General features: G+C 49.4%; 43 protein-coding genes, 2 tRNA genes and 1 pseudogene (1 of these 46 running past the window's edge). 24 read left to right on the forward strand and 22 right to left on the reverse strand.

Annotation, left to right across the window (positions count from 1 at the left end; translation table 11 throughout):
- From HMPREF0658_RS09105 to HMPREF0658_RS09140, 8 genes and pseudogenes are all read left to right on the forward strand, one after another.
- Positions 1 to 628 (forward strand): annotated as a pseudogene (locus tag HMPREF0658_RS09105) (chain-length determining protein); the annotation flags it as partial.
- Positions 625 to 1,773 carry an EpsG family protein gene (locus HMPREF0658_RS09110; protein ID WP_006950360.1) on the forward strand — a complete coding sequence of 383 codons (1,149 nt, stop codon included), beginning with the start codon at positions 625 to 627 and terminating at the stop codon, positions 1,771 to 1,773. The pseudogene HMPREF0658_RS09105 and the gene HMPREF0658_RS09110, both read left to right, overlap by 4 nt.
- Positions 1,763 to 2,497 carry an acyltransferase gene (locus HMPREF0658_RS11955; RefSeq protein ID WP_006950361.1) on the forward strand — a complete coding sequence of 245 codons (735 nt, stop codon included), beginning with the start codon at positions 1,763 to 1,765 and terminating at the stop codon, positions 2,495 to 2,497. The genes HMPREF0658_RS09110 and HMPREF0658_RS11955 overlap by 11 nt, the downstream gene beginning before the upstream one ends.
- A 13-nt stretch (positions 2,498 to 2,510) precedes the next feature.
- Positions 2,511 to 3,416, forward strand: a complete 906-nt coding sequence (locus tag HMPREF0658_RS09120; RefSeq protein ID WP_006950362.1) for a glycosyltransferase family 2 protein — start codon at positions 2,511 to 2,513, stop codon at positions 3,414 to 3,416.
- Entirely contained in the window at positions 3,413 to 4,441 is a 1,029-nt protein-coding gene (locus HMPREF0658_RS11695; protein WP_006950363.1) for a hypothetical protein, read from the forward strand. The genes HMPREF0658_RS09120 and HMPREF0658_RS11695 overlap by 4 nt, the downstream gene beginning before the upstream one ends.
- Positions 4,434 to 5,252, forward strand: a complete 819-nt coding sequence (locus HMPREF0658_RS09130) for a glycosyltransferase family A protein (RefSeq protein WP_006950364.1) — start codon at positions 4,434 to 4,436, stop codon at positions 5,250 to 5,252. The genes HMPREF0658_RS11695 and HMPREF0658_RS09130 overlap by 8 nt, the downstream gene beginning before the upstream one ends.
- 81 nt (positions 5,253 to 5,333) lie before the next feature.
- Positions 5,334 to 6,089 (forward strand): glycosyltransferase family 2 protein, encoded by a 756-nt coding sequence (locus HMPREF0658_RS09135; RefSeq protein ID WP_006950365.1) that lies wholly within the window; start codon positions 5,334 to 5,336, stop codon positions 6,087 to 6,089.
- 60 nt (positions 6,090 to 6,149) lie between these two features.
- Complete coding sequence (locus HMPREF0658_RS09140) at positions 6,150 to 6,779, forward strand: sugar transferase (RefSeq protein ID WP_006950366.1); 630 nt, start codon at positions 6,150 to 6,152, stop codon at positions 6,777 to 6,779.
- A gap of 507 nt (positions 6,780 to 7,286) precedes the next feature.
- Here the strand turns inward: HMPREF0658_RS09140 and HMPREF0658_RS09145 are convergent.
- The 6 genes from HMPREF0658_RS09145 to rpsO all read right to left on the reverse strand — a co-directional run bounded on the left by HMPREF0658_RS09145 (position 7,287) and on the right by rpsO (position 20,511).
- Positions 7,287 to 8,792: a glutamine synthetase family protein gene (locus HMPREF0658_RS09145; protein WP_006950367.1), complete on the reverse strand. Its 1,506-nt coding sequence runs from the start codon at positions 8,790 to 8,792 to the stop codon at positions 7,287 to 7,289.
- Positions 8,793 to 9,071: 279 nt separating this feature from the next.
- The gene (locus HMPREF0658_RS09150) at positions 9,072 to 9,503 is read right to left on the reverse strand and encodes a Fur family transcriptional regulator (protein ID WP_006950370.1); all 432 of its coding nucleotides are present in this window, start codon (positions 9,501 to 9,503) and stop codon (positions 9,072 to 9,074) included.
- An 84-nt stretch (positions 9,504 to 9,587) separates the two neighbouring features.
- Positions 9,588 to 11,468, reverse strand: a complete 1,881-nt coding sequence (locus HMPREF0658_RS09155) for a heavy metal translocating P-type ATPase (RefSeq protein WP_040557871.1) — start codon at positions 11,466 to 11,468, stop codon at positions 9,588 to 9,590.
- 1,082 nt (positions 11,469 to 12,550) lie between these two features.
- Positions 12,551 to 14,866 carry a translocation and assembly module lipoprotein TamL gene (tamL, locus tag HMPREF0658_RS09160; RefSeq protein ID WP_006950375.1) on the reverse strand — a complete coding sequence of 772 codons (2,316 nt, stop codon included), beginning with the start codon at positions 14,864 to 14,866 and terminating at the stop codon, positions 12,551 to 12,553.
- A complete protein-coding gene (locus tag HMPREF0658_RS09165) occupies positions 14,856 to 19,475 on the reverse strand; it encodes a translocation/assembly module TamB domain-containing protein (protein WP_006950376.1) in 4,620 nt (1,539 codons plus the stop codon). The genes tamL and HMPREF0658_RS09165 overlap by 11 nt, the downstream gene beginning before the upstream one ends.
- 766 nt (positions 19,476 to 20,241) lie before the next feature.
- Positions 20,242 to 20,511: a 30S ribosomal protein S15 gene (gene rpsO / locus HMPREF0658_RS09170; protein WP_024991012.1), complete on the reverse strand. Its 270-nt coding sequence runs from the start codon at positions 20,509 to 20,511 to the stop codon at positions 20,242 to 20,244.
- Positions 20,512 to 20,759: 248 nt separating this feature from the next.
- Here rpsO and typA point away from each other — a divergent pair, with 248 nt between their 5' ends.
- A complete protein-coding gene (gene typA, locus HMPREF0658_RS09175) occupies positions 20,760 to 22,562 on the forward strand; it encodes a translational GTPase TypA (RefSeq protein WP_006950379.1) in 1,803 nt (600 codons plus the stop codon).
- Positions 22,563 to 22,890: 328 nt separating this feature from the next.
- On the opposite strand, the gene cysK is transcribed toward typA, so the two are convergent.
- Positions 22,891 to 23,838: a cysteine synthase A gene (gene cysK, locus HMPREF0658_RS09180; RefSeq protein ID WP_024991013.1), complete on the reverse strand. Its 948-nt coding sequence runs from the start codon at positions 23,836 to 23,838 to the stop codon at positions 22,891 to 22,893.
- Positions 23,839 to 24,163: 325 nt separating this feature from the next.
- Between cysK and HMPREF0658_RS09185 the strand changes: the two genes are divergently transcribed.
- Positions 24,164 to 24,472 (forward strand): T9SS type A sorting domain-containing protein, encoded by a 309-nt coding sequence (locus HMPREF0658_RS09185; protein ID WP_024991014.1) that lies wholly within the window; start codon positions 24,164 to 24,166, stop codon positions 24,470 to 24,472.
- 161 nt (positions 24,473 to 24,633) lie between these two features.
- Here HMPREF0658_RS09185 and HMPREF0658_RS09190 read toward each other — a convergent pair whose 3' ends face one another.
- The 7 genes from HMPREF0658_RS09190 to HMPREF0658_RS09220 all read right to left on the reverse strand — a co-directional run bounded on the left by HMPREF0658_RS09190 (position 24,634) and on the right by HMPREF0658_RS09220 (position 33,611).
- Positions 24,634 to 25,377: a hypothetical protein gene (locus HMPREF0658_RS09190; protein ID WP_006950382.1), complete on the reverse strand. Its 744-nt coding sequence runs from the start codon at positions 25,375 to 25,377 to the stop codon at positions 24,634 to 24,636.
- On the reverse strand, positions 25,370 to 26,335 hold the full coding sequence (gene queG, locus HMPREF0658_RS09195; protein WP_006950383.1) for a tRNA epoxyqueuosine(34) reductase QueG: 966 nt from the start codon (positions 26,333 to 26,335) through the stop codon (positions 25,370 to 25,372). Before queG ends, HMPREF0658_RS09190 begins: the two co-directional genes overlap by 8 nt.
- A complete protein-coding gene (locus tag HMPREF0658_RS09200; protein WP_006950384.1) occupies positions 26,313 to 26,924 on the reverse strand; it encodes a polysaccharide deacetylase family protein in 612 nt (203 codons plus the stop codon). Before HMPREF0658_RS09200 ends, queG begins: the two co-directional genes overlap by 23 nt.
- A 71-nt stretch (positions 26,925 to 26,995) precedes the next feature.
- Entirely contained in the window at positions 26,996 to 30,319 is a 3,324-nt protein-coding gene (locus HMPREF0658_RS09205; protein WP_006950385.1) for a DUF2723 domain-containing protein, read from the reverse strand.
- 645 nt (positions 30,320 to 30,964) lie between these two features.
- A complete protein-coding gene (locus HMPREF0658_RS09210; RefSeq protein ID WP_006950387.1) occupies positions 30,965 to 31,417 on the reverse strand; it encodes an HU family DNA-binding protein in 453 nt (150 codons plus the stop codon).
- Positions 31,418 to 31,718: 301 nt separating this feature from the next.
- Positions 31,719 to 33,371 (reverse strand): hypothetical protein, encoded by a 1,653-nt coding sequence (locus tag HMPREF0658_RS09215; protein ID WP_006950388.1) that lies wholly within the window; start codon positions 33,369 to 33,371, stop codon positions 31,719 to 31,721.
- Positions 33,372 to 33,383: 12 nt separating this feature from the next.
- Positions 33,384 to 33,611 (reverse strand): hypothetical protein, encoded by a 228-nt coding sequence (locus HMPREF0658_RS09220; RefSeq protein ID WP_006950389.1) that lies wholly within the window; start codon positions 33,609 to 33,611, stop codon positions 33,384 to 33,386.
- Positions 33,612 to 34,166: 555 nt separating this feature from the next.
- On the opposite strand from HMPREF0658_RS09220, the gene HMPREF0658_RS09225 reads away from it, so the two are divergent.
- From HMPREF0658_RS09225 to HMPREF0658_RS09235, 3 genes are all read left to right on the forward strand, one after another.
- A complete protein-coding gene (locus HMPREF0658_RS09225; RefSeq protein ID WP_006950392.1) occupies positions 34,167 to 36,074 on the forward strand; it encodes a leucine-rich repeat domain-containing protein in 1,908 nt (635 codons plus the stop codon).
- Between the two features lie 98 nt (positions 36,075 to 36,172).
- Entirely contained in the window at positions 36,173 to 37,009 is an 837-nt protein-coding gene (locus tag HMPREF0658_RS09230) for an SDR family NAD(P)-dependent oxidoreductase (RefSeq protein WP_006950393.1), read from the forward strand.
- Positions 37,006 to 38,514, forward strand: a complete 1,509-nt coding sequence (locus HMPREF0658_RS09235) for a class I adenylate-forming enzyme family protein (protein ID WP_006950394.1) — start codon at positions 37,006 to 37,008, stop codon at positions 38,512 to 38,514. Before HMPREF0658_RS09230 ends, HMPREF0658_RS09235 begins: the two co-directional genes overlap by 4 nt.
- 3 nt (positions 38,515 to 38,517) lie before the next feature.
- Here HMPREF0658_RS09235 and HMPREF0658_RS09240 read toward each other — a convergent pair whose 3' ends face one another.
- On the reverse strand, positions 38,518 to 38,793 hold the full coding sequence (locus tag HMPREF0658_RS09240) for a hypothetical protein (protein ID WP_139047752.1): 276 nt from the start codon (positions 38,791 to 38,793) through the stop codon (positions 38,518 to 38,520).
- A 341-nt stretch (positions 38,794 to 39,134) separates the two neighbouring features.
- Here HMPREF0658_RS09240 and HMPREF0658_RS09245 point away from each other — a divergent pair, with 341 nt between their 5' ends.
- The 6 genes from HMPREF0658_RS09245 to lpdA all read left to right on the forward strand — a co-directional run bounded on the left by HMPREF0658_RS09245 (position 39,135) and on the right by lpdA (position 45,927).
- Complete coding sequence (locus tag HMPREF0658_RS09245; protein WP_006950398.1) at positions 39,135 to 40,106, forward strand: lipoate--protein ligase; 972 nt, start codon at positions 39,135 to 39,137, stop codon at positions 40,104 to 40,106.
- A 72-nt stretch (positions 40,107 to 40,178) separates the two neighbouring features.
- Complete coding sequence (gene gcvT / locus HMPREF0658_RS09250; RefSeq protein WP_006950400.1) at positions 40,179 to 41,270, forward strand: glycine cleavage system aminomethyltransferase GcvT; 1,092 nt, start codon at positions 40,179 to 40,181, stop codon at positions 41,268 to 41,270.
- Positions 41,271 to 41,328: 58 nt separating this feature from the next.
- The gene (gcvH, locus tag HMPREF0658_RS09255) at positions 41,329 to 41,715 is read left to right on the forward strand and encodes a glycine cleavage system protein GcvH (protein ID WP_006950401.1); all 387 of its coding nucleotides are present in this window, start codon (positions 41,329 to 41,331) and stop codon (positions 41,713 to 41,715) included.
- Positions 41,716 to 41,785: 70 nt separating this feature from the next.
- Positions 41,786 to 43,108, forward strand: a complete 1,323-nt coding sequence (gene gcvPA / locus HMPREF0658_RS09260; protein WP_006950402.1) for an aminomethyl-transferring glycine dehydrogenase subunit GcvPA — start codon at positions 41,786 to 41,788, stop codon at positions 43,106 to 43,108.
- A 3-nt stretch (positions 43,109 to 43,111) separates the two neighbouring features.
- Positions 43,112 to 44,578, forward strand: a complete 1,467-nt coding sequence (gcvPB, locus tag HMPREF0658_RS09265; RefSeq protein WP_006950403.1) for an aminomethyl-transferring glycine dehydrogenase subunit GcvPB — start codon at positions 43,112 to 43,114, stop codon at positions 44,576 to 44,578.
- A 14-nt stretch (positions 44,579 to 44,592) separates the two neighbouring features.
- Entirely contained in the window at positions 44,593 to 45,927 is a 1,335-nt protein-coding gene (gene lpdA / locus HMPREF0658_RS09270; protein WP_040557873.1) for a dihydrolipoyl dehydrogenase, read from the forward strand.
- Positions 45,928 to 46,226: 299 nt separating this feature from the next.
- Here lpdA and HMPREF0658_RS09275 read toward each other — a convergent pair.
- From HMPREF0658_RS09275 to recR, 6 genes are all read right to left on the reverse strand, one after another.
- Positions 46,227 to 46,300, reverse strand: a tRNA-Asp gene (locus tag HMPREF0658_RS09275).
- A gap of 30 nt (positions 46,301 to 46,330) precedes the next feature.
- Positions 46,331 to 46,404, reverse strand: a tRNA-Asp gene (locus tag HMPREF0658_RS09280).
- Between the two features lie 76 nt (positions 46,405 to 46,480).
- On the reverse strand, positions 46,481 to 46,999 hold the full coding sequence (locus tag HMPREF0658_RS09285; protein ID WP_006950406.1) for a GNAT family N-acetyltransferase: 519 nt from the start codon (positions 46,997 to 46,999) through the stop codon (positions 46,481 to 46,483).
- Entirely contained in the window at positions 46,996 to 48,195 is a 1,200-nt protein-coding gene (locus HMPREF0658_RS09290) for a glycosyltransferase family 2 protein (RefSeq protein WP_006950407.1), read from the reverse strand. Before HMPREF0658_RS09290 ends, HMPREF0658_RS09285 begins: the two co-directional genes overlap by 4 nt.
- Positions 48,192 to 48,614 carry a hypothetical protein gene (locus tag HMPREF0658_RS09295; protein ID WP_006950408.1) on the reverse strand — a complete coding sequence of 141 codons (423 nt, stop codon included), beginning with the start codon at positions 48,612 to 48,614 and terminating at the stop codon, positions 48,192 to 48,194. The genes HMPREF0658_RS09290 and HMPREF0658_RS09295 overlap by 4 nt, the downstream gene beginning before the upstream one ends.
- A 20-nt stretch (positions 48,615 to 48,634) precedes the next feature.
- Positions 48,635 to 49,246 carry a recombination mediator RecR gene (recR, locus tag HMPREF0658_RS09300; RefSeq protein ID WP_024991017.1) on the reverse strand — a complete coding sequence of 204 codons (612 nt, stop codon included), beginning with the start codon at positions 49,244 to 49,246 and terminating at the stop codon, positions 48,635 to 48,637.
- Between the two features lie 393 nt (positions 49,247 to 49,639).
- On the opposite strand from recR, the gene HMPREF0658_RS09305 reads away from it, so the two are divergent.
- The 4 genes from HMPREF0658_RS09305 (at position 49,640) to HMPREF0658_RS09320 (ending at position 53,901) form a co-directional block, all read left to right on the forward strand.
- Positions 49,640 to 51,850 carry a S9 family peptidase gene (locus HMPREF0658_RS09305; protein ID WP_024991018.1) on the forward strand — a complete coding sequence of 737 codons (2,211 nt, stop codon included), beginning with the start codon at positions 49,640 to 49,642 and terminating at the stop codon, positions 51,848 to 51,850.
- Between the two features lie 3 nt (positions 51,851 to 51,853).
- Complete coding sequence (mnmL, locus tag HMPREF0658_RS09310) at positions 51,854 to 52,810, forward strand: tRNA modification radical SAM protein MnmL/YtqA (RefSeq protein ID WP_006950411.1); 957 nt, start codon at positions 51,854 to 51,856, stop codon at positions 52,808 to 52,810.
- 106 nt (positions 52,811 to 52,916) lie between these two features.
- Entirely contained in the window at positions 52,917 to 53,366 is a 450-nt protein-coding gene (locus HMPREF0658_RS09315; RefSeq protein ID WP_024991019.1) for a MarR family winged helix-turn-helix transcriptional regulator, read from the forward strand.
- 49 nt (positions 53,367 to 53,415) lie between these two features.
- Positions 53,416 to 53,901 (forward strand): GNAT family protein, encoded by a 486-nt coding sequence (locus HMPREF0658_RS09320; RefSeq protein ID WP_006950413.1) that lies wholly within the window; start codon positions 53,416 to 53,418, stop codon positions 53,899 to 53,901.
- Positions 53,902 to 53,938: 37 nt separating this feature from the next.
- On the opposite strand, the gene HMPREF0658_RS09325 is transcribed toward HMPREF0658_RS09320, so the two are convergent.
- Positions 53,939 to 55,372, reverse strand: coding sequence for an ATP-dependent DNA helicase (locus HMPREF0658_RS09325; protein WP_024991020.1), 1,434 nt, complete (start codon positions 55,370 to 55,372; stop codon positions 53,939 to 53,941).
- Positions 55,373 to 56,069: 697 nt separating this feature from the next.
- Here HMPREF0658_RS09325 and argS point away from each other — a divergent pair.
- Positions 56,070 to 57,671, forward strand: partial view of an arginine--tRNA ligase gene (gene argS, locus HMPREF0658_RS09330; RefSeq protein ID WP_006950415.1) — the 5' portion only. Its footprint extends 213 nt past the window's final position; 1,602 of the gene's 1,815 nt are visible here — the first part of the coding sequence; its start codon is at positions 56,070 to 56,072; the stop codon falls past the right edge of the window.

Below are 57,671 nucleotides of genomic sequence, written 5' to 3' on the forward strand. Positions count from 1 at the left end.
CGTGAGCAAGGCCGACCCCAACGCGCTCAAAACGACGGTGAATCCTTTTCGGCTGACCAAACGGCAGACAGAGATATGCAACGAAGTACGCAAGAACATAGCCTGCCTCATCGACAAGAAAACGAATGTGATTACCATCAACGTGACTGACACCGACCCTCAGGTGGCTGCTATTCTGGCCGATACCATTCAACGACGGTTACAACAATATATTTCAATATACCGCACACAGAAAGCCCGCAACGACTTGAGCTATGCAAAGAAAATCTTTGCCGAATCCAAAGAACAATACATCAGAGCACAGCGGGTGTATGCAGGCTATGCCGATGCCAATACCGACGTAATTCTGCAATCGTTTCGTTCGAAGCAAGAGGAGCTGGAGAACGAGATGCAACTGCGATTCAATGTCTACCAGCAAGCCGCCCAACAATTGCAATCGGCCAAGGATAAGGTGCAGGAACACACGCCGGCCTTCACCGTCATACAGCAAGCGACGATGCCGTTGAAGGCTTCGAGCATGCCGCGTTCAGCCCTTGTGTTTCTCTTCATGGTGATAGGCGTATTTGTGGATGCCGTTTGGATATTCTTCGGCAGAGACTTGTTCCATCAATTCTGCAGACGGAGATGAGTTTCGCACTGCCATACATTCTGCTGGTAGGTATCTACGGCGGGCTGGGTTTCTGGTTTGAGAAGACAGCAAACCCTATCGTTCGCCGTCGGCTTATCGCCTTTAGTATCGGCATTTTCATGTTCTTCTTCGGGTTTCGCGGCTTTTGCTTCTACGATTGGAACTCCTATTATCCCGTTTTCCAACACTATACACTGCGCGATCTCTTCTCGCTGCCGGTGGAAGATTGGCCGTTTGAACCCGGGTTTACGGTGCTTATGTTGGTATCGAAATCGGTATTCAACAACTACCACTTCTTCGTGTTTGTCTGTACCCTCATCGATACGGTGCTGCTCATGCGGTTTCTGAGGCGACGCGTCAGTAATATTCCGCTCGCATTGATGGTCTGTATCAGCATGAACGGGTTGATACTCTTCACTGATTTGATGCGCAATTCCATCACTATTCTCGTCTTTGCCAATGCCATAGAACTGATAGAACGCCGGCGGCTCATCCCCTACATCCTCTTATGCATCGTGAGTGCCGCCTTCCACATCTCAGCCTTGTTTTACATTCCGCTGTATTTCTTCATCCATCGGCGGCTCAACAAATGGATTTATTTAGGCATCTTCGCCGCGGGCAATATTATTTTCCTGTTTCATATTCCGGTGTTTTTAACGTTGGTAGGTTTCGTTGCATCGTTCATCAGTCCGGCTCTGCAATACAAAATCAGCCAATACACGGAAATGATATCCGGCGCATCTTTCGGATTGAGTATCGGTTATCTGGAACGTCTGTTTACCGGTGTCATCGTGTTTTGTTATCTCAATAAGTTGCGCAACATGAGGGAGCACAACGATATTTTCATCAACAGTCTGTTGTTTTATCTGTCGCTGTTCTTCTTCTTCAGCGAGTTTAAAACCATTGGAATGCGCTTCTCCAACCTCTTTTCTTATGCTTATTGGATTATCTGGCTCGACCTCATCAGGTGTTTTGCCATAGAGAATAACCGCCGGCTCTACCTCGCGTTTATCACCCTCTACTGTCTGTTTAAAATGTATGGCTCGACCAATACCGTTATCGCCCGCTATGACAACGTGCTCTTCGGCGCAGAGCCTTACCATATCCGAGAATACATCTACAACAAAAACTATAATGACATTTAGTGAAATTACATTACTGTTGCTTGCGCTTTGGGTGCTTTGGGACAAACTACTCTTTTGTCTGTTAGCCATCCCTATACGCATATATCAGCTACGTAAACGTCGGCAGACACACGAAGCAGAGTCTGCTTCTACCAATGTTCCCCCATTCGTCGCGGTATCATCCGTTTCTACCTTTAAATACAAGGTATGGAGAGCTACTGTCGATTTCATCCGAATGGCCGACATTCGATTAGGACACCTGCCCTGCATGTGGCTTCGTGCGGCTATTTACAGACATATTTTCCTTGTACGTTTGGCACCAAAAGCCCTTATCCACTATGGAAGTGAAATGAGAGAACACACGAGGCTGGTTATCGGAGCCCGTTCCATTATTGGTGACCATGCTTTACTTGATGCCCGCAACGGCATTGAGATAGGCGAAGATGTGAATATCAGTAGCCATGTACAGATATATACCGAGCAACACGACCATGAGGATGCCGAATTTCGGTGCCGTTCCAACAACGGTTTCAGAGTTATCATAGAGCGCAGGGTATGGATAGGGCCAGGTGCAATCATCCTTCCTAAGGTACATATTGGTGAGGGCGCAGTGGTTGCAGCCGGGGCTGTGGTGACCAAAGACGTTCCTCCCTTTACGATTGTTGCCGGTATTCCTGCCGTTCCCATCAAAGTTCGCAACCAACAACTGACCTACCGGTTGGACGATCATCCGTGGTTTTATTGAGTCCCCTGCATTGATGAACAAGACTTGCATTATCGACGTTTCCGTTATCTTCGTCAATTACAATGCCACCGACATGCTGATAGAAGCGATTCGGTCGGTGATGCAGCATACGCGTGAAGCCCGCTACGAGATTATCGTGGTAGATAACGCGTCGCCCGACGGTGGCGCACAAAGGCTGTCGGATGTCTTCGGCGAACGCATCAACCTCATTAAAAGCAACCGTAATTTAGGCTTCGGCGGTGCCAACAATTTAGGAATGAAGCATGCGCGCGGGCAGTATTTCTTTTTACTCAACCCCGATACGCTGGTACTCAATCCTGCCATCGACCTTTTCTTCCGGTATGCCGAGGCGCATAAGGATGAACCGATAGGCGCATTAGGCTGTATCTTGTTTGATGCCCACTACCGTCCCGCCAACTCCTATCACTACTTTCTCACCCCCCGTTTCCTACTGCTCGAAGCCTTTGGCAAGCATCATCAAGTGCGGTTGCAGGCGATCGATGAGCCGATAAAAGTAGACTTTATCACCGGTGCCGACCTTTTCATACCGCGACGGGCGATAGAGCGTGTCGGCATGTTCGACCCTTGCTTCTTCATGTATTGCGAGGAAGTGGACTTGGAAAAGCGGATGGCCGATGTCGGTCTCGACAGACTGATTATCCCCGGCCCGCAGATTGTGCACTACGATGGCGGTTCCTATCAACCCCAACAGGGGCGTTCGGCACATCGGCGGCTGGCACAAGACCAAAGCAAACTCATCTACATTCACAAGCACTTCGGCCGTTGGTGCTTCCTCGGCTTCAAGGTGCTCTTCCTGCTTTGCCGTATTCCGGCCTATCTCAACCCCCACTATCGCACAGCCGACAACCTCGCTTACCTGAAGATGCTTCTCACTGCGCCACAAACGCCACGCCCATGAAGATACTTTTCATTGACTACATCTTTCAGAAAGGACACGTGCATTTCAACCGTATCCATATCGACAGCCTCAAAGCGCAAGGCTATGAGGTGAGGCTCGCACTGTATGAGGCTATGGCCGCCCAGCTACCCTATACGGCAGATGAATACGATGTGGTGATTCCGCAACGGTATGAGCAACGCGACGGACACCCGTTGCGGAACCGAATCAATTTCTTGCGAGCGCTCCGCTACATCCAATCGCATGTGCGACTGGATGACTACGATAAGCTCATCGTATCGAGCTGGGACGAGGTGACACTCGGACTGTTGCCGTTGCGGCGCGACATGTATCTGATATGCCATGCCAACGCAGCCAACCTCGCTAACCGTGTGAAGGACGGAGTGATTCGACGCATGAACCGTTTGGGCTGCCACTTCATCGTTTTCAACGACTACATGGCCGCCCCATTCGCGGCACACGGCATTCGGCGCGTCCACATCGTGAGCCACGGTTGTGTAGCTCCTTTTACCGACGGTCAGGGAGCCATCCCAGATATATGCAAGGGTTATCGACGCGTGATTTTCCATCCATCGACGAAAGCCGACACAGCGTTTGTAGACGAACTCTTTGCCCACGAAAGGTTGCAACGCTATTTGGCCGACACCGGCACCTTGCTCTTGCTGCGCCACCGGCAACCTCGCTGGGCTGACACAGAGCAGATACGCTTCATCGAAGCGCAGCTAAGCATGGAAGATTATGAACAGCTATTTCTCCATTCCTATCTCATCTTGCTGGCCTATTCCGACGGGTTTGCCTATCAGGTGAGCGGTGTCAGTTACGAAGCGGTGGCCAATCAAAAGCCGATGGCCATCCTGCAACATCCCTCGTTGGACTACTGCAAAGCCTTTTATGACTACGACCCGCGGTTCGCCAATGCAGAAGAACTGCTCGAACTGCTGCAACAGCTCGACCGAACCACCGGCCGATGTATCGTCACGGCAGCAGACCTCACGCCCAACTACAGCTTTTTACGCCATGCCTAACCCTATACAGATTTCCGTCATTATCCCTACGTATCGCCCGGGTGCCTATCTGTGGACGTGTCTCGATTCCTTATGCAGGCAGACGATGCCGGCCGAACGTTTCGAGATGATCATTATATTGAACGGCTGCAATGAACCCTACACCACAGAGATTGCACAATATATCTCCGCCCATCCGCATCATCGCTTCGTCGTTCGGCAGACCGACACGGCAGGTGTATCCCATGCCCGCAACATAGGGCTCGACCTCTGCGCAGGGAAATATGTGGCGATGGTAGACGACGACGACTGGCTCAGTCCCGATTATTTAGCATTGCTCTGGCAGAAAGCAGCGGAAAACAGCATCGTTGTGACCGACGTACAACTGATAGATGATGTGACGGGACAAGAACGGGCGTACTATCTGCACGACGCATTCCAAACGACATTTGCGAAGCGACCCACCTTTTTCACCGCTCGCAGTTTCTTCTCCACAGCATGGGGTAAACTGATTCCCATGCGCGTGATAGCCGGCGACCGCTTCGACACGCGATTCCGCTTGGGCGAAGACGCGCTATTCATGTTTACCATCGCACGACGGGTACAGACGATTTGTGCCACATCGCCCGCAGCCGTTTATTATGTGAGAGAACGCAGCGGCTCGGCCTCCCGTTCACCTTTAGACTATTTCAGTCGGGCGGGCATACTGCTGCGCTTGGCTTGTGCCTACACGACGATTTGGGCGAGGCATCCGCGACAGTATCACTTCCTGTTCTTCGTGTCGCGAATCGTTGCAACGCTTGCCAAATTGTTTCTGATTCGCTACCGTTAAGATGCGCCGATATTTTGAGAAAACACGAAGAAAAAGATGTATTAAAATATACGAAAAACGGATTTTCATCGTTGTAAAGTTATGAATACGCAGAATCTCGTCTCTATCATCATGCCCATGTACAATGCCGCCGCATTTGTCGCTCAGGCCATTGAGTCGGTATTGGCGCAGCGTTATAGCGAATGGGAACTGCTCATCATCGACGATGGATCTACCGATGCATCCGCATCTATCGCCGAAACCTACGTCGGGAAAGATGTGCGCATCCGTCTGTTTCGCAATCCGCACCCCGTCAAGATGCCTTCTGCTCCGCGCAACATGGGACTTTCCATGGCAAAAGGCCGATACATCGCATTTCTCGACAGCGACGACCTGTGGCTTCCCGAGAAACTCGCACAACAGATTCCCTTGCTGCACGACCCGCAAGTGGCCATCGTCTATTCCAACTATGAGAAGATGACAGAAAGCGGCGAGAAGACGGGACGGGTGATAAAAGCCCCGCGACAGACCACCTACAAAGAGCTGCTGAAAGGCAACGTGATTGGTAACCTCACGGGCATCTACGACAGAGAAAAAGTAGGAATCGTGCCCATCCTCAACATTCATCACGAGGATTATGCCATGTGGCTGTCTATCCTGAAACAGGGCTTTATCGCCCGAAACACCGGCACGGTGACAGCACGATACCGATTGCGCGACACCTCCGTCAGCACCAACAAGCTCAAGGCCATCGCATGGCAATGGAGCATCTATCGAAAAACAGAACACATCTCAATAGTAAAATCAGCCGGCTATTTCGTGTGCTACGCTTTCAAAGCACTGATGAAAACACTGTAGTAGCCAACATGCTGCACCTCGCAGCAGACAAGACCGGCTTGCGACAAGAAACAAACAACTATGAAAAGAATCGATCCACTATACATCCCTGATGGTATGAATGAATTTGAACGTAACACCAAACGTATTGTAGATTTCATGATTGCTGCAATTGCCATGCTTGTGTTCTCGCCACTGTTCCTGATTTGCTATATCGCGGTGAAGAGAGAAGACGGCGGCCCGGCCATCTTCCGCCAAGAAAGAATCGGGCGCTTCGGCAGACCGTTCTACATCTACAAATTTCGCAGCATGAGAGTCGATGCCGAAAAACACGGGCCTGCACTCTACGGCCATGAGAAAGACACACGTCTCACGCGGGTGGGGAAGTTTCTGCGCGAGCACCATCTCGACGAATTGCCCCAACTGTGGAACGTCTTCCGAGGCGATATGGCCTTCATCGGCCCGCGCCCCGAACGCCGCTTCTATATCAATCAAATCATTGAAAAAGACCCGCGCTACATCTATCTGTACCAGATTCGCCCGGGCGTCACGTCGTATGCCACGCTCTACAATGGCTATACCGATACGCTCGAGAAAATGCTGCGACGCTTAGAACTCGACCTCTATTACTTGGAAAACCGCTCTTGGCTGCTTGATGCCAAGATTCTCATCAATACTTTCCTGAACATTGCCATCGGCAAGAAATTCTGATTCAGCATCGGAGAATTCCCTCTCATCGCGGAATGATTGCTGTCCGCTAAACTTCTTTCCATTCGTTGTAAGATGATTTTTATAACGGCGGATTCTCCGCTGTTACATCTGCACTTGATTTTATAACGGCGGATTTTCCGCTGTTACATCTGCACTTGATTTTATAACGGCGGATTTTCCGCCATTATATCTGCACTTGATTTTATAACGGCGCATTCTCCGCCGTTACATCTGCACTTGATTTTATAACGGCATATTTTCTGCTGTTATATCTACACTTCATTTTATAACGGCGGATTTTCCGCCGTTACATCTGCACTTCATTTTATAACGGCGCATTCTCCGCCGTTACATCTGCACTTCATTTTATAACAAAAAATTTTATTCTGTTATATTTTTGCATGGAAATACAACAGAATAATTTATTCTCACATAAAAAGAGATTCCGCATCCGGCGAAGTGCCGAACGCGGAATCATGTTTTTCCTGCTAAAGGATGGGGGATTTTCTATCCGCAGTGGAAGTACTCGTTGACGAGCTTCTGAATCTCCTCGGGCTTGTTTTCCACATCTTTGCGCAGGGTGGTGTCGTTGTAATCGCGCAGCTGCTTGATGATACCGTCTATCATACCTTGGCTGAACACGCCGTGCTCCTCGTAAACCTTACGCTGCTTTTCGAGACAAGCGGCCGATGCCACGCAGCTGTCGGGCAGTTGAGAGAGCTTGTTGAGTACACCCTCGTTCTTCTGGTCGTGAATGTTTACGTCTACGTAAGTATTCTTCGCTACCTCCAAAGCATTGGACATCTCGAAACCGTGGCGGCAGGCCACGCAGAGACCGGCAAGGAGCTGATAGATGTCGGCCGAGCAGTCTGAAGAACGAATCTCCACGGTCTGCTTGAACGAACCGTCGGTGTGGTTGGCTTCTTCCAGCGGATTCACCTTGGCACACATGTCTACCGGTGCTGTCCAGCCCAGCGGCACGCGCACGAGCACGGAACGGTTGCGGTCGCCCCAGCATACGTTCGTAGGAGCTTCCTGATGGGGAACGAGGCGGAAGTAAGACGTGGGATTCTTGTTACCGAAAGCGGTGATACTCGGAGCCAAGTCCATCATACCGGCAATCATCTTGCGTGCATCGTCGCTCAAAGCACCGTTGTGCATCATCATGTTCTTGCCGTCTTTCATCATACGCATGTGGATGTGAAGACCCGAACCGGCCCTTCCGGTGGTAATCTTCGGGGCAAACGTAACGTTGAGGCCGTTTTCATAAGCTAAATTGCGGATAACCCACTTGGCAACTGTCAGCTGGTCGGCTGCTTCGCATACGTTTACGGGCAGGAACTCTATTTCGTTTTGCTCATAAAGCAAGCCGTTGAGCTTAAACGTACCTACCTCGGAGTGACCGTATTTAATCTGTCCGCCGGCCTTGGCAATATACGACATGCAGAGTGCGCGGAAATCGTTTGCCTTGGCATAGGGTGCTGACTCGTGGTAGCCGCGCTGGTCGGTGGCCACAAACTCTTCGATATCGGGTTGAATCACGTAGTATTCCAATTCGCCCATCGCCTGATACTCCATGCCGGTCACCTTGGTGAAAGCCTCGGCAGCCTTGGCCAACGTGTGCTCGGGAGCACTGTCGAGCGGATTGCCGTCCTTGTCGAAGTAAGAGCACAACAGGGCGAGTGTGGGTATTTCCGAGAATGGGTCGACGAAAGCGGTGCTGAAACGAGGAAGCACATACAAGTCGCTGCTGCCGGCCTGAATAAAGCTGAAAAGGCTCGAACCATCCACACGTTCACCATAGGTCAGAATGGTGTTCAGATAATCCAAGTTGTTAATAACGAAGTTCAAAGTCTTCAACCGGCCATCACCACCCGGATAAAGGAAATTGACCATCTCGATGTCATTCTCCTTGATAAAAGAAATGATGTCTTCTTTTGTAAACTCAGAAGTAGGCTTATTCAAAAAAGCCACTACTTCGTTAGCACTCATAGCTAATTCTTTGTAGTTCATGATTTGGTAAATTGTTTAAGTCTGTAATTTAGGTTTATTCTGTCGCAAAGGTATAAAAATAAAGTAATACGGCAAAAAAGTTAAGCGCAATTTTCCTTTTATTTTTGTTTTTAATGCCTGAATGTATCAGATTGTCAGAATAAATGATGGAGCGGCATTCGTCGGCATTTCTGAAAGACATCAAGCAGAGGCACCAATTCATATGATATATCGACGGGAGAATTACGATGTCAATGCGTTAGAACGATAGTGCCAACGCAACAGGTAAAACATAGGCTTCTAAAAAGACCGTCCTTCACCACACGTGGGACACAATCCTTTCAACACGTAATTCACACTGCTCAACGTGAAGCCATCGGGCAACGGCACCACGGGTACGGCTATATGTTTCAAACAAAAGGTGCGATGGCACTTCGTACAGTAGAAATGGGTATGTTCAAACTCCACACTGCAATCGCAATCATCGGCACAAACAGCATATTTCAGCGACCCCGACCCGTCGTCGATGGCATGTATGAGCCGGTGGAGCAGGAATAGCGACAAGGTGCGCGATATGGTCGACTTATCTATCGTGGGTAACAAGACCTCGAGCTGCGGCAATGAAACGGCCTCGTCGCCCCGCATCATCTCGCGCAGGATGAGCAATCGCGTCGCCGTGGGTCTGATATCACGCAAGGCCAACTTATCCAAATAGTACTGTTCGTCTGTCATGCTTCTATAGTGCAAATGGTATTTTTGAAACAATAAGAACAAATTCTGTGCCCGGAAACTCCCGCAGTGCAACTCAGAATGTCTCTAATTCCGCGGTATTTGCATTACCCTCATGGCATTGAGCACACAGAGCAAGGCCACTCCCGTATCGGCAAAGACCGCGCCCCAAAGGTTGGCCATACCAAATAAACCCAGCAACATGACGAGCACCTTTACACCTATGGCAAACACGATATTCTGATAAACGATGCGACGGGTGCGACGGCTGATAGCGATAGCCTCTGATACTTTTGAGGGCTGGTCTGTCTGTATGATAACATCGGCCGTTTCTATAGCCATGTCTGCCCCTAATCCTCCCATTGCTACACCTACATGGCTGAGTGCCAGAACAGGTGCGTCATTGATGCCGTCGCCCACAAAAGCCACGCGCAATCCCTGTTTCTTCAGTGATTCTATATGAGCTACTTTGTCGGCGGGTAGCAGATTGCCGTAACTGTTTCCGATACCTAAGTCTGCCGCTACTTCCTCCACGAGCGCTTGTTTGTCACCCGATAAGATATGGATATGCGAAAGTCCAAGGCCACGGAGCTGTTTGATGGCTCGCGGAGCGTCGTCTTTTGGCTGATCGCTCAGGATGATATGGCCGCGATAAATGCCGTCGCAGGCGCATGCTATCAGCGTCTCGGCAATATCTGTCAAGGCTTTCGGGTAGTCCACTGCCTCTCTCTCCAACAGGCGGAGTGTACCCACGAGCCATCGGGAACCGTTGGCTTCGGCCGTCAGTCCGTAACCGGGCACGTCTTTCACCGTCACTTCCACGTCGCCGTTACCCACTGCTGCTATCACACGGGCGATAGGATGGTTGCTCTGTTGCTCAATGGCCGCTACCACATCCAGCTCTGCCGGAGTCAGCCCCTCGATTTGCCGGATGGAGAAAGTACCGGTGGTCAACGTACCGGTCTTGTCAAACACCACTGCGTCTACCTCCGTCATGGCATCCAGACTGTTGCTGCCCTTGAACAAGATGCCGCGCTTCGAACCTGTACCTATACCGGCAAAGTAGCTCAAAGGCACGCTGACAACCAACGCACAGGGGCAAGAGATAACAAGGAATACCAATGCACGATGAAACCATGTAGCAAAAGCATAGTCTGCCATGCCGCCGACCATCGATACAACCCACGGCAACACCACGGTGAGTGTGGCCAGAGCAATGACGATGGGCGTATAGATGCGGGCAAACTTACGGATGAAAAGCTCCGTAGGTGCCTTGCGTTCCTGTGCTTCCTCTACCATCTTCAGGATGCGCGACACGGCACTTTCGCCTGCCGGACGCACAACGCGGAGCCTCACAAGACTGTCTGTCGCTATCATGCCGGCCAACACTTCGCGGCCTGTTTCTATGAGGCGGGGTACGCTCTCACCGGTCAATGCCGCCGTGTTGAACGATGCATCGGCCGTCAGCAACACTCCGTCGAGGGGCACACGCTCACCGGCCTTCACTTCTATCGTATTGCCTACCGCTACCTCTTCGGGGCACTTCTTCACGCGTTGCCCGTCTTCCATCACAACAGCCCCCTCCGGCTTAAACGCCACAAGGCTACGGATATGCTCTCGGGCACGGTCTGCCGCCCTGTCTTGCAACATCTCTCCCACGCAGTACAGTAACATCACGCCCACTGCCTCGGGATATTCGCCGATACAGAACGCACCGATAGAGGCTATCGTCATCAGCATGAACTCGCTGAAGACATCGCCTTTCAAAGCCCATTCCACGGCCTCTTTTATCACGGGAATACCTACCGGCAGATAAGCCACCACATACCACACGAAAGCAAATACGGGATGAGCAAACCCCGACACCCCGACCCACGAGGCCACAAGCCCCGTCGTCAGCAGTCCGGCCGACAACCATAATTGCCATGCTTTCAAACCTTCTTCCTCTTCTTTTTCTTCTGTTGCCATATCTTTTTTTTCTTCTTTATTGCAAAGATAGTAAAAAAACGGCTGCAACTCGGTTGCAAACATCATCTGACACTTGTTTTCTCTGCCGATATATTTCCCCGCATCCACTTTCCCTGCGGCAAAAGCAGCCGGCAGGCCATCCGAACCATCATCCCCTTTCGTTCAACTCCTTTCGCTCATGGAAGCAGATGGGAAAAATCGCTGTCAGCCATCGTCATCCATCGCAGACCATAGAAAAACACACCATCACTCATCATCTTCTACAGACACCGATAAATAACCTCCCTTTTTAATATCGAAAACTACGGCCGATGATAGTTAAACCAATTATTTAGTATCGAAAACCACGGCCGACGATGGTTAACCAATCATTTAGTATCGAAAACCACGGCCGATGATAGTTAAATTAATTATTCAGTATCGAAAACCATGGCCGATGGTGGTTAAATGCCTAAAATAGTATCATCGGCCACGGCCGACGCAAATAAAACTTAATAAGAACCATCGTCGGCCATGGCCGACGATGGTAAATTGATCATTATGTATCGGAATCTACGGCCTCTGACGGTTAAATCAATTATTTAGTATCGGAAACCATGACCGACGATAGTTAATTAGACAATTCAGTATCAGAAACTACGGGCGCCGATGGTTAAATGTTTAAAATACCATCGGCGTCCATGGGCGCTGCAAATGAAAGTTAATGTAAAGTATCGGAGTCCATAGGCGCGGGTACTAAAAATCAGTAGGAAGTAATCGCACCGATGGGCGAATAGGGAATCATCACTCGCGAACGATGATTTCTCATGGCGAATGGAGGTAAAAGGCGGGAGAAACGGGTGGCGGGCACCCGTGAGGATGGGTGAACGTGAAAACGAGTATCATGCGTGTGGCACGATACTCGTCGGGGGGGTGCTGTAGCGTTGGAATTAGCTCTGCAAGGGTGTTTGGAGTTTCATGTCCTGTATGAATGATTCATGTTCGGATAAAACGATCATTCCGAACCCGCGTAATGAAAGGATTTATTCCCGATTGGAGCTGATGGCAAGGCCTATCGTTTTCGGCTACAATCGGGCATACGGTCAGAACGGATAGCCGATGGCGAGGTGCAAACTATGACTGTCTTTGAAGCTCGGCATGTTGTAGAAGCCTGATTTATACGGCACATGCAACCCCACGCCCCAGTCTATGCGCAACACGAAGAAGTCGAGGTCGTAGCGTAGTCCTAAGCCTGTGCCTAATGCCATATCCGCAAGCAGGCGTTTTGCTTTGAAAGTAGATTGAGTGCGATACCCGTCGTTGCGCAGTGCCCATACGTTGCCGGTATCGAGAAAAATGGCACCATAGAGGTTGCCGAAGAGGCGCGGACGGTATTCTATGTTGGCTTGAAACTTGATATCGCCGGTATGGTCGAGATAGGCCATGCGGCTATTGTCTGTATGGTATCTGCCGGGACCGATGCTGCGCACACTGAAAGCACGTATGCTGTTGGCACCCCCCACGTAGAACTGTTCGCTATACGGAACGGCTGAGGAGTTGCCGTAACTCCACGCGATGCCGGCATCGGCGTATGCCACCACCTGTGAGCGTGCTCCCACGCGCCATGTTTTGCGCAGCGCGGTTTCAATTTTAACGAATTGTGCATAGGGGTTTTTGAACAGTCGTTTGTTTTTCGTTGCCCATTTTCTGCCGCTGATGATGTAGCCCAACGACAGGAGGTTGGCCGATTCGCTCACCATGGCTTCCCATCTGATGGGGTTGGCATAGTTGGCCGGACTTGTATAGGTGTAGGCATAGCGCATCTTTGGAATCAACTGGTCGGCCATGGAGACCTTGAGGTAAGGGTTATTTTGCTCCAATCGGATGTATTCCGCGCTGCGCGAGGTCATGAACTCGTATTGTAGGATGAGGGGGCTGACCTCGTGGAGAGATACGGGATTGGGTTGGAAGTTGTAGGTGAGTTGTCCTGCCACGATGTGACGTTTGAAGTAAACGGCACGGTTAATCACCTCCGTAGATGCTTTCAGCACGGTGGAAGGCGTGGTGTAAAACGTGCGTTTGTGGAAGAAAGGCAGCAGCAGGCGCGGCAATTCCAGCGACGCATCTCCACCATAAGAGTAGGAATGAAGTCCCGACTTTGCGCCATCGTTGCGGCGGCCTATCTGCCAATCGTAGGAACCTTTGAGGTTGATGTCTAACTTCTCGCCTCCCCGGAACGCATTGCGCTTCGTGAAGCCTACCACTAATTCAGGTCCCAAGTAGCCGCTGGTTTTGCCTTTCATGTTGGTTTCCACGTAGAAATCGTAGGGTTTGTCGAGCAGACAGTTGAGCGCGAGGTCGAGCGTATCGCAGGTTTGGGAACTGTCGCGCGGGGTGAATTGGAAGTCTACCATGGCAAATACAGAGTTGCTACCCAGTTTGTTGGCCGACTGCAGATAGTTGTCGTAGCTGTATAGCTGTCCGGAATGGAACTTGAGGTTGTTGATAAAGATACGGGCGCGTAGCTTAGGCCGGCGGCCGTTGTAGTGGATGGTGAGGTCTCGGCGGCGGGTAGAATCTCTCAGCACTTCGCCAAAAGACTTCCGCAGGCTCAGGTCTATTTTGCCGATATACCACTTGCGCTTGGCTATCTCTGGGATGCCACCGGCCAATTGAAAGTGCAGCTGCACTCGTCCGGGCACCATCAGGGTGTCGGCCAAATAGGAAGAATAACCGGGTTGATAGTAATAAAAGCCGTTGTTACGGAACAATGTACTGATGCGGTTACGCTCTGCGTCGAGCGAAGCCACCTCGAACGCATCGCCCCGCTTTATGATTGCCTCTTTGCTCGTACTGTCCAAGAGATGGCGCGCAACGGGAGGAAAGTTCAGATACTCTATGGAATCGAGTGTAAAGAGGTGTCCCAAATCCACGGTATAGCCTATCTTGCTCTTGCGTGGATTCTGCTGCGGAACCTCTTCGTAAAGCACATAACCGCGGAAATAGCCATGATTCCGCAATACCGATTGTGCCACCGAAGCACGAAGCGCAGGGTTTACCCAACTCATCAGAACGGGAGGCTTACCAAACGAACGGGTCATCCATTTGGCAAACATCCCGCGGCTCTTCCCAAACGCATTCCATATCCATAGACTAACGGGAAAGGGAGTGCGATAGTAGCTACTGCCAAAGAGCGCACCATTGGGTGCAGTAGCGAGGGCTGCTTCTACCTCTTCTTGCGTTTGCTCTGCGTGACGGTTTTTCTCATAGTTCCTGTATTCTATCTTCTTGAGTCCTACGAAAAGGCGGTCATCCTCGGGTATATTGCGGGTAGAGGAGCATGCCGAAAGGTAGAGCATGGCGATACAACACAAGGTTGGGTACACCTTATAATATATATAGAAACGGTTATTTTTCATTCGTTTTCGTATTTATCGTATCGGGTTCTACGGGGGGAATTTCTTGCTTATCGCTTTTGAAGCGCAAGATGTCGCGGAAGTGTTGCAGCTTACGTCGCCAGATGAAGCCGCCACCATACTCACCCACATTGCCTTCGAGCCAATCGTAGCTGTTGCGGTTGTAGAACAGTTTGACGTAGCGGTTGGAAGTGGCACCGAGACGATACTCGAAGGCTACGTTGTCGAAGAAGGTGTTGTTCTGGTTGTACACGTCGTTGCCGGTAGAAACCTTGCCACCCACGACGATACGCAAGCGGTTGTTCCAAAACCTCTTGGCGAACTTGAAAGAGTAGTCGGTGTGTATGCTGCCCGATGCGTCTGTGGAGTTGTCCATGCCGAAACTTACATCGAGCGTGCGAAGAGCGTTGCCCGATATGGTGTTGATTTGGCTGTTGAGGAACGCGCTTAGTGCACTGTTCATGGTGAAGTTGTTGGTATTGCCATCGGTAAGATACATGCCGGTGGTAAGCATGGTGACAGCTAATTTGCTCCGTTCCTCTTTCGTCATGGACTGAAGTTCGGTATGCAGTGCCACATCTTCGGGAGCGTCGATAATAAACTCCAAGCCCATATTGGCAAGGGTCTTGGTAATGATGACACCACAAGTAAATGTGACCATCCTTGTGTTCACTCCGTCGGTCGATACACCTGCCTTTACCTCTTCGGTAGCAGTGATATTGAGCCGTGGATTCATCGGGTCTCCGGAAAACTCGATATAGCTTCCATCCTGTATCGTAAACGTTTTCAGCGGGATAACGGGTAGAGAGTATTTCATTTCGCCGTTATTCAGCGTATACTTTCCTGTAAGACGGATGTGGTCTGCAACATTGTATTGCATACGCAAATCGCCGCCTCCCATGAGGTCTACATAGTTAGACTTATCGGTATTGAGCGCACAGAGCACGCGTGCTCCTGCATCAATACTCATGGAGACATCCATATTGAAGCCCGTTAATGGCGGACGGTCTACGACGAGAGCCGTAGAATCGGCGAAGCTCGTAAACTTAACCAATTCGTCTAACTGGTTATCTGTGGTCAGAGGGGAGTCTCTCAGAATGTAGGTAAGGTCGGTTGTACCTAGCACATCAAGCTTACCCTTTAAGGATAGGTTATCCAGAGGACCGCGCATCCGTCCGAAGAAATTGACGAATGCTTTGCCGAAGGCTTCGGAACGGGTGCTCTCCTTAGCATCTATCAGTAGGTAGTTGGCAGCCCTCATACGCAGGTCGAGGGTCATACGCTCTGTATTAGAGAAGTCTAACTCTCCGTAGGTAGTGAGGGGACTGTCGTTGTGAGCATACATATTGAAGTTCTCAAAGAGCAGGTGACTGTTGACGATGCGCACGGGGTCGTCGTCGAATCGCAGCTCTATGCCATAGGCTTCGCTCACCATAAAGGCCGAATCGAGTAGCACTTCACCGTTTACCTGTGGACGACTCATCGTGCCTTTCACGTCTATTTCGCCCTCGGCATATCCTTTGAATCCTATGAGATGGTCGGGGATGAATCCATTGACCATCGACAGCGGCATGTGGTTCAGACCGAGCTTAGCATTGAGCAATCCGCCACTCTTCGTATCATAAATGCCGCTCAAAGTACCCACCTCGCGACCGTCGCTATAGAGGAAGCCATCGATGGCATGCGAACCGTCGGTGCGTGGAGTATAGACAAACTCGGTACTCACATTGCCCATCAGGCTCTTTTCATACGATAGGTTCTTGACTGAAATGGCCGACGAGATAGAGACATCTGTCTTTGTTTGTATGACGTGAAAGTCACCGTTCATCACACCGGACATATCCGGAGTATAAGGGATGACGGACATCACCTTCTCTAAATCGAAACTGTTCAGTGAGACGGTTATATCTTGCAGGACATCGTGGTTGTCATCATTGGTATAGACCTGCACACCCGTACCATCGTCGGCACGCAACTTCACATTGGCCGATACGCGACGGTCGTCGGAAAGGTACACGTAGTTGCTGTCGTTCACATGGAAAGTCTTATAGCCCAATATGGCTGTGGAGTCGCTTATCTGTAGCCTCATGCCGTTAGGTTCCACAGAAGCAGCGAGGTCGATACCGATACCCAGCTGACCTTTGCCGTCGTAGAGACGCGATGTGAGCGACGCTCCTTTTTCATGGAGTGCACCATTGAATAGCGCATTAAACACGTATTGCTTGTTTTTCTTGTTGTTGCGCACCTGCCCCTGATAGCTCATGCCATGGGCATCGGACAGGATGTTGAAGCGCACGGTGTCGAGCTGCACACTGTCTACCGTAAGGGCTTCGATGTATGCATCGCCGTTGAGACCCGCCACGGGCGACGAGGTCATGTTGATGCGTGCGGCTTGCCATTCACAGCAATACCGTCGCAACATCTTTACAAACATATTGTCGTTGCCGGCCGTCAAGTAGAGATGTGCCTGCGGAAGCCGCGCACGGAAGCGTTCTTGGTCGATATGTCGTGCTTTCAGTTGCCGTCCCACCTCCTGCCACAACAGGTTGCCCTGCTTCATCAACCGTCGGTATCCGCCCCGCGCATTGAGTTCTATGTGGAAATCGCCACAGTCGGCCTTGGCATAGGTGGTATCCCGACGGGTCATGGCATCGAGCACGATGTCTTGTGGGCGGTGGGGTTTCTCCTTTTCATATACCGTGAGGTCGCTCATCAATCCCTGCACGCGGTAGTATTCATTCATATCGGAAGCCATGTCTACATGGGCACAGAGTGAGACGACGAGTGGCTGCTCCGTAAGTCGGAGGTGGTAGAGGTCGGCCTTCTTCAGGTCACAGGCCAATGTGCCTTGCACGTTCTTTCTTCCTAACAAAGCAGAGAAGTCTATCCTGCCATCAAGTAAAGGATTATGGCTATCGACACTTACCTGTGCTTTCCCGCCCGACAGGCCAATGTTGGCCTGCATACCGTCGAGCTTCCAGCGGTCATAAGTAAACGAGGTGATGCGTGCCCTGCCCGTGAGTCGTGTGTGGGGAGAGAGCATATCGGTGCCTTTCCCCTGCACTTCCATGTAGCCCGAGAAGGGGTGCAACGCCCTATCTGGCAAGAAGTGCTGCAAGGGTAGCCGATGCGCTGTCAGGTGGGCGTTGTAGGTCATCGTGCGGGTATCTATGTTTGCCGTGCCCTGCAATCGTCCTCCACCCTCATTTGCATGGAAAGTGGCAGCGTAGCGCGTGCCGTCAGCTTTCAGACGGGCGGTAAGTCCGATGCCACGGGGAATGCGCAACTGTTGCATAAGGCTGCGGTCGAGTAAGGTAGTGGCGAAGCCGATATCGAGGGTTTTAAGGTCGAGGGATACGTCGGCTTTCAGTCGCTCGGGGGTAGTGGGATGAACAACATATCCGTTGGCACGCAGATGGAAAGCCGTGGGGAGGTTGGCATGGATGCCCACAATGTCGATGCGTTGCAGGTTTCCTTTCAGCAACCCTTGCACCGTGAGCGGGTAATTGGGGTAACGGCGACGGAAGTCTTTCGGCAAGCTACCCATGAACATGAGGAGGTCTTGCTTGCCCAAAGCACCGTGGAAGCGGGCGTAGAACTTACCCGGATGGTGCTCCGCAAAGGCATTCATGTCCATCTCAAAGCGTGCCTGAAACGACGATTCCGGCGTGCGAATCTGCAAGGCGGATAGAGCGATGCGAGTTGAATCGATCGATACGCGACCGGCCAATTGGCTGATACGAATGCCGCTCTTCTCACGAAACGTGCACGAGCGCAGTGAGAAGTCAAGTTTTGGGGCGAGGTAGGCGAATGAGTCTATGCCGATAGCGATGTCGTTGAGGGCGAGGTGGTTGGCATCGAGGCCGGCCTGACGGGGGGCGAAACGGCGATCGCAGGTGAGTTGTCCCTCTGTCCAATCAAGGCTTTTCACGTTGTAAGCCCCTTTCAGGAGGTCAAAGAGTCCGTTTCGCACTGCCACTTTGCCCAGATAGGCCGCAATTTGCAGCGTATCGCCCGGGGTATGTAGCGTGATGCGACTGTCGGCGATGTCGAGCTTTTCAGCCATGATTTTCCACCGGTTCTTGCTTTCCGAGGTGTCGGGAGGTACGGTGTCGCTCAGTGCCACGCTGATATTAGCTCCCTTCAGTTGTGCGGTATTCACCTTCAGCATCTCCCCCGTGAGGTCTATGCCATGGCTTTCTATGAAGAGACGTGCCACAGTGCCCCGAACACGAGCCTCAGGCACAAGGTCGACGGTGTTGAACTTCACGTGGTTGAGTTCCAAAGCGTCTATCTCCACCTGCTGATGGAACAACGGCAGCAAGCGTACATCTACCACCATGCGCTCCACATCGGCCACAGTATCTTTTACCTGCGGCAACGAATCGTTCTGCTGCAGTATCTTCACGCCTTCTACCGAGAGGTCTAAGGGAAAGGAGAGGTTGACGCGTTGCACCGCCACATCCCATTCTGTTTTCGTGGAAACGTAGGCCGTTACTTGCCTTACTGCCCAATTCTGAATGGGCGGGATGTAGAGCAACACCACCAATATAAAGAAAAGCAGGACGGGAGCCAAAACTATGCAACTGCCCCACTTGATGTATTTATTCATACGCTTCTATCTTCTGTATCGCGCTAACGTGTTGCGAAGATTCCGACTGCAAAGTAAATGCTTTTTCCCGAAGAAATGAAACTTTCTCCCGTCTTTTTGCCTCACCGCCCGTCTGTGCATGCTATATGGGTGACGAATGAAAAAGGATAAGTGACGGACTGATGTATGCTTAGTGTCGTACTGAGGTACCCTTAGTGTCGTACTGAGGTACCCTTAGTGTCGTACTGAGGTAGCCTTAGTGTCGTACTGAGATACCCTTAGTGTCGTACCGAGGTAGCGTTACCCCCTTGTGGTTCCTATCTCTTTCCGTCACGTAACTTTTCAGAGTTGTAAAATGACGATAGATAAGTCGGCATTCGTTCCCCATACAGATGCCGTTTGTACCGCGTACAGATGGCGTTTGTACGAGGAAAGGTCGGCAACCTTTCTCGGTGCAAATCGTATCGGTTGTTGGATTCTGTCGCACTTACAGCGCTCCATTTGGGAGAACGTTCGATACCCAGCGCTGTGCGCTGTGCTGATATATCGCGCTCTTGCAGGGCTTGCATTATACTTCGTTTCATGACAATAGGCTATTCGTACACCCCGAAAAGTGACTTTTACAAAGTTTATCCTTGCCTCATGGGCGGGTAGAACACGCATAAACCTCGGGAACTTTATGCGTTTTACCGACTTTACTTCCCTAAAATGAGTGGCATAAAAAATCCCCATTCGCTCATACAGAGTGGATGGGGAATACTGTCTTTGCCACTTTCGGGCAATGCGCTTACCTACGCAGACCGAGTGCTTTGATAATAGCGCGGTAACGCTCAATGTCTCTGTCGTAGAGGTAATTGAGCAGTCGGCGGCGCTTTCCTACCAGCATGGTCAACGACCTTTCGGTGTTATAATCTTTACGGTTCCTCTTCAAGTGTTCCGTCAAATGGGAAATACGGTAGGAGAACAATGCTATCTGACTCTCTGCAGAGCCGGTATCAGAGTTAGACTTCCCGTATTGTCCAAAGATCTCTTGCTTCTTTGCTTGGTCTAAATACATATAACTTTGTAATTGATAATTGTTATTGTGCATTATGCGGATGCAAAGGTACTGCTTTTAATTCATATAACATGCCACGCTCGTTACATTTTTCTTGTTTTTAACACTTCGGTGCGGCAGGGTAAGGGCTATCGTATGAAGGTTGAATGGCTGGCACTTTTTCGATGACCTCTATAGAAATATGCGGGAGTACATGACGCATTCTGAATTAAAAACAGTACCTTTGCAGCTGATTTTAAGGTTATACGATGCAAGATATAAGAAACATTGCCATTATTGCCCATGTGGATCATGGCAAGACAACATTGGTAGACAAGATGATGCTGGCAGGCAACTTGTTCCGTGCCGGTAAGGATAACAGCGACCAAGTATTGGATAGTAACGACTTAGAGAGGGAGCGAGGCATTACCATCCTCTCGAAAAACGTGTCTATTAATTGGAAAGGGACAAAAATCAATATCATAGATACACCGGGACACTCCGACTTCGGGGGCGAGGTGGAACGCGTGCTGAACATGGCCGACGGGTGCATCCTTCTCGTAGACGCCTTTGAAGGGCCGATGCCTCAAACGCGTTTTGTGCTGCAAAAGGCGTTACAAATAGGATTGAAGCCCTTGGTGGTGGTCAACAAGGTAGATAAACCTAACTGCCGTCCGGAGGAGGTTTACGAAATGGTATTCGACCTCATGTTCTCACTCAATGCCACAGAAGACCAGCTCGACTTCCCCGTGGTATATGGCAGTGCCAAGAATGGTTGGATGGCCGAAGACTGGAAGATGCCGACCGATAATATCACTTACCTGCTCGATAAGATAGTGGAAACGATACCCGCTCCGCGAGTGATAGACGGGACACCGCAGATGCTCATCACCTCGCTCGACTATTCCAGCTATACAGGCCGTATTGCCGTGGGACGTGTACATAGGGGCACACTGCGCGAAGGCATGAATGTGACGATTGCCCATCGCGATGGCTCCCAAGAGAAGACCCGAATCAAAGAGTTGCACACCTTTGAGGGTATGGGGCACGTAAAGACAACAGAGGTGCAAAGCGGCGACATCTGCGCTATCATCGGATTGGAAGAGTTTGAGATTGGCGATACCATCTGCGACTTTGAACATCCCGAACCGTTACCACCTATTGCTATAGATGAGCCGACTATGGCCATGCTTTTCACCATCAACGATAGCCCCTTTTTCGGCAAAGAAGGCAAATTCGTGACCAGCCGTCATATACAAGACCGCCTAAACCGTGAGCTGGAAAAGAACCTCGCCCTGCGTGTAAATCCCGTTGAAGACAGCACCGACAAATGGATTGTCAGCGGGCGTGGCGTACTCCATCTCTCAGTGCTCATAGAAACCATGCGCCGCGAAGGCTATGAACTGCAGGTTGGACAGCCACAAGTTATCTATAAGGAAATAGACGGTGTGCGCTGCGAACCGATAGAAGAACTGACCATTAACGTGCCGGAAGAGTTCTCCAGTAAGATGATAGATATGGTGACAAGGCGCAAAGGTGAGATGACATCCATGGAAAGCCAAGGCTCCCGTGTCAATATAGAGTTCGACATACCCTCACGCGGTATCATGGGACTGCGCACCAATGTACTCACCGCCTCGCAGGGAGAGGCCATTATGGCGCATCGCTTCAAGGAATATCAGCCCTTCAAAGGTGAGATTACACGGCGGGTAAACGGTAGCATGATTGCCATGGAAACCGGAACGGCCTATGCTTACAGTATTGACAAACTACAAGACCGCGGCAAGTTCTTCATCGACCCGGGCGAAGAGGTCTATGGCGGAGAGGTAGTGGGTGAGCACGTGCACGACAACGACTTGGTTATCAATGTTACCAAAGCCAAGCAACTGACCAACACCCGTGCCAGCGGCTCCGACGACAAGGCACGCATCGTACCTCGTACGGTGCTGTCGCTGGAAGAGGCCTTAGAGTATATCAAGGCCGACGAGCTGGTGGAAGTTACCCCCAAGAGCATGCGCATGCGCAAGATTGTGCTCGACCATCTCGAGCGTAAGAGGCAGGGGAAAGACTAAGGAAACAAGTATGTTAGGGGAATATTTGAATAAAATCATCAATGCCGATTGTATGGAAATCCTGAAAAACTTCCCGACAATAGCATTGACCTTGTTGTTATGTCTCCTTTCTCTGTAGAATGAATTGGCCGCATCATATCGTCTATCACGGCAAAGGTTGTGTTAGACCCGCTTATGGGGTCTGGTACAAACCGTATCTGTACCCCGCACAAACGCCATCTGTGCCACATGCAAACGGCATCTGTGCAGGGTACGAATGCCGACTTATGAATCGTAACTTTACGATTCTTAAACTCAAATCGATCATGAGAGCCGGTACAGATTGGGGTTAAAGCGGATATTCCTCAAAGGCGTAGAGCACCGTAGAGAGGTAACGTTCGCCCGTATCGGGCAGTAAGGTGACCACGCGCTTACCTTCGTTCTCGGGACGAGCGGCTATCTGTGCTGCTGCAAACGTAGCTGCTCCCGAAGAGATGCCTACGAGTAATCCCTCTTGTACTGCTAATTCGCGACTGGTGCGTATGGCATCGTCGTTCTCCACTTGTATCACTTCGTCTACCACGCTGGCGTTATAGGTGGCAGGCACAAAGCCGGCGCCGATACCCTGAATCTTGTGTGCACCACTTTTCCCTCCGCTCAATACGGGTGAGGCTGCGGGTTCTACGGCGATTATCTTTACCTGCGGGTGGAGTTCTTTCAGGCGTTTGCCCACGCCGGAAAGAGTACCTCCCGTGCCTACACCGGCCACAAAGATGTCTATGTGCCCGTCGGTCTGTTCCCATAATTCATTGGCTGTGGTGGCATAGTGCTGTGCGGGATTGGCCGCATTCTCAAACTGTTGCAGGATGACAGCCCCTGCGATGCGGTCTCTTAGGGTGTTCGCTTCCCTGATAGCCCCGGGCATGCCGTCTTTTCCATTGGTGAGTTTTACCTCTGCACCATAGGCTTTAACGAGATTGCGTCGCTCAATGCTCATGGTCTCGGGCATGGTGAGGATGAGGCGATAGCCTTTCACCGCAGCCACGAGTGCCAGACCTACGCCGGTATTGCCGCTGGTTGGTTCGATAATGGTTGCACCGGGTTTGAGAATGCCTCGCTGTTCGGCATCTTCAATCATGGCTAATGCGATGCGGTCTTTCACGCTTCCGCCCGGGTTAAAATACTCAACTTTGGCCACGATGGGCGTATGCAAGCCCTTGGCAGTGGAAAACTTGCCTAATTCAAGCAACGGTGTGTTGCCGATAAGTTCTGTCAGTTGTTTTGCTACTTTTGTCATTTTCATTTCCTTTTATGGTATTGAACGATGCAAAGGTATAGCGAAAAAATGTACTGAACAATAGCACGATTGAGGCATTTATGATACCATTATCGTGGTATTTGCATGGAAAAGGATGTTGATTCTTGTATTGCTAAGCACGCAGAATGGTGAGATTTTCAGAAATCGTAGCGGAAGCCACGGGAGAACTATGACTTTTCTCATATTGTCACATCCGCGAATAATGACGTTAAATATTCATAATTCTATGATGTCCTCCTCGGATGCAGAACGTTTTAGAAGAAAAAAGATTACTTTTGCAAGTAGACATCATCGATATTTGCTTATGAAAAGAACGATACTTGCTCTTATTTTCATCTTCTCGTGCATAGCCTTTACACCACTTCAGGTGATGGGCGCTCCTGCTATTGAGGTGATAGACAACGATGTGCAGACTATCAATATTTCCGTCTCCGAGTCTACCCTGCACATTACGGGAGGCAATGGCCAGACGTTGCATATCTATAATGTAACGGGCGTGCGAGTGATGAGCATCCGTGTGGATGGTATGGATAAGCGCTACGAACTCAATCTGCCGAAAGGTTGCTATATCGTTAAGGTAGGTAACGTGGTGCGTAAGATTTCGCTGCGATAACGACAGCCTTTTCCCTATTCCCGCAGTATGTGAATAGCCCATCGTAGGGAGCTTTCCCTCATGGAGAGGATTTTTATTTTTTTGAAACCTGATAGGATGCCGTGTGAAATGCGGCATCTTTCTTTTTCTCTGCTACTTGAGCCGTATAGACCGGTAAGGGTTTAATTGCCTTCATTGTGGAAAGCCATTCCCTCGTTTTCTATCGCTTCGTAGTAAACGCGGTTCATCTTGTCCATCATCGTATGGTAATTCTCGGGCGTTTTGCAGACGGAAAGAAACAATGTACCGAGGTCTCCCTCTTCGGGAAGGGCGGGCAGAGGAGCTTCGTGCAGGAGCAAGAGCAGATCGCTGAGAAGCAGACCATACACCGTGGCCGGACGGATGAACGCCTGTTTCGGAGAAATGGTTTGAAGTCCCCGTATATAAGCCCGCACAGCAGTACGTACCACGGCACTGATGGCACGGGAAGTATCCACTTCTTCCCATTCATCGCCACGGGTATAATCGCGTAAATGCTGTTGCACATTGGAGAGTCGACCTTGCAGCAAGTAGGTGAAATGATACTTATATTCCTCTACCATGATGTCGTAGTTCTCCTCGCTCCCACAAGCTATCTTCAACAGTTCCGTGTAGCTAAGGCCATTTTTCATGGCTTTTCCTATCTGTTGTCGCTGTGTTTCCGCATCCGGAAAGGTGAGCAATGAGAGTGTGTAGAAGGCTATATCGAAGAAACGACTGAAGATAGTATCGTATTGGTCGAGCATGATTTGCTTCACGTCTTTCTCTTCTATACGTTCTTTCAAAAGGGCAGAAGGGCATCGGGCATCAATGGTTCCGGCTGTGAATCCGTTGAAGAAACTACGAATGAGGGCAGCCATCGCCTTGCTTTTGTTTATCTTACTCATGTTGCGAAGGTATGTTGGGTGAATCGGGTGTTGTATCTATGTCGCAGTCTTGATTGTTTTCCCGCACCGCCTGTATGTTCCTCATCAGTCCCGTGTACTTGGCACGCTTTACCGCACTGCCTTTGAACAGGTACCGATAGTCTTCCTCTGTAAGATGATGCCAGCGCTCTTTGGTCATGGAAAGCAGCTTTTCCGTGGGGGCAAACTCGGGAATAGTTGTGGGAGAAGCCGTTCGCAGCCATGGGCAGGCTTGGAGACAGCGGTCGCATCCATAGATGGTGTTGCCCATGTGTCGTGCTGCCTCGGGAGAAAGTTCGTTTCTGTTTTCTATGGTTTGATAAGACAGACACTTAACACAGTTGAATGTCGTGCCGAGTACTCCCGTAGGGCATGCCTCAATACAACGGGTACAACGGCCACAGCGGCCGGCGACGGGGCTATCGTAGTCGAACACTTCATCGGTAAAAAGCTCGCCTAAAAAGAACATACTGCCGGCTCCGGGGATAATCAGCTGGTGATGTTTACCCGTCCAGCCCAGACCGGCTTTCACTGCCCAGTAGCGTTCCAATACGGGGGCAGTATCGCAGAATGCTCTGTAGCGGGTGAAGCCAAGGCGGGCTGCCAAGGTATGGAGGCGAACTTTCATCACATCGTGGTAGTCTTTTCCGTAGACGTAGGCCGATAGTTCATAGCCGTTATCGGACAACCGATGTGCCGGTGTGTAGTTCATGGCCACGCAGACAATGCTTTTTACCCCTTCCATCAGCAGACGAGGGTCGAGGCGGGCATCGGTATGATTGGCCATATACTGCATATCGGCATGGCTGCCGTTGCGAATCCATTGGCGAAACCTTGTGGCCACGTCCTTGTCTACAGGGACAGCCTTAGCGATACCGCAGGCAAAAAAGCCGAGACGCAATGCCTCGGCTTTGACTTCACTCGAACGTCTTGAAGACATATCCTTGCTCTTTTAACCACCGTAAAGCCTCGGGAAGAGCGAAATGCAACTTATCTATACTCTTCAGCGAATCATGAAATGTGATGATAGAACCGTTACGAGTGTATCGTTTTACGTTGTTAAGCACATCTTCCGCAGTCATCCATTTGGAGTAATCGCGCGTCACAAGATCCCACATGACGATGCGATACTTGCGCCCTAACCACGCATATTGGCTCAGTCGCATCCACCCGTGAGGGGGACGGAACAGGTGGGAGTGTATGAGTTGGTTGGCTTTCTCGGTGTTGTAGCTATACTTGTGGATGGAATGTTTGAAGCCGCTGATGTGGTTGAAAGTGTGATTTCCCACCTGATGACCGGCCTTCACGATTTGTTCGAATAGCTCCGGATGCCGTCTGACATTCTCTCCTACCATGAAAAACGTAGCCTTTGCATCAAACTCCTCCAGCGTCTTGAGCAAGAACGGTGTGGATTCAGGTATGGGGCCGTCGTCGAACGTGAGATAAACGGCATGCTCATGCCTGTTCATCCTCCAAGTAGCGCGAGGGTAAAGCCATCGTAACCAAATTGCCGGTTGCTCTATAAACATAGGTTATAATTCAGCAGAAAGGGAACAGCAGGGCGTTTTCAGCAACCCTTCTGTTCCCTTATTGGTTTGTCTTATTGCGGTATCTTACCGCCTTTACTTTCATAGGTATTAACAATTCGTATGAAGTCGCGCATGCTTCTGTCGGCAGCGGCCTTGTCTACCTTTTCCAAGATACTGATACCTTCACGCATGACATACAAGTTCAGGGCACAGTCTTGCATGGATTGGGCGAAGCGGTTGCCATCGAGCGAGAGGTACCAATCCATGTATTGGCGGGCATTGCCCATGACTTTATTCAGCACGTCTTTGGCTTTCACTTTCATGTTGAGTCGCTGATAGGCGCGTGCGAGGTCAAGGCCACCGCTCAAGTAGTTGATAGGCACATTGTATTCGGGCAATACTTTCTCGGCATAGGCGAGGGCTTTCTTTGCCTTCTCATACTTCTTCTCTGCGATAAGGTGCAGTGCCAGTGTGGCAAAGAGGCGGCGATGGGTACAGCACATGCGCATGGTCGTTTCGTCGAGATATAGGCCTCGGGTCTGCAATCCGCCGTATCTGAAACGGTGCATGAGGTTGTGGTAAACTTTCTCCGTATCGAAACTGCTCATCGTAGAATCGTTGGTCGTAAAGGGAGTGATGCGGTTGGCAAGTCCCTCTTGGATGAAGTTGTCGCCTAAGTTCATGAAGTTCTCCGACCCAACGGTTGATGCCACGTATATCGGACGTGTCCAACCGGCATTGGCAATGATGTCCAACATCATGAGGTCGCTCTTGTATAAGGCGTTTTTCCCCGTGAGAGAGATAACCATCCGATGGGGGATAGAGTCGCCGGGCATCATCATGCCACTGCGTTTTACGGCGTTCTTATCAATGGTCACATAGACGGTATCTGTGGGAATTACCCGCATGTCGCTATTGGATGGATTGAGCACCCAATACTTTAGAATGTTTTTCAGTTCAAAGGGACTGTCGCCAAACTGCTTACGTGCTTCCTCGGGATTGGTGCGGTAATACTCCATGACTTGTGTTTTGAGGCCAGCCTCAATGGGTACAGCTTCATTCGTGCCCGCTACATATTGCAGCCTCGTCCACGAGATGGGTAACGCCGGAGAACGATATGCAGGACGTTTCATTTGGTCGATATACCAGTCGGTTTGCAGATAGCTGAGGTTGCAGACCCGCGCGTCGGTACGTACGCCTTCCACTTCTTGATTGTACCAGAGCGGGAAAGTATCGTTGTCGCCGTTGGTGAAGATGATGGGGTGGCCGGCATCTTGCAGAGTCATGAGGTAATTACGCCCGAAATCACGGCAGGTATATCGGCCGCTGCGGTCGTGGTCGTCCCACGTCTGCGAGGCCATCTGTATGGGAACCAACAGACAGAGCAGGCTGACCGCTGCCGCAACAACGGTGCCGTTGAGCCGCAGCTTCTTCAGAAGGTCGATGATGGCGGCCACACCGATGCCGCACCAGATGGCAAAGGCATAGAATGAGCCGGCGTATGCGTAGTCACGCTCGCGGGGTTGCATCGGCGTTTGATTCAGGTAGATGACGATAGCGAGGCCTGTCATAAAGAAGAGGAAGAAGACCACCCAGAACTGTCGGATGCCCCGTTGTCCGCGATAGGCTTGCCAGAAGAGGCCGATGAGGCCGAGCAGCAGGGGTAGACCGTAGAATACGTTGTGCCCCTTGTTCATCTTCAAGTCGTCGGGGAGTTTGCTCTGGTCGCCCAACATCAGATTGTCGATAGGTGCGATGCCGGTTATCCAGTTGCCGTGTTCCAGCTCGCCGTTGCCCTGAAGGTCATTTTGCCTGCCCACGAAGTTCCACATAAAGTATCGCCAATACATGAAGTTGCATTGGTAGGAGAGGAAGAAGCGAATGTTGTCTATCTGCGACGGCATCTTCACGTACACGTCTTCTCCGCAGCGGTCGTAAGGAACTTCGGTGCCTTCCACGCCTCCCATCCAGTCCTCGTAGCCCTGTGCATGTTGCGAACTGTACATACGTGGGAATATCATGTTTTGCGCATACTGATAGTCGTCTTTCGTGCGTACCACGAAGTAGGAATCCTTTTCCGATGCCGACTTCTTCTCGGTGCGTTGGTACACGGGTGCACCTTTCGACGATACCGGAATGCAACGGTCGCCCTGACGTTCCAGCTTCACTTGCGAGGTATAGGCCTGCCCGTAGAACAACGGACGGTCGCCATATTGCTCACGGCCGAGGTATTCGCCCAAGGTAAAGATGTCTTCGGGCGAGTTCTGGTCCATCGGCGGATTGGCCGACGAGCGTATCACAATCAAAGCGTATGTGGAATAACCTATCATCAGCATCAGCATGCAAAGCAGCGATGTGTTCTTCAGCCGTGCACTGACCAGCGGCCGAGCCGGCTTGCCTTTGCGTTGACGTTTCAACAGGAAATAGAGTGCGCTCAGCACGATGGCGCCTATGATGACTGCCGAGATACCGAAGCCATAAAACGGGATGCCCAACAAGCCTACCGAGAGCAGGAAAGCCACGTTGCCCCGCTTGGGATTCTTGTCGGTATAGCTCTCCCAAATCGCCCATATCACTATGCCCACAAGGATGAAGAGATAGACAATGACGCCCGTGTTGAAAGGCATGCCGAGCGTATTTACAAAGAACAGTTCAAACCATCCGCCCACGGTCACGATGCCCGGGATAACCCCGTAGAGCACCACGCCGATGAGCACAAACGACACACCCAGCGCCATGAGCGACCCTTTGAGGTTGGCATCGGGATAACGGCGATAGTAATATACCAGCACGATGGCGGGGATACACAGCAGGTTGAGCAAGTGCACGCCGATAGAAAGTCCCGTGATATAGGTAATGAGCACCAGCCATCGGTCGCTATGCGGCTCGTCGGCATGGTCTTCCCATTTCAGAATCAGCCAGAATACCACCGCTGTCAAAGCCGACGAGTAGGCATACACCTCGCCCTCTACGGCAGAAAACCAGAACGTATCGCTAAACGTATAAATCAGTGCGCCGACCATTCCGGAGCCTTCTATGGCTATCAGTTTGCCCAACGTCAGCTCGCTCCAATCCTTTAAGATGAGCTTTCGGGTGAGGTGCGTAATCGTCCAGAAGAGAAACATGATGCAAGAGGCACTCAGCAGCGCGCTCATCGTGTTGACCATGCGTGCCACCTGCGACGGGTCGCTGACAAACTGCGAAAGCAGATTGGCCGTGAGCATGAAGAAAGGTGCGCCGGGCGGATGCCCTATCTCTAACTTGTAACCTGTGAGAATAAACTCGGGACAGTCCCAAAAGCTGGCTGTCGGTTCAATCGTTGAACAATACACGAAGGCTGCAATCAAAAAGGCGAGCCATCCGAAGATATTGTCTACTAACCTGTACTGTTTCATGTATTCTACTGTTCGTTTGTATTTTTATGACGAAATATGCGTGCAAAGATACGCCAAATCGGTAACAATACAAAATAAAAGGTCGAGTTATTTTCTGTGCCATCTTGCGGTGTTTTGTCTGCATTGCCGGCAAGGAAAAATCCGCTTTTGCTCCATCCTCTTCAAGATGAAAACGGTCGCATAGGTTGCCTCCTCTACACCTGTCTCACTGCGCAAAACAACTACAAACCACTATGGATTACGCGAATTCGGGATAAGAGAATCTTATCCAATAGCCCCAAAGGGGCGTAAGACCTTAGACAGGGGTAAGCGATAGCGCAGCCCCTGTGTTGTGGACTCCCGCAGTCTAAGCCCTGAAGGGGCGACAGAACACTAACCCTCAATCCTCCGCCACCCCTACGGGGTTCATCTTTCTGTACATGCTTATCAGGGGTTACACTCTTACGAGCTTCACACCCTGCCTAAGGTCTTACGCCCCCTCGGGGCTTACAGTTCGATAGCCTTATCCCGAACTCACGTATGGATTATTTCAGAATGCCTCACGAATCATCCCTACCACCCCTGTCCAACTTACCCCAACACAGCAAAAGGGTGGAAAGACGCGTCAGCATCTTTCCACCCTTTTCAGTTTAAAACCACCCACTATTACGGCTTCGGCGGCTTCGGCTTAGCGTTTTTTTTCTCCTCGCCTTTCCATTCCTCCCATTCTATTTCCACGTCGGAGAGGCCACGAGTGGCATGCTTGGCACTACCGCCGCCATTCTTACTGAACCGAGTTTCGGGGATAAAGCGCACGCGAACACCGGTGATTTGATTGGCCGTCACTTCCTTCTCCGTTGCCACGCCACCTTTAGCGGCCACGGCGGTGAAATAGAACGTGCCGATGCCGTCGAGTTTCACCGAACGGCCTTGCGCCATATAGTCGGCCATAATCGGAGCCAGCGCGGTGAGCACGGCGCGCACGTCGGCCGGACTGGCCGTCGATTCTGCGGCGATGCGCTTGCACAGTTGCTCGGTACTCACGGGGCTACCCACAAGAACTGATTTGGGGTACCAACGGTTGTTGATTTTCATCAACATTTTCTTCCAAAAAGCCATAATTTAATGTGTTTTGTGCTTACGGTTGAATTCGACACGCAGGCGGAGGTTTGTCTGAAGTAGGACTACATCGTGTCTAAAGTAGGAGTAGATGCCATCTAAAGTAGGACTACATCTCATCTGTAGTAGGAGTAGACATCGCCCTCTTTGCAACCGCATATCAATCCTATTCGGAAAGCCGTCTGTCTTTGCCTCTTTTTCAGCCATAAGCGGGTTAAAAAATATATGAATTTAAATGATATTTATATTCTCGAATCTTGACTGCTGTGTCAATGATTGAGAGAGATTTTGATTATTGTATTTACTCGAACGTATGAGCAATAAAACCGTAGGCACGGGTGTTTGAGTTATATATGTTCATCTGGCCTGCATAGAAGCTAAATTTATACGCGTTACCGCCGGCGTTTGGAACACCGGTAGACGTCCAGTAAAAACCGTAACTCATATTGTAGAGTGAACCTGAAAGGAAATAGCCCAATGCAGGAAGATAGAAATAATCGGAAGTGTCGGAAGGTCTACCTATGGAGTTGAACGTGTTTACATATAGAGAGTTGACGCGAAAGTCAATACCGGTTGCATCAGTAGCAGAAGAGTAGAACTTCTCTTTCATATCACTCTGTGAGGTTAGTTGGGTGTATCCTTTGGCTTTCAATTCGTTGTAGATTACCTTTTGCTTCTTAATCCATGCTTCTCCCCAATAGAGATGTCCGCGGAAAGCCCAAATACTACCACCATCATAATGAAGGTCGCCTTTAACCATATAGTAATACATCTCGTTGACATTAGGAAGGTCTTTACAAGATACGGATGCTTGGGTTGCTAGGCCAGCACCGCTGTAGGCTGTGTTATACCAACGGTTGGTTCCATCGGAAGCAGTTGGAACGCCATAGCTGCTATAATTTCCGCCATTTTCAATTACGGTTGGTAAGTTTTTACCATACCAATAGGGATTTACCGCATCCCACATATAATAGTAATCGAACCACGGGCTGTAATCCTTCACTTGCAGGTCGGTGGTAACACGTCTGTTCCTACCGGCGTTAAGGGTAAGATTATTGTAAGTTTTGACAATAGTTTTATTGATATTTGTCGCGTTGTCACGAAGAAGATATTCCACTGTGAAAGTGTTATAAGTACCGGGAGCCAACACCATTACAGCAGCATTCTTAGAGGCATTGCTTGACCCTCCTGGGATAGGGAACCCAGTGTTGGCTGCGGCTCCATTAAGTGTGAGTGTAATACTTTGATTAGCAGGAGTAGTTGCGGGGCGGGAGTTGTCTACATCAATGCCGTTGTCGTTGAAGTCGAATTGTCCGCATATAGCTTTATCCGCTGTTACCTTGATTTGGGCAATGTGGACGGCAGAGATTGCATTTTGCGAATTATAGGGTGTGAAAGTGAGGTAGGCTGCCTTGTGTTCGAGGGTGAAGTTGTATTTGCTGCCTCCCGCGGGTTTGGTGGCAACGGCTGTACCGCAGTCGCCATCCTCACCAATATGGCTGGCATCATTGGCTATGTTTTGGTTTTGTTGCGCCTTGATGGTTACTTTATCGCCAAAAGTATTACCTTTTCCTGTGTAACGAACAGGATAAGAGGGGGCTGTGAACGTGCCGTTGAAATAGAACTTGGCCGTGGCTGCTCGCTTTACAGCAGAGGGTATCGTGGGGTGGTTCTCGAGCTTTAAGTCGATATTATTGCTGGCATCTTGTATCAACGTGCCGTTATTTACCCAAAGCCGGTCACCCTCTGTCCAATAAAAATTCAATCCTGACCCATCGTATTCTGCTGTAGTGCGGGTCTTCGTGCTGTTGTCCTCGACAACAAAGGCAGTGAGTTCCTTTGTGTCTTGTTGACCTTTTGTCGGTTCTTGCTTGGTCGTTTCTTCGCTTGAGCAGGCCATGCTTAAAAACAGTGTACTTGTAAGGGCAAGCTGAGTTAATACGTCTCTTTTCATCTTTCTATCATTTTAATATAAACTGTTGTTTATCCCCCAGTATTGCGGGGTGTTCTCTTCTTCCTCTTCTTCGTCGTCGAAGAAGCCTTGTTTAGCATTGAGATCGTCATCATCGCCAACCTTTTTGTGCCCTCCGTTGTTGGGGAACGAGGTGGATAATAGCTGTTGGTCAAACGCTGTAGGAACGACCTCGATAGCGGGGCTTACATACGCCTGCTTCCTGAATGGTTCTCTCTTCATATTTCAATCATTTTTAAGGGTGAATAATTCGGAGTAAATTCCGCCTTTCGCCCCTTGGCGAACAGGCATGGAAAAATGAACAAAGGGAACTCCTGTGAGCCCTTTGTTTATTGGGGTTACGGCACGCTTCGCGCGCGCGTATGCGAAAATGTTTAAAGTGTTATCCGACTGGCGGTGCGAATGTGTGTGTGTGTGTGTGTTACACTTTTTTCCGGTGTATGCAAATATAAAGCGTTAAAAGATGCAGAAAAACACACTTTTTTCTGCGTCTTGCTCATCGTCGTATGATAGTTGCTTATTTGCATCATGGCGGCAAAGGTATAACAAACTTTTGGAACTGCCAAATAATCAGAAAAGAAATGTTAGAACATGCCACGGCATAAGGATTCAAATAAGCCCATTGCAAAGCGGCCTGCGTAGCAGCGGTTTATTTATCTGCGCAAAAGCGAGTGATGGCAAATTATCAACCCGTTCTCTTGTTCGTTTCATGATTTTTCTTTATTTTTGCCCCATACACATACACTTATATTATCAACACTTTTAAACCGTACTATCATGAAAAGACTGTTACTTTCTTTCGTTGCCTTGGCATGTATCGCGGCAAAGGCACAGACTACGTTTCAGGTGGGGGACATGACCTATCTGGTGAAGGACAATCAAAGGGTGGAACTGACGAAGTATGCCGGTACAGCTGCTTCGGTCACTATTCCCGCCACGGTGACGCACGAGGGGACGACCTACGACGTGAAGTCCATCGGCGAGAAGGCGTTTTTGTGGACGCATGTGGAAACGGCCGTACTGCCCGCCTCTATCGACTCTATTAAAGAGCAGGCGTTTTATTATTCTTATCTGAAGAGCGTGAACTTCCCCGATGGTCTAAAGTATATCGGCAACCGCTCGTTTGCCTCATGTAAGATGACAAGCATCGACGTGCCGGGTAGTGTGGAGGTTATCGACGACAATGCGTTCTTCTCCTGCCCGTTGCTGGAAGAAATCACTTTCCACGAGGGACTGAAGAAGATAGGGCAAGCGGCCTTCTACCACAATCCTAAGCTTACGAGGATTGTTTTCCCCAATTCGCTCGAATACATCGGCAAGACAGCCTTCAACCGATGCGATGGCGTGGAGACGATACAATTTCCATCTCACCTCACTTATATCGGCGCAGCAGCTTTCGGCGACTGTCGCAAACTGCGGGAAGCGGCGCTCCCCTCGTCGGTTACGTATATCGGTAATGAGGCTTTCATGAAGTGCTTCCCGCTAACTTCGTTCACCATTCCGAAAGAGACAAAAGAGATAGGTTTCTCCATCATCAGCATGACAGCAGTGCAGACGCTCAACGTAGAGGCCGGCAACACGCATTTCCATCTGGTAGACGGCGTGGTGTACGATACAGGCAACAAGGTGCTCTACGTCATGCCGATGAAAGGCATGACCACACTCAACGTGAAAGAAGGGTGTATCGGCATTAACGGCGGTGTGGCTTGGGGAAGCGAGCTGCAAAGCGTTAAACTGCCCAAGAGCCTCTTGGCTATTGGAGAATATGCTTTCGAGAAAACAGCCATCACACAGATTGATTTGCCGGAGAACCTAACCTATATCGGCGACCAAGCCTTCGCCGATACGAAGCTCACGAATGTGATCATACCTCAGAATGTGGTCTACATGACCGACGGCGCTTTCGCACAATGCAAGGAGCTGGTATCGGCCACCCTACCTTCATCTGTTGCCATGGTCTATAACCATGCGTTCGGCTACAACGAGAAGTTTACCACGCTTACCTGTCTCGGGTCGAAAGCTCCCTCCATTGACTCCTATGGCGAAGAGTACGACAGTCCGTTCTTCAAAATCAAGACCAATGCTGTGCTGAATGTCCCCAAAGGCTGTACGCAATCCTACAAAGACCAAGGATGGGGAGCTTATTTCAAGATTCAGGAAATGGCATCGGGCGTACTCGTACCGAAAGCTACCGACCCTGCCAGCGGCACAACGGTGAGCGGGTATAAGTCGCTTGCATTCAAGATAGAGTTCAACGAAGCGGTCAGCATCGTAAAGGCAAACCCGAATGTAACGCTGAGAAAAGACAACCTGCTTTTTGCCAACATCTTTACACCCGACCAATCGTGGATGGTGACGCAGAGCGCCGACAAAACCAGCATCAACGTATGGGCATCCGACTACGACAGCTATACGCAGGCATACAAGTTTGAGAACGACCACGTTTACTTTATCGTCATCCCACCGGGCATCGTGAAGAATGCCGCTGGAGATATGAACGAACGTATCGTTATCAAACTGCAAGGCGCACAGTCTACGAGCATTGACCAGCCCACAACAGCTACGGAAAGCCGCACAGTGACGGGCTATTACGACATTGAAGGACGCAAACTCTCTGCTCCGCAACAAGGTATCACGATTGTGAAATACTCTGACGGAAGCACACAGAAGATACTCACGAAGTAACATCCTATAGGAGGCATCTTGATCGGATGCCTCCTATCTTCTTTCCAACATCTGCTACACCATATTATATATATAGGCCTATTCCTCTCTTTCGTGTAATGACACATACGCATACTCCCTTTTGGGCATTGCCGGTCTATCCGCCCGTCGGCATTGACCGTCAGCAATTGGCCAGACACTACCATGGTCGGCAAGTAGTTATCACAGGGGCATCGCGAGGCATAGGCCGAGCTTTGACACAACAACTTATCGACATCGGTGCACGTCTCTTTCTGATTGCCCGCAACGAGGAAGCCTTACAAACGCTCTGCCATGAAGCCCGCCAAAGAGGATGCGAAGCCGATTATTACGCCATCGACCTGAGAGAACGCAATGACTTGGAAGTGTGTTGCAAGACGATGAAAGAGAAACTGTCGGTTGTGGACTTCCTTTTCTGCAATGCAGGGAAATCCATTCGACGACGCATAGAGGCCTCCGTGGACAGACTACACGATTTCGACCGCACAATGGACTTGAATTATCGGGCTTCGGTAGCCTTGTCGATCGCCTTGCTGCCTGCATTACAACGTTCCGGCGGACGTATCATTTATGTGTCGTCCGTCAGCACGCTTTATCCTTCCGCTCCCGCATGGTCGGCTTATCATGCATCGAAGTGCGCAGCCAACACTTGGTATGAAACGGCAGTCGTAGAACTCCGTCCGCGAGGCATACAAGTACAGATTGCTTATCTGCCACTGGTTCATACCGAGATGTCCGACGTGACCGAGACCTATAGCAAGATACCGGCCTATAGTCCTGAACAAGCCGCACGCATCCTGCTTCGCCTATCAATGCAACGTCGCTTCACTTACAAACCGTGGTGGGCACGTCTGTCTGCTCCAATAGCCCATCTGCTGTCTCCCCTTTTACGTATGCTCTATTCCCGTTTGTTATGAACAAGTCGTTACCTCTATTTCCTATCCTCGTCCGTCTGCATATCATTACACCGCAAGGGTTATGGCAATGGACGCGAAGTTTCATTAAAGAGGGTATCACATTGATGGCAATGCTCCGCTTTGCAGCACACTTCTATAGCGAGAAAGAAGCCATCACATCCGATAAAAGACATTTCACCTACAGTGAACTCTACAGCCAAGCACAACAATTGGCATTCCTGCTTCAAACAGAAGAGGCCTTACAACCCAATATGCGAGTAGCCCTGCTCTGTCGGAATCATGCACTATCCGTTCTGCTGCTGCCGGCATTATCGCGCTTGGGTGTACACGTAAAGCTACTGAATACAGATATGAATGCAGATAAAATAGAAGAGGCGTTACAACGCGGACGAACTCATCTGCTTATCTACGACAGCGACTTAGGTATTGAACAACTCTTAGAAAATCTGCCATGTCGCTCTCTTTCATCCGAATCTCTGTACGAAAGGCTGTCACATCCCACCCCATCTCTTGCTCGCAAGCTGCCTCATATTCTCAAAGGACCTGAAATATCCGTACTTACCGGTGGCACAAGTGGCCATTATACAGAGGCCGGACGTCGTCCTGCTATCACACAGTTTCTCTCGCCATTCTTCGCCCTTCTGCAACAAATAGGCATTCATCGCTACAAGAATGTGCTACTTGCCCTCCCGTTTTATCATGGCTTCGGACTTGCGACGTTCATTGTATCGCTCCTTATGGGTAAACAAATATACCTTATGCGGCGCTTCCAAGCAGACGAAGCCCTACGCCTTATCCGCCAAGAAGCAATAGAAGTAGTGCCCATTGTGCCCGCCATGCTGTATCGTATGTGGCAAAGCCCTCATGCCGATGATGATTTACGAAGTGTACGTTGCTTCATCTGTGGTGGTGACAGGCTTGATAAGAAATGGATTCATACCCTGCATGAGCGATTGGGAAAAGTGTTATACAATCTCTACGGTACTTCCGAAGCCGGCTTCTTTTTACTTGCCACGCCACACGATTTGGAGGCTAACGAAGAGACCACTATCGGGCGACCGATTCGTGGAGTACGTTGTGAAATCCGTAATGCCGATACTCAAGGCATAGGAACGCTTTGGGTGCGTTCGTCTTGGGCAATGAACGGACGCAAAAGTCGATGGCAAAGTACCGGTGATTTGGCTTTTCGCAACAACGAAGGATATTACTTTCATCGAGGCAGGGCAGACGGTATGGTCGTATGTGGTGGAGAAAACGTGTATCCCAGCCATGTAGAACACGTGCTCATGGGTCATCCTCATGTTATCGCAGCTCGTGTTTATCCTGTTCCTCATCCTGCATTCGGACAGGTCTTACATGCACAAGTGGAGTTGCAAAACGGCTTAGATGATACGCCAGAGATGCTGAAAAGCTGGCTGGACAGTCGCCTCTCTCGTGCAGAAATGCCCCATCACATCACAATGCAAGCAATAGAACTCTTGTCCACAGGCAAACCCAAACGATAAGAGCTATTTTACTTTGTCTTTTATTTCATCGTATGATATTTCAGCCTTATTACTGTGTATATAAAAAATGGGACGTTTCTGTGGATCGTTTTCTTCTCGAATTTGTTCATGCTTCTCGCTAAGTAATGGGATACAAGGAGAAAATAAAAAACGGATTTTTTGATTTTTATTTTTTTTCATTTGCGGAAGCTCCGCAAGCATTAAAGCTTTTATTTTGGGGCTTGCAGTCCAACTGCGAGCATTAAAATTTTTATTTGGAGTCTTGCAGTTCAACTGCAAGCATTAAAATTTTTATTTTGGGTTTTGCAGTTCAACTGCGAGCATTAATTTTTTTATTTTGCTCCTTGCAGTCCAACTGCGAGCATTAAAACTTTTATTTTGGGTCTTGCAGTCCAACTGCGAGCATTAAAATTTTATTTTGGTTCGTCGGGGCTTTCAGTTCCTTGTCGACGGCGTTCCCCGAGTGTTTTTCATAGTCCTCTTTTAATAGCAGAGACTATTTACACTTCTTAGTGGAACTTATGGATAAGAAAATAATAAAGATTTCAACCTAAAATTCTTGCTCTTCATAAATAATTGCTATATTTGCAGGCAATACGAAAAAACCTAAGCTAACAGACATGATATACGTCTCATTACTGGACGAAAAGACAAGGAGACTTGTTTTCTATCTGGCTATGGAAGAATACATTGCACATAAGGTCGATGAAAAAGACTGCTTCTTCATGTGGCAGGTCAGGCCATCTGTACTCTTTGGACGGAATCAGTTGATAGCCAATGAGGTGAATTTGGATTATTGTCGTGAAAAAGGAATCGAAATCTATCGACGTAAAAGCGGTGGGGGATGTATTTATGCTGACATGAACAACGTCATGTCTTCTTACATCACAAAAGAAGACAAAGTAAGTATTAGCTTCAGCAGATTCTTAAACATGGTGGTAGATGTACTCCATCGACTCAACATTCCTGCCGAGGCATCCGGACGGAACGATATTTTAATTGAAGGAAAAAAGGTTTCGGGCAACGCTTTCTACCACGCTGCGGGTAAAAGCATTCTACATGGAACGATGCTTTTCGACACTGATATGGAAAACATGACCAACAGCTTAACGCCCAATACAGAGAAATTATCAAGCAAAGGGGTGCAAAGCATCAGACAGCATATCGCCTTATTAAAAGACTATACCGATATCGGTATCAAAGAGTTTAAGGAGTTTGTCAAGAAACATCTATGCGATGAAGAGCTTACATTAACCGAAAACGACATACGAGAAATAGAAAAAATAGAGAAAGAATATCTTTCCGATGAATTTATCTATGGCAATAATCCAAGCTATAATCTTGTAAAAAGACAACGCATTGAGGATGTTGGTATCATTGAGGTGCACTTGGAATTGAAGAACAACATTATCAAAAAGATAAATCTCTTAGGAGATTATTTCCTTGTAGGAGATCTCGACAACGATTTACTGAAAAGACTACAGGGAGCGGAACTGCGGGAAGACACATTGCAAAATGTTGTTCCTGCTGATTTGAATGATGTTATCATGAATTTGAAGAAAGAAGATTTCATCCGCTTGTTACTCCAATGAGCGAAGATAATGTCAGACAGTAGCAACACAAAACAGACAATAACAAAATATTAATCTTACAGTAAAAGAAGCATGGAAAATAAAAGAACCTGTTTGTATGACAAACATGTAGCTCTCGGAGCTTTAATGCAGCCATTTGCCGGCTTTGAGATGCCTATTCAGTACAGTAATATTAAGGAGGAACACCTTGCCGTACGCAACCATTGTGGCGTGTTTGATGTATCTCACATGGGAGAGGTATTCATCACCGGAAAGGATGCTCAAAAGTATGTGAACCACATCTTTACAAATGATGTTACACCCGATGAGCCAAACAAGGTCTATTACGGTATGATGCTATACCCCGACGGAGGAACAGTAGACGACTTACTTGTATATAAGATGTCGGAAACAAAATTTTTCCTCGTTATCAATGCGGCAAACATTGATAAAGACGTAGATTGGATGAAACAAAATGCAACGGGATTTGACATCGTTATCGACCACTGTTCAGACAGATATGGTCAATTGGCCATTCAGGGACCAGAAGCAGAGGCCGTGGTAGAAGAAGTGTTGGGATTACCTTGCAAGGATTTGGTATTCTATACCTTTAAAGAGATGAATATTGCCGGTGAAGAAATTATTCTTAGCCGTACAGGATATACAGGTGAAGACGGTTTCGAAATCTATTGCAGTCACAAACTGACAATCGAGTATTGGGACAAGTTAATGGCCAGCAAACGTTGCTTACCCTGCGGTCTCGGTTGTCGTGATACATTACGCTTCGAGGTTGGATTACCACTTTATGGCGATGAATTATCAGCTGAAATCTCTCCTGTTATGTCTGGCCTCAGTATGTTCTGCAAACTGGAAAAAGAAGAGTTTATCGGTATGGATGCCATCAGAAAGCAGAAAGAAGAAGGCGTTAAGCAACGTGTTATTGGCATAGAACTCAAAGACAATGCTATTCCGCGCCACGGGTATGAAATTATCAAAGACGGTAAAGTCATTGGGGAAGTAACCACCGGATACCATACAATTTCTACAGATAAGAGCGTTTGCATGGCCTTAGTAGATAAGGAACACTCTAAATTAGGCACAGAGGTTGAAGTGAAAATTCGCAAGAAGACTTTCCCGGGCATCATCGTTAAGAAGAAATTCTACGATAAACACTATAAGAAATAGAATGATATACCCCATTATTAATAAATATATAAACACTAAAAAATAAAAGCATAATATTATGGCAAACTTTAAAGAAGGACTCTATTATTCCGAGTCACACGAATTTGTACAAGTAGAAGGTAACGTAGCTTACATCGGTATCACAGACTATGCACAAGGTGCTTTGGGTAATGTGGTTTATGTCGACTTGCCCGAAGTGGACGATGAGATTGAAGCAGGAGATGATTTCGGCGCAGTGGAAAGCGTAAAGGCTGCCAGCGACTTGACTTCACCTGTAAGTGGTAAAGTCATTGAGGTAAACGAAGCACTTGAAGATACACCGGAACTCATCAATAAAGATGCTTTTGCCAATTGGATTATTAAAGTTGAGCTTTCCAACAAGGAAGAGCTTAACGGCTTGATGGACGTTGAAGCTTATAAAGCATTCTGCGAAAAAGAGCACTAAACTCCTTTATCGTTTATGCCGACATTTGCCGGCATAAACGATAAGACTAACCCAAACTAAATTATTAATCATGCAATTCAAATTTTATCCGCATACAGACAAGGATACAAAGGATATGCTTGCAAAAATCGGCGTGAAGTCCTTAGACGGTCTTTACGCTCAAATACCTGAATCCATCAGATTGCAGAAAAGCTATGACATTCCTAAGTCTAAAAGTGAAATAGAAATCAGAAATCTATTTACAGAATTGGGTAAACAGAATGAAGCACTGACTGTATTTGCCGGAGGCGGCATTTACGATCATTATACTCCGTCTGTTGTACCTTACCTTGTCAGCCGTTCAGAATATCTTACCAGCTATACTCCCTATCAGGCAGAGATTTCACAAGGAACGTTGCACTACATCTTCGAATATCAAAGTATGATGGCCGAATTGACGGGAATGGACATTTCCAATGCGTCCATGTACGATGGAGCTACAGCTACGGCAGAAGCCATGATGATGGCAAACGCCAATGCCAAGAAAGCCGATACGGTATTGGTCTCAAAGACGGTTGACCCTAAAACGATATCCGTCGTTGAAACGTATGCAAAGTTCCACGGTGTAAAAGTCCAGATGATAGAAGAGAAAGACGGCGTAACGGATAAAGCTGACATGGAAAGCAAGCTTTCACAAGGCAATGTCTCAGGAGTTGTCGTACAACAACCAAACTATTATGGTGTAATAGAAGACTACCAAGGCTATGCAGACAGTTGCCATAACAACAAAGCTCTGTTTATCATGAATGCTGTTGTTGCCGATTTAGCAATACTGAAGACTCCGGGAGAATGGGGAGCAGATATTGCTGTAGGTGATGGACAGTCTTTAGGATTACCTATGCACTATGGAGGTGCATACGTAGGTTATCTCTGCTGCAGCGAGAAACTGTTGCGGAAGATGCCCGGCAGAATTGTAGGAGAAACGAAAGACAGTAGAGGACAACGTGCTTTCGTATTGACGATGCAGGCTCGCGAGCAACACATTCGCAGACAGAAAGCGACCTCCAACATTTGCTCCAATCAGTCGCTGATGGCACTTTCTGCAACCATCTACATGTCGCTCATGGGCAAAGAAGGGTTAAAGGAGGCGGCAGCAATGTCTTATGCCGGTGCTCATTACCTTTGCGATGCACTCGTTAAGAGTGGAAAATTCAGTCTTAAATACAACAAACCTTTCTTCAATGAGTTCTGTCTTACCTATAATGGTAATGTAGATGCCTTGCAAAAGAAATGGTTAGCTAAAGGCTTCCTTGGCGGTATCAAGATAGACGAGCATACGATTATGCTGGCTGTAACGGAAAAACGTACCCAAGAAGAGATTGATAGGTTTGTACAATTAGCTATGGAGGATTAACTTATGAACAATAAACTATATGGAAATCTGATTTTCGAGCTTAGTCATGCCGGTAGTAAAGGATATACATTGCCGGAAAACAAGTTTGGTAAATACGAAATACCGCAAAACATCCGTCGCGGGAAAGATGCAGAATTGCCCGAATGCGATGAGCTGACTGTCATCAGACACTATACGAACCTTAGCGGAAACAACTTCGGTGTAGACAATGGTTTCTATCCCCTCGGCAGTTGTACAATGAAATACAATCCCGTCATCAACGAGGAGATGGCCGGACTTCCTGCATTCAGAGACCTGCATCCGCTGCAACCTGTCGAGACTTGTCAGGGCGCGTTGAAGGTTTATTACAATCTGCAAAAGTCGTTGAGTGAACTCTCCGGACTGGAAGAATTTACTCTAAATCCGTTCGCCGGAGCACAGGGAGAGCTAACCGGACTGATGGTTATTCGTGCCTATCACGAGAGTCGCGGTGACCATAAACGCACCAAAGTTATCATACCCGATTCTGCTCACGGTACGAATCCTGCCTCTGCCGCAGTCTGCGGGTTAGACATCGTTGAGGTAAAGAGTACTGCCAACGGTCTTGTTGATACGGAAGACTTGAAAGGTTTGCTTGACGATACCGTCGCAGCTATCATGATGACCAATCCCAACACACTCGGTTTGTTTGAAACAAACATTCCAGAGATTGAGAAGTTGGTACACGCCTGCGGTGCTTTGATGTATTACGATGGAGCCAACCTTAACCCCTTATTGGGTGCATGTCGCCCTGGCGATATGGGATTCGATGTGATGCACATCAATCTTCACAAGACATTTTCCACACCCCACGGTGGTGGCGGTCCCGGAAGTGGTCCTGTCGGAGTAAGAAAAGGGCTGGAGCAATTCTTGCCCAATCCGAGAGTTATCAAAGAGGGAGAACGCTACAAAGTGCAGGAAGACAAGCAGTCGATTGGACAAATTAGCGCATTCTTAGGCAACTTCTCTGTCGTGATGCGCGCCTACACCTATATTCTGACCATGGGCGAAGACCAAATGAAGTATGTAGGCCCTTACGCAACGCTGAATGCCAACTATATCAAAGAATCGCTGAAAGATGTCTACGAGTTGCCGATAGAAGGCATCTGCATGCACGAGTTTGTATTCAACGGACTGAAGGATAAGAGCACCGACATCACGACCATGGATGTTGCCAAGCGTCTGCTCGACTACGGCTACCATGCGCCTACCATTTACTTCCCGCTTCTCTTCCATGAGGCCATGATGATAGAGCCGACAGAAAGCGAGAGCAAAGAGACCATCGACGGTTTCATCTCTGTCATGAGAACGATAGCCAAGGAAGCCATCGAACAGCCGGAGCTCCTGAAGTCTGCGCCACATTACACGCCGATTGGCCGTGTTGACGACGTGCTGGCAGCCAAAAATGCTATCCTTACCTACAAACAGTTGAAGGCAAAAGCCGACAGTTAATGCCCCGTACTGAGATGAATACATCAGACCTTATTATCATAGGGTGTGGTCCGGGCGGTTACAATGCCGCCGAGTATGCCGCCAAACAAGGAATGAGCGTCGTGATTTTCGACGGTAAGCACGCCGGCGGAACATGTCTCAACGAAGGATGTATCCCCACGAAGACATTCTGCCACAATGCCGACACTATCGAAAGCCTGCGACATGCCGAAGAATTAGGTATTACAGCAGAATTCAAGTTCGATTTCTCCAAGCTGATAGAACGTAAAGACGCCATCGTGCAACAGTTGCGCAGTGGAGTCGAAGCGTTGATGTCTGCCCCGGGAATCACGTTCGTGCACGAAGACGCACACTTCAAAGACGACAAGATCATCGTAGCTGGCAATCAGGAATACACCGCCGCCAATATAATCATTGCAGCCGGTTCGTCGCCCGCCATGCCGCCCATCAAAGGCATTGATTCGTCCCACGTGGTGAGTTCTACCGAACTGCTCGACATCACTCAGTTACCTAAGCACCTCTGCATCATTGGCGGTGGTGTTATCGGAATGGAGTTTGCCTCGGCTTTTGCAAGTTTCGGCAGTCAGGTAACCGTTGTGGAGTTTATGAAAGAATGCCTGCCAACGCTCGACAGCGATATTGCCAAGCGATTGCGCAAATCTATGGAGAAGCGTGGCGTCAACTTCTATCTGCAATCCAAAGTCACCGAGATTACCGGCAGCGGTATCGTTTTTGAGCGGAAAGGAAAGACAGAAGAAATAGAGGCCGACATCGTGCTCGTCGCCGTAGGTAGGAAGCCCAACATCGAAGGACTCCAACTTGACAACACCTCCATCGCATTCGACAAGCGAGGTATCACTGTCGACGACCGATTCCAAACCAACGTGAAAGGTATCTACGCCATCGGCGACATCAACGGGAAGTGCATGTTGGCACACGCCGCAGAGTTCCAAGGCCTCCAAGTGGTCAATACCCTTGCAGGCAAAGAAAGCCATATCCGTCATGAAGTAATGCCCTCTGCCGTGTTCACCCTGCCCGAAGTAGCCTCGGTGGGCTACACCGACCAGCAGTGCAAGGATGAAGGTATTGAGTTCAAATGCAGGAAGGGCATGTATCGCTCCAACGGCAAAGCCTTGGCATTGAATGAGACAGAAGGCCTCGTCAAACTGATAACCGACGGTGCAGGCCACATCATCGGTTGTCAAGCACTGGGCGCCCACGCATCCGACATGGTGCAGGAAGCCACCGCGCTCATCAATTGCGGTGGAACGATAGAGCAGCTACGCAACATCATCCACATCCATCCCACATTGGGTGAAATCCTTCTTTCGGCAGCGAATCAAGACTGATGCTGTTGCCGCCATTACCGGTAAAAGAGAGTGTGTCACAACAAATAGGCACATTCTCTTTTTTTTCTTATTGATATGCAGATAGCGACAGATTACAATATAGAGGTACTAACTATTTCTGCCATGGACGAATCCGTGAGCGATAGTTTTGCAGAGGTCTCATCTTGGTGTGTTTTTGTGTATCTATACATACTCCGAAAAGAAGAAGTGATACAAAACAAAAATATCATAACTTTTTAAGTTATGATACTTACGATTCTCTTTAGAAATTCCTGATGCTATTTTCAGAATACTTAAAGCGGTGCGTACGAGATTCGAACTCGTGACCTCCTGCGTGACAGGCAGGCATTCTAACCAACTGAACTAACGCACCCGGGCAGAAATCAGTGCTTACTATCTAAAGCGGTGCGTACGAGATTCGAACTCGTGACCTCCTGCGTGACAGGCAGGCATTCTAACCAACTGAACTAACGCACCCTTTCGCGGGTAAGGCTGATTTGCGCATGCAAAGGTACGTATATTTTCTGATACGGCAAAATAACAACCGAGTATTTTACAATATTTTTTGCAGCACAATCGCATCATGATAGCTGTGCCCATTGAAGAGCCACTCTTTCAGTTGTATTCTGTTTTTGAAACCAACTGTCTCAAATAATGTGACAGACCCATTGTTTTCTATATCGACAACGGCATAGAGTTGATGCAAGTGCAACACTTTCAAAGCATACGTACTTATCGCCTTTAAAGCAGCTGACGCCCATCCTTTTCTTCGATGTGTCTGCTGTATAACGATACTCACTTCTGCCCGCAGATGGCGTGGATCGAAGTTGACAAGGTCTACTATGCCGACCACGGTTTGCTGCTCATCTTCTATCATGAGGCGTACCTGCTTGTCGGTATAGATGTCTCCGGAGGCGTTTGCCACGTAGTCGTGCAACGTATATCGGGAGTAGGGCACGTTGGTGTTGCCGATGCTCCATATCGAGGTATCGTTTTCTATCGTGTACAGGAAGTCGAGGTCTTCGGGTTCTATGGCACGCAGATGAACGTCGGGTAGTATTTTTTCTTTCATCGTATGATGTCTTCTCCTGTTATCAATATACCACGGTCTGGGTGGAATATGCCTATTTTAATATTGTCGTGGGGTTGTTGGGCAAATCTACTCAGTATTGCAGCGTAGCTGAATGCCTTGACATCATATACAGCATACACGAGTCTTTTTTGCACCAGCCGGTCTATATACATAAGGTGTCCTTGAGGTAGCGAGGTCTTGTCTCCCACATGGAACTCTCCCGATAGCCCTTGATTTTTACACAAATGCTGACAGGCGGCAATCATCTCCGCGTGTCCGATGAATACGTATTCGGGTTTTGAGGTGCGATGTTGATGGGAAAAGCCCATGTATTTGCGGATTTCCTGCATGTTCATTTGCAGAAAGGTGCAGACGGCTTTCACACAGATGGCTGCTTTAATGGGTAGCTCTATCCAGAAGCTCAGGTGCGAGAAGTGTTTGCGCAAGAAGATGAGCATGGCACCATAGAACACATGTACGTAGCGAAACGACGACTTCTGCGTGCTTTCTCCCTTATAGTGGAGTATCTCCTCGGGCAGATACCAATTGTCATACCCCTTTTTCTGGATGCGATAAGACAGGTCGATGTCTTCTCCATACATGAAGAAGTCTTCGTCGAGCAGGCCTGCTTCGTCAATCGCCTGCTTTCTCAGTAGGCAGAAGGCACCGCTGACAACATCTATCTTTGCTGGTTTATCCCACGGCAGATAGCCCATGTAATAGCGTCCGAAGCGTTTGCTTCGAGGGTATTTGGCGCACAGTCCGCACATTTTATAGAAAGCTGTCATGGGACGGGGAAGTCCTCGCCGCGATTCCGGAGCCGGACTGCCGCTGTCCGTGAGCATCTTCACTCCTAATGCTCCGCCGCGAGGATGGGCATCCATAAACTGCAGCGCATTTATCAGCACATGTTCTCCCACAAGGGTATCGGGATTCAGCAGCAACACATATTCGCCCTCGGCTTGTTTGATGGCTATATTGTTGGCATGGGCGAAGCCGTTGTTGTGGTTGCATGCGATGAAGTTTACATCGGCGAATCGGCGTCTGAGATAATCCACGGAACCATCGTGCGAGTGGTTGTCTACCACCAGCACCTCGGCTTCTATGTCCTGCAACGCCCGCAACAGACTGTCCAGACATTGCTCCAGATAGTATTTCACGTTGTAGCTTACAATAACGACCGATAGTTTTTTCATACCTTGCCCGTGTCTTGTTTGCATCTTTCCATGCTCGGATAAATAAAGAAGAGGCACAACAGCAGGATGATGCTCATATAGAAAAACGCCACGTTCATAAACAGATAGTAGCACAAGAAGCCGGTCACCATCGGTATGCACAACATCTGTAGGCGCAGCGACCCCAGCAGCAAGAGGGCTTTTTCGGGATGGGCGGTGAGTTTCCTTTTCACGCTCTTTACTTTAAACAGGCGCAAACTCACGGGGATGGAACAGATGACGATGAGTTCCATCATTGAAAGTACGGCGAACTGCGCCGTTGCGTCGTCGGCCTTTGCTCCTTCCCATATCGCATTCGTTTCAAATAAAACGATGATGACCATGCAGACGGCTATGGCTGCATATAGTTCTGCTTTCAGTATTTTGCTTGTTCTTTGCATCTTGTTATGGTTAATAAACGTTAGGTATTGAGTGCCGTGCGATTGGTGATCGAGCGCCCCAGCGTCACCTCGTCGGTGTATTCCAGTTCATCGCCTACGGAGATGCCCCGCGCTATCACGCTCAACTTCACGCCATAGGGCGACAACTTACGCGAGAGATAGAAGTTCGTGGTGTCGCCTTCCATCGTGGAACTCAGCGCGAGGATAATCTCGCTGAATCCACCGCCAGCCACACGCTCCACGAGCGAATCTATCTCAAGGTCACCCGGCCCCACTCCGTCCATCGGCGAAATCACTCCGCCGAGCACATGGTAAAGTCCGTTAAACTGTTGCGTGTTTTCTATCGCCATCACGTCTTGTATGTTCTCCACGACGCAGAGTGTGCTCCGCTCTCTGCGATTGTCCATACAGATGGGGCAAACGTCTTCGTCGCTGATATTGTGGCAGACGCGGCAATGTTTTACCTCGGTGCGCAAGCGGGCGACAGCCTGCGAGAAAGTCTCCACCTCGTCTACGTCTCGACGCAGCAGGTGGAGCACCAGCCGCAAGGCCGTCTTGCGTCCGATGCCCGGCAGTTTGGCAAATTCAGATACTGCCTTTTCCAGCAGTTTTGAGGGATAAGCTTGTTCCATCATTATTTTACTTCCAGAGTGCGACACTCCTATACTTCTTTGAACTTCTTAGCATCCGGCGGGGTTCCCGCTGATACATTTTTTAACATTTTCGACTTAGTGTGGCTCCCGCCAATACTTTCTTTAATATTTCGTCTTTAGCGGGGCTCCCGCCGATACATCTTTTAACCTTTTCGCTTTAGCGGGGCTCCCGCCGGGCGTTTTCTTTAGTTTTTACCTCTCGGCGGGCTGCCCGCTGCTCCGCGCCCCTTTGGTTTCCTTGTTTCGGGAGGGGATGCGCGCATTTCTCTGACAAAAATACGTAAAATTATCGGGTATCACAAATCTCGTTCTCGTTTCTATGGAAAAATAGCTACCTTTGCAGCATTAAAAATCACTGAAAAACTACAAGATATGAAACATTTACTGCCCTTATGCGTAGCAACCCTGTTCATGGCCTCGCCGCTTCGTGCGACAGAGAGGCTGGATTTGAAAAGCCTTACTTCGGGCAAGTTTACTGCCGAAACCTTGAGTGCCGTCACGCCTTTGAGCGACGGGGAATCGTATGCGCAAATCAGCAAAGACGGGCGAGAGGTGCAAACGTTCTCCTTTAAGACCGGCAAGCAGCTCGGCGTATTGTTCGACGTTGGCAATACCATCGGCGAGAAAATAGACGATTTCGACAACTATATCCTCAGTCCCGACGCAACGAAGATGCTCATCCAGACGCGCACCGAGCGCATCTATCGCCATTCCTTCAAAGCTGTATTCTATATCTATACCATCGCCACGCGCAAGCTCGAACGGCTGTCTGACTACGGGCCGCAGCAAACGCCGGTGTGGAGCCGCGACGGTCATCAGGTGGCTTTCGTGAGAGACAACAATATCTATCTGGTGAAGCTGCTCTACGGGAATGCCGAAAGTCAGGTGACCAAGGACGGGAAGTTCAACGAAATCATCAACGGCATCCCCGATTGGGTGAACGAAGAGGAGTTCGGATTCAACTCCGCCATGACATTCAATGCCGACGGCACGATGCTGTGTTGGATAAAATACGACGAGAGTGCCGTGAAGACCTACGGCCTTCAGCTATTTATGGCAGGGAAAGACAGCAACCGCGACTATGAGTTCTATCCCGGAATGTATGCCTATAAGTATCCCAAAGCCGGACAAGACAATGCCAAGGTATCGGCTTGGAGCTACGATATCCAGAGCCATCAGACACGCCGCATCGACCTGCCGCTGGCCACCGACGGCTATATCCCCCGCATCAAGGCCACGGCACAGGCAGATAAAGTCATCCTGCTCACCATGAATCGTCATCAGGACGAGCTGAACGTATATGCCGCTAATCCGCGCTCTACGGTCTGTCAGTTGCTGATAAGGGAAAGTGTGCCTAAGTATGTGAAAGAAGAAGTGCTGGCGAACATGAAGATAACCGACAGCCATATCCTCCTGCCCAGCGACCGCGATGGCTTCATGCACCTGTATCTCTACGACATGACCGGTAAACTGCAACGGCAAATCGTGAGAGACCGTTACGACGTGACCCGCGTCTACGGTTTCGACGAGGCTTCGGGCAACGTATATTATCAGGCCGCTGCCCTCGGTCCGCAAGACCGCCAAGTGTACGTTTGCACAAAGAACGGCAAGATAACGCGCCTCTCCGACAAAGAGGGAACCAACAATGCCATCTTCGCAGCCCATTACAAATACTTCCTCAATATATGGAGCGACCGCAATACGCCTTATGTCTACACCCTTTGCAACGCCGACGGCAAGACACTTGCGACGCTCATCGACAATGCCAACCTGCGTCGGCAGTTGGCCGGTTACGGTCTCTCAAAGAAAGAAACGTTTAGCTTCACCACCTCCGAAGGCGTGCAGTTGAATGGATGGATGGTAAAGCCGGCCGACTTCAATCCGAGCAAGAAATATCCCGTCGTGATGTTCCAATACAGCGGCCCGGGCAGTCAGCAAGTGCTCGACTCGTGGTCTATCGGTGCGATGGGGCAGGGTGGTATTTACGAGGAGTACCTCGCGCAGCAAGGCTTCATCTTTGTATGCGTAGACGGACGCGGTACCGGCGCACGCGGGGCGGAGTTCGAGAAGTGTACTTATCTGCGTTTGGGCGACTTAGAGTCCAAAGACCAAGTGGAGACCGCGCTGTGGTTGGGCAAGCAGAGCTATGTAAACAAAGACCGGATAGGCATTTGGGGCTGGAGCTTCGGTGGCTTCAATACGCTGATGAGTATGAGCGAAGGCCGTCAAGTATTCCGTGCCGGCGTGGCTGTCGCTCCCCCCACCAGCTGGAAATATTATGATACCATCTACACAGAACGCTACATGCGCACACCGAAAGAGAACCCCTCGGGCTACGACGTAAACCCCATCGCCCGTGCAAACAATCTGAGCGGTGCATTGCTGATATGCCAAGGTCTGTCCGACGACAACGTGCATCCGCAGAATGCCATCGAATATGCCGAAGCATTGGTGGAGGCCGACAAGGATTTCCGCGAGATATTCTATGCCAACAAGAACCATAGTATCTATGGAGGAAACACCCGCAACCATCTGTTCCGTCAGATAACCGATTTCTTCGAGGAGGAATTGATGCGTAAATAAGCGATGAGAAAAGACACGGAGCGAACGGCATTTGCCAATGGTTTATACAATGATTTCAGCCATTGGCTCGGCCGTCGCTTCCCGTTTAAGGTGCAGAAGATTTCGATAGATGCCGGATTTACCTGCCCCAATCGCGACGGAAGCATCGGCGTGGGAGGCTGTTCTTATTGCGACAACCGCACGTTCAATCCCGATTATTGCCACCGCGGCGTGACCATCCGCGAGCAATTAACCGCCGGCAAGGCATTCTTTGCCCGCAAATATCCCGACATGAAATATCTGGCTTATTTCCAAGCATACACCAATACGTATGCGTCTGTCGAGACATTGAAGCGCATGTATGAGGAAGCGTTAGGCGTGGAAGATGTGGTGGGTATTGTGATTGGTACGCGCCCCGACTGCATGTCGGACGACTTGCTTGACTATCTGGAAACACTCCATCGGCAGACATTCATGATTGTGGAGTATGGTATCGAGAGTTTAAACGACAATACCCTTGTGCGTATCAACCGAGGACACAACGTTGCTTGCAGCTTGCATGCCATTGAGCGTACGGCAGAGCGAGGTATCACAACCGGTGCGCACGTGATTCTCGGCCTCCCTGAAGAGGATTTCGATGAGCACATACGGCAGGCCACCCTACTTTCGTCCACCCGTCTTGATGTATTGAAGGTGCATCAGATGCAGATTATTAAAGGAACAAGGTTGGCACGGGAATATGCCAAACAACCCTTCCCCGTGTATTCCGCAGACGAATACATCCGATTGATAACCGAATACATACAGTATCTGCGCCCGACAATGGTATTAGAACGTTTCGTCAGTCAGTCTCCTGCTCACATGCTCGTTGCTCCGAACTGGGGACTGAAGAACCATGAGTTTACCCACCTTCTCGTCCGCCATCTGCAAAAAGCAGAAGCATGGCAGGGGAAACGATGGAGAGACGATGCCGCTTTATAGGCCTTTTATGTCCGTATTACGAATGTTTTTCATACCTTTGCAGACATATCCCATAGGATATATATAGGCAAAATAGAAACTAACAAAATGAAACAACAGAACGGTGATGGCATATTCACAGTTGAGATTAAAAAATCAGATATGTTTTAGGATGTACGCTGTCTCACGCCTGATTATTCAGGCATACCGCCCGTATCTTAGCAAGTTGGGCATCACCTATTCGCAGTACTTGGTGCTGATGGTATTATGGGAAAACGACGCCCAACCGGTGAACGACATCGCTAAGAAGCTGTTCTTAGAGACCAACACGGTCACTCCATTGATACAACGCATGGAGAAGATGGGACTTCTGACACGCACGAGAGGTCGACGCGACGAGCGGCAACGCATTGTCTCGCTCACACCGGCAGGCATCGAGATGCAGGAACGTGCCAAAGATGTGCCTAATTGTATGGTAGACACGCTGCGCAGCCATCGACTTTCAGATGCCACTTGGCAGGGATTGATTCCCGTTCTCGATGAGATGATAGCAAAGTTGAACCCCAATCGCTCATAAGACCGCTCATGACCGATTTTGGATTGACTCAGGAAAGATAACGTTACTCATGCTGATTCGTCATACTACAAAGAGCGACTTAGCGGCTGTGATGACCATTTTGGAGGTCGGAAGGTGCCGCATGCGCGAGGCTGGAAACGCCACGCAATGGGCTGATGACTACCCTTCGCAGGCACAGATAATGGCAGACATAGAAGCGGGATGTAGCTACATCGGCGAAGAAGATGGGCGCCCGATGGTTACCTTTGCTTGTGTGTTGGGGCCGGAGCCTACTTACCACACCATCTACGAGGGTGCTTGGCCGAACGAGAAACCCTATGCCACAGTGCATCGTATGGCCAGCCTGCCCGAATATCGTGGCGTTTTCCGCACCGTGATGGACTATTGCTTCCGCCTTTCACCCGTTATCCGCGTCGACACCCATCGCGACAATGCCCCCATGCGTCACCTGCTTACCGCCTATGGATTTACTTATTGCGGCATCATTCACCTGAACGATGGGGCAGAAAGACTGGCTTTCATCATGGAACGGTAAGCAACCGAAAGCCTGTCAAATGCCCGACGAACCCCCATTAATCTTCGTCTACATCACATTGATTTGTAGGCCAATTAACGAGAAAAAGCCTTTCCGTAGCACGCGTAAAGGCAGTATATAACCAATGAATATAATCCGGTGTGAGCATCTCCTCCGTCATATACCCTTGGTCGAGGTAGATGTGCGCCCATTGCCCGCCCTGTGCTTTATGGCAGGTCACGGCATAGCCGTACTTCACCTGTATGGCATTGTAGTGCTCGTCCTGTCGGAGGTGCTGCATGCGATCGGCTTTGCGGGATAAATCGCTGTAGTCTTCCATGACACGGAGATATAACGCCTCGTTCTGCGCGGGGGTCAGTGCAGGGGCTTCGGTGCGCAGGCTGTCGAGTACAACGGTAGTCGAAAGTTCATAGTTGTCGTAATCGGGGAAGCGCAACCACACGTCGGCAAAGCGAAAACCATAGACCTCGCGCTCATGCCGCACTTGTTGCACGATGGCGCGGTCGCCGTTGGCAATGAATGGGATGGGCGACTTCTCACGTTCCGTCCAGTAATAATTGTTCTTCACAACCATGACAACATCGCCCGTCGTCAGTTCTTCTTCACACCCTAAAACACTGTTTCTGATACCTTGGTTATAGATATTGGCGCGCTTGTTGCTCCGTGTAATAACCATGGTTTCGTCGATACCCACTTCGGCGAAGCTGGAAGCAAGCGTCTCTATCAGCTCATCGCCCGGCACGCGACAGATATCGGCAAAGCCCTGTAAGCGGATAAAAGGCAGCTGCGTGTGGGCATCGCGGGTGAGGAGCCGGCGGATAGACGTGGCATTGAACAAGATTCCCGATTCTGCGGCCTGCCGAAGAACCTCGTCCAAGTCGTAATCGTAGACCGTAGCACCGTAGCCTTGCATGAAGTTGGTATCCAGTGCCGGCGACCGTTCTTCGCCCACGGGTGGCAACTGTGCCCGGTCTCCGATGAGCAGCAAACGACAATTTCGGCCGGCATAAACGAAGGCTACGAGGTCGTCTAACAGTCTTCCGCTGCCAAACACACGCCCGCCCGCCCCGTCGTTGGCCACCATTGAAGCCTCGTCTACCATAAAGAGTGTGTCGGTATGCAGGTTATCGTTGAGGCGAAAGTCGGCCATCTCGCTCCCGAAAGTGCGTTGTCGATATATCTTGCGATGGATGGTGAAGGCCGCATGTCCGCTGTTCAGGGCAAACACCTTCGCCGCTCTTCCGGTGGGTGCCAGCAATACCGTTTTCTGTTTTAGGGTAACGAGTGCACGCACGATGGCAGCTGCGAGCGAGGTCTTTCCCGTGCCTGCCGATCCGCGTAGCAGCATCATCGGCCGGTCTGTGCGGTCGGTGAAGAACTGCGCAAAGGTGTAGATGGCCGCATCCTGCCCCTCGGTAGGTGCAAAACCCAGCTCCTGCCGGATACGGAATATCAGTTCGTCGGCCATCATATTTCGAGTGTCGTCTGTTGCAATGATGAATGAGTGGTTGTACGTTTGTCGTTGCAAAATTAGAAAAACTATCTTGTATAGACAAATATAGCCCATAGAGATATAGGCAGATGCAAGGTTAAGCAGTTGAAGGTGTATGATTGCGGAGTGTAGCAACACCATATTATTATAATAGCATAAGCCATCATGTAAGCGCTGAAGACGCGCAATAGGTCAACCCAACGTGCAGTACCGAGTGGATGACATTTACCGAAGTAAGCTCTGAAGGAGCATTATATCTCAGCCCAGTGCGCAGCGCTGGGTATAACGCAATCCCCTAAATGGAGCGCTGTAGGTGCGACAGAGACCGACAATAGATGCCGTTTACCGCAAGAAAGGTTGCCGACCCATCCATGTACAAACGCCATCTGTACGGGGTACGAATGCCGACTTATCAATCGTCACTTTACGACCTTAAGAAGTTACGACCTCGAACTTTTGAGTATCAAATACTAAGGAATCATCACAAAAGCGGGGTAAAAGTGATGATTTCTACCCATCGAAAAGTCACCCATCGGGAAGTTTTGACGATTCCGTCTTCATCCTTTCCCATGAAGATACATGATAGATTGGCGAGTTATTTCCCACATAAACACGCGGCTTTCTCACTGTTTTTTTGTACTTTTGCGCTCTCAACAACGTTCATCAGACAATCAATATGAAAATAGAACAGCTCATCAGCCATGCGGTCGCTGCGGCCGTGCAGCAACTATACGGTGAGGCCGCAGCAAACGTCCCCATACAATTGCAGAAGACTAAGCGGGAATTTGAGGGACATCTCACGCTTGTCACGTTTCCGTTTGTGAAAACAGCGCGCAAGAAACCTGAAGAAGTGGGACAGGAAATAGGCGAATGCCTGAAAGCCAACTGCACGGCTGTGGCTTCTTTCAACGTGGTAAAAGGTTTCTTAAATCTTGTTGTAGCCCCATCGGCTTGGCTCTCGTTGCTGAACGATATTAATGCCGATGAGCATTTCGGCGAGAAAGCCGTAACAAGCAATTCGCCGTTGGTAATGATTGAATACTCTTCGCCCAATACCAACAAGCCGCTGCACTTAGGTCATGTACGCAACAATCTGCTCGGTTGGTCGTTATCGCAAATCATGCAAGCCAATGGCAACAAGGTGGTAAAGACCAATATAGTGAACGACAGAGGCATACACATCTGTAAATCCATGCTCGCATGGCAGAAATGGGGGCACGGAGAAACGCCTGAAACAAGCGGAAAGAAGGGTGACCATCTTATCGGCGACTATTATGTGGCCTTTGATAAACACTATCGTGAAGAGATAAAGATGCTGAAAGCCCAACTGATGAACGAGGGTATAGATGAAGAAACAGCAGAAAAACGTGCCAAAGAAGAAGCCCCGCTGATGATGGAAGCCCGCGAAATGCTGGTGAAATGGGAACAGGGCGACCCCGAAGTGCGACGTCTTTGGAAGATGATGAACGATTGGGTATATGCCGGTTTCGATGAGACTTATCGTGCGCTGGGCGTCTCTTTCGATAAGATATACTACGAATCGGATACCTACCTTGAGGGAAAGGCAAAGGTGGAAGAGGGTTTGAAGAGAGGCATCTTTGAACGGAAAGGAGACGGTAGCGTATGGGCAGATCTCTCAAATGAGGGACTTGATCAGAAGCTCCTGCTTCGCTCTGATGGTACCAGCGTATATATGACACAGGATATAGGTACCGCCGATATGCGTTTCAGAGACTTTCCGATAGACAAAATGATTTATGTGGTGGGCAATGAGCAGAACTACCATTTCCAAGTATTGTCTATCTTGCTTGACCGTTTGGGATTCAAATGGGGGAAGGAGTTGGTGCATTTTTCGTATGGAATGGTGGAACTGCCCAATGGTAAGATGAAAAGCCGTGAGGGAACAGTGGTAGACGCTGACGAACTGATAGAGGCTATGATAGAATCTGCCGCACGTATGAGCGACGATAAGGTGAACAAGCTTGAGAACGTCAGCGAGGAAGAACGCCACGAGATAGCACGCATCGTGGGTATGGGTGCACTGAAATACTTTATATTAAAGGTGGATGCACGCAAGAACATGTTGTTTAATCCTGAAGAAAGCATCGACTTCAATGGGAATACAGGTCCTTTTATACAATATACATATGCGCGAATACGTAGCATCTTGCGGAAGGCTGAAGGGCTGAACATCCCCGACCAACTATCCGAAGATTTGCCTCTTGGTGCAAAGGAAGCAGAGCTGATTCAGAAAATGGATGAGTTCGGTGCGGTGGTA

The sequence above is a fragment of the Hoylesella marshii DSM 16973 = JCM 13450 genome, assembly GCF_000146675.1.
Taxonomy (GTDB): Bacteria; Bacteroidota; Bacteroidia; order Bacteroidales; family Bacteroidaceae; genus Prevotella; species Prevotella marshii.

Bases quoted from the DNA above. Each gene is read 5' to 3' on its own strand.
- HMPREF0658_RS09110 (WP_006950360.1), top strand. From the start codon at position 625: ATGAGTTTCGCACTGCCATACATTCTGCTGGTAGGTATCTACGGCGGG.
- HMPREF0658_RS11955 (WP_006950361.1), top strand. From the start codon at position 1,763: ATGACATTTAGTGAAATTACATTACTGTTGCTTGCGCTTTGGGTGCTT.
- HMPREF0658_RS09120 (WP_006950362.1), top strand. From the start codon at position 2,511: ATGAACAAGACTTGCATTATCGACGTTTCCGTTATCTTCGTCAATTAC.
- HMPREF0658_RS11695 (WP_006950363.1), top strand. From the start codon at position 3,413: ATGAAGATACTTTTCATTGACTACATCTTTCAGAAAGGACACGTGCAT.
- HMPREF0658_RS09130 (WP_006950364.1), top strand. From the start codon at position 4,434: ATGCCTAACCCTATACAGATTTCCGTCATTATCCCTACGTATCGCCCG.
- HMPREF0658_RS09135 (WP_006950365.1), top strand. From the start codon at position 5,334: ATGAATACGCAGAATCTCGTCTCTATCATCATGCCCATGTACAATGCC.
- HMPREF0658_RS09140 (WP_006950366.1), top strand. From the start codon at position 6,150: ATGAAAAGAATCGATCCACTATACATCCCTGATGGTATGAATGAATTT.
- HMPREF0658_RS09145 (WP_006950367.1), bottom strand. From the start codon at position 8,792: ATGAACTACAAAGAATTAGCTATGAGTGCTAACGAAGTAGTGGCTTTT.
- HMPREF0658_RS09150 (WP_006950370.1), bottom strand. From the start codon at position 9,503: ATGACAGACGAACAGTACTATTTGGATAAGTTGGCCTTGCGTGATATC.
- HMPREF0658_RS09155 (WP_040557871.1), bottom strand. From the start codon at position 11,468: ATGGCAACAGAAGAAAAAGAAGAGGAAGAAGGTTTGAAAGCATGGCAA.
- tamL (WP_006950375.1), bottom strand. From the start codon at position 14,866: ATGAAAAATAACCGTTTCTATATATATTATAAGGTGTACCCAACCTTG.
- HMPREF0658_RS09165 (WP_006950376.1), bottom strand. From the start codon at position 19,475: ATGAATAAATACATCAAGTGGGGCAGTTGCATAGTTTTGGCTCCCGTC.
- rpsO (WP_024991012.1), bottom strand. From the start codon at position 20,511: ATGTATTTAGACCAAGCAAAGAAGCAAGAGATCTTTGGACAATACGGG.
- typA (WP_006950379.1), top strand. From the start codon at position 20,760: ATGCAAGATATAAGAAACATTGCCATTATTGCCCATGTGGATCATGGC.
- cysK (WP_024991013.1), bottom strand. From the start codon at position 23,838: ATGACAAAAGTAGCAAAACAACTGACAGAACTTATCGGCAACACACCG.
- HMPREF0658_RS09185 (WP_024991014.1), top strand. From the start codon at position 24,164: ATGAAAAGAACGATACTTGCTCTTATTTTCATCTTCTCGTGCATAGCC.
- HMPREF0658_RS09190 (WP_006950382.1), bottom strand. From the start codon at position 25,377: ATGAGTAAGATAAACAAAAGCAAGGCGATGGCTGCCCTCATTCGTAGT.
- queG (WP_006950383.1), bottom strand. From the start codon at position 26,335: ATGTCTTCAAGACGTTCGAGTGAAGTCAAAGCCGAGGCATTGCGTCTC.
- HMPREF0658_RS09200 (WP_006950384.1), bottom strand. From the start codon at position 26,924: ATGTTTATAGAGCAACCGGCAATTTGGTTACGATGGCTTTACCCTCGC.
- HMPREF0658_RS09205 (WP_006950385.1), bottom strand. From the start codon at position 30,319: ATGAAACAGTACAGGTTAGTAGACAATATCTTCGGATGGCTCGCCTTT.
- HMPREF0658_RS09210 (WP_006950387.1), bottom strand. From the start codon at position 31,417: ATGGCTTTTTGGAAGAAAATGTTGATGAAAATCAACAACCGTTGGTAC.
- HMPREF0658_RS09215 (WP_006950388.1), bottom strand. From the start codon at position 33,371: ATGAAAAGAGACGTATTAACTCAGCTTGCCCTTACAAGTACACTGTTT.
- HMPREF0658_RS09220 (WP_006950389.1), bottom strand. From the start codon at position 33,611: ATGAAGAGAGAACCATTCAGGAAGCAGGCGTATGTAAGCCCCGCTATC.
- HMPREF0658_RS09225 (WP_006950392.1), top strand. From the start codon at position 34,167: ATGAAAAGACTGTTACTTTCTTTCGTTGCCTTGGCATGTATCGCGGCA.
- HMPREF0658_RS09230 (WP_006950393.1), top strand. From the start codon at position 36,173: ATGACACATACGCATACTCCCTTTTGGGCATTGCCGGTCTATCCGCCC.
- HMPREF0658_RS09235 (WP_006950394.1), top strand. From the start codon at position 37,006: ATGAACAAGTCGTTACCTCTATTTCCTATCCTCGTCCGTCTGCATATC.
- HMPREF0658_RS09245 (WP_006950398.1), top strand. From the start codon at position 39,135: ATGATATACGTCTCATTACTGGACGAAAAGACAAGGAGACTTGTTTTC.
- gcvT (WP_006950400.1), top strand. From the start codon at position 40,179: ATGGAAAATAAAAGAACCTGTTTGTATGACAAACATGTAGCTCTCGGA.
- gcvH (WP_006950401.1), top strand. From the start codon at position 41,329: ATGGCAAACTTTAAAGAAGGACTCTATTATTCCGAGTCACACGAATTT.
- gcvPA (WP_006950402.1), top strand. From the start codon at position 41,786: ATGCAATTCAAATTTTATCCGCATACAGACAAGGATACAAAGGATATG.
- gcvPB (WP_006950403.1), top strand. From the start codon at position 43,112: ATGAACAATAAACTATATGGAAATCTGATTTTCGAGCTTAGTCATGCC.
- lpdA (WP_040557873.1), top strand. From the start codon at position 44,593: ATGAATACATCAGACCTTATTATCATAGGGTGTGGTCCGGGCGGTTAC.
- HMPREF0658_RS09285 (WP_006950406.1), bottom strand. From the start codon at position 46,999: ATGAAAGAAAAAATACTACCCGACGTTCATCTGCGTGCCATAGAACCC.
- HMPREF0658_RS09290 (WP_006950407.1), bottom strand. From the start codon at position 48,195: ATGAAAAAACTATCGGTCGTTATTGTAAGCTACAACGTGAAATACTAT.
- HMPREF0658_RS09295 (WP_006950408.1), bottom strand. From the start codon at position 48,614: ATGCAAAGAACAAGCAAAATACTGAAAGCAGAACTATATGCAGCCATA.
- recR (WP_024991017.1), bottom strand. From the start codon at position 49,246: ATGGAACAAGCTTATCCCTCAAAACTGCTGGAAAAGGCAGTATCTGAA.
- HMPREF0658_RS09305 (WP_024991018.1), top strand. From the start codon at position 49,640: ATGAAACATTTACTGCCCTTATGCGTAGCAACCCTGTTCATGGCCTCG.
- mnmL (WP_006950411.1), top strand. From the start codon at position 51,854: ATGAGAAAAGACACGGAGCGAACGGCATTTGCCAATGGTTTATACAAT.
- HMPREF0658_RS09315 (WP_024991019.1), top strand. From the start codon at position 52,917: ATGGCATATTCACAGTTGAGATTAAAAAATCAGATATGTTTTAGGATG.
- HMPREF0658_RS09320 (WP_006950413.1), top strand. From the start codon at position 53,416: ATGCTGATTCGTCATACTACAAAGAGCGACTTAGCGGCTGTGATGACC.
- HMPREF0658_RS09325 (WP_024991020.1), bottom strand. From the start codon at position 55,372: ATGATGGCCGACGAACTGATATTCCGTATCCGGCAGGAGCTGGGTTTT.